Genomic DNA, 57671 nt, shown 5'->3' with positions numbered 1-57671 from the left:
GGAATGCTCCGTTGTTGGACTATGCTTTATACAAAGCTGTTGTTATAAGGTTAACAGAAGAATCTTATGGCGTGCAGCGACTAAATATAAAAGAAACCCTATTTAGATATGATAGCATACTGAATAGTTTGGAAAAACTCAGTCCACAGAGTTTGCTTAAAAAATTAGATGGATGGAGAAAATATGCTGTAAAGGAAATAGTTGAAAGTAATGTTAAGAACATTCCTATACCATTTTTTAAGGATGCCTTGTCTGTAAATAACGATCTAACCACACATTGTATTCAAACAGCAAAAAAATACATAGGAACTATTCAGAAGGATAGTTGGAAAGAGACAATTAAAGAAAATGCCTATGATTATCAGTTAATGAGTGTATTAAAGTGTGATACACAAAATTGTTTTGATGCCTTTAAGGAAGTTGTAGAAGAAAGTTGTATTAATCAATCTTTAAACCTGTCAATTGAAACTTATAAAGAGTTGATGTCAATATTTAGTAAACGTTCTTTCGTCAGTTTCTTTAAGAACATACGTGATCTGTACTGTAAAGGAAGTGCTATAATGACGCCTGAATTATTTAAATTAATAGGTGAGGGATTAATGTCGAATGGTAAATTAGAAGAAAAGGAAGAATCGTTAAGAACGGTTTTTATTTCTTCCCTTTTAGACGATTCTAACATTATAACTTTATTACTCAAATACAACAAAATATTAAGTAAAATTGTTAAGAAAGCACCTTCCGATGAATCACAGGATTTTATTGATAAGCTTAAAACTGTATACCCGTCTTATAAGGAGAATGAAGAGATAAAGCACCTTTTCTCTAATTTGAAAATTGAAATTCCAATTCAAAAAAATGAAAAATAATAACAATATGAAACTATATAGAGTCGATAAAAGATTATATAATGTAGGGGACGAAATTCTACCAGACACAAATTATCCCCAGGCACTAAATAATGAGGACAAAGAGATATTAGAAAGGAAACTTGATGAAAAGAGAACCATAAAAAAAACTCGTAAAGAGTACTTATTCCTTTTTAATTCATTGTATCACGCTTTGATTTTCTTCTCTAAGTATGGAGGCAATATTTATGAAGTAGAAATAGAACGTGATAAGCCGCTTTTTCGAGGTGATATGAATAAACTTGATAATATACTTGATGCTTTACGCTTTTGTGGTAAAAATGGAATTGATTCATTTGTAAACGAATATTGGAAAGCAGGAACACATACTTTCAGTCCTTGTTATGAGTATCTTTGCAATAAAGCAAAAGTTATTAAGTATATACGATTAGAAATATCTAGAGAAAGCTTTCATAGAGAGCTAAATAATGCTTATAATTGTGTAGAACAAACGAGAACCTATCATGAGTTATTTAACAAACTGTATTAAGACTAAGGTGTAATGGTGATAACATCCAAGATCGTTTCTAATCAATACTACTCAAATTGAGGAAACATTTTTGTACCATAAGAATGTAATTCATTGATAATCAATGTTAGATATATTTGAGGAAGTGAAGTAAAAGTAAATTAAGGATGATATAGTCCCCAATGGCATTTCTACCATTGGGGACTTTTATAATAAACAGTCAATGTGGGATCGATGCGAATGTCACTTCATAAAGACTTATCACTTTCACGCACCTCATAAGCAAAATATAAATACAGCAACTACAGTCTTCACAAGAAAGGAGCGTACCTTTTCAGCAAAAGGTGCGCTCCTTTTTCGTAAAAAGTACGGACGTTTTGCTCAAAAGGTGCGGATCTTTTCCTTAAAAGGAACGTTCTAATCCTTAAGTGGGTCATTCACGCGATCAAGGATATTCAGACAGAGTAAATAATTGTGGCACTATCTCATTTTATCCCGCTTTCTGTCGCTTAGAAAAGAGGTAAGAAAGAATAAATGCTTACATTTGCACGTCCCTTCAACCGATGACGGCAGGAGGACGAATGAAACACACATCAAGCGGCAATGGCGGCGAAAGCCGTTGGCGCTTTTAATAAACACAACTTGAGTGCTGTGTGCCGCCTAAGTACTTTCAAGAGATGACATCGGTAGCAGCGCAAATATTTGTAGAGTTAAACTTATGAGTAACCCCATTTTCCACTTCTTTCGTCGGATTTCCGGACATGAGCACAAAACTTTAGGCGGCGGACCAAGCGCGGCTTTACAAGGTACAATTTGCGCTTTAATTGCTGCAATTTGTTACGGTCTTTTGCCGACGCTCGTTCTACCGATGAGCGAGTCAAATGCAGCAGCAAAGCCTGAAGATTTCATGCCTAACCTCTCGATTCTCTTCTATCGATTTATGAGTGCGGCCCTCATAATAGGGCTCGTTATGCTCATTAAGCGGAAGAGTTTTCGCATTACGCGCGGCGAACTCGTTACGCTACTCTACCTTGCGTTCCTTTCCGATGGGTCTGCACTCTTCCTCTTTGGTGGTTATCAGTATATGTCGACCGGTGTGGCTACGACGCTTCACTTTATGTATCCGGCTTTTACCACAATCTTGATGATGATGTTTTACAACGAGGCGCGCAAACTCTCGACCATCATCGCCGTGACGCTGGCTGTCGTCGGTGTCGGCGTACTTTCGTGGCAATCAGACGGAACCGTCGATTGGCGCGGCGTAATTATCGAGTTGATTTCCGCCCTTTGCTATGCGCTCTATTTGATTCGCGTCAACCGCTCGCGAGTTAGAGATATGGATGCTTTGAAGATGACATTCTATATTATGCTGTTCGGCGCCATGATCTTTATGGGCTACGCTCTCTTAGAGAACAAATTCGAGATGATTACGACCCAGACACAGCTGGTTTCGCTTTCGATTATGGGCCTCGTAAGTACAGTTGTAACCAACCTGTGCTTGATTGTTGCCGTTAAGAATATTGGTTCTACAATGACGTCTGTTTTAGGCGCACTCGAGCCGCTGACGGCCGTTACCTTAGGGTTGATTTTCTTCAACGAGCCATTGACGACGAGCATCCTTATTGGTTTGTCACTAATTATTCCTGCCGTGATTATGATCATCTTCACACGCGGACGAAAATAAGATTACACCTATGAGTTTCCTCAAAAAACTATTCGGCGCGTCCGAAGAACCGACAGAAGAAAAGGCCGCCAAGGACGCAGAGCGCCGTTTCAACATTCTTTGTGACGATGGTTTACGCGCAAAACAAATGGGGATGGTCGACTTTGCGGAAAAATGCTTCACGGAGGCGCTGGAAATTAAGCGCGAACTTCGCGTCGTAGGCTTTTTGGCTGAAGTGCAGTTGATGCAGCAAAACTATGCCGCTGCGCTGCCCCTCTTGCAAGAACTTCACACTGAAGAAACCAGCAATTTAGAAATAGGTCTATTGCTGGCCAATACATATGGAGAGACGGAAGACTACGAGTCGATGCAGCAAATCTGCACCACGCTCGCGGACATTGAGGCGAAAGAGCCGCGACTCCTTTATTTGTCGGCTAAGGCCGCATACGCATTAGACAAGCACGAAGAAGCGCTCAACTTTCTCGACGATGCGATCAGCGAGCGTGCTGATTATGCACAAGCCATCCAACTGCGTGTGCAAGTGCTTTCAGCTTTGACGCGCTACGACGAAGCTCTGGCTGATGCAGAGCGCTTATTAAAGGACGCACCGGACCATGAGGATTATGCACTGCTCCAAGCCGAGACACTTGCGGCGGCAGGACGAAGCGCTGAAGCTGAAGCTGCGTGCCAAAAAGTAAGCGAACTGAATCCGTTCAACGTAGAAGCCCACGCTTTGTTAAGTAGACTGGCCGAACAGCGTGGAGACTTGGCCAAGGCAATTACGCATTGCGACGACGCCATCGACTTGCAGCCCGCCAACCCCAATCTCTACGATCGCCGAGCAGTGCTATTCCGCAAAAACAACGCTCCGGAAGCTGCCGAGGAAGATGAAAAAACGGCGGCCGACTTGCGCGCAGGCGAACATGATGAGCCATAAGCGTCTAACCCCTACAATGGCGATGCGAAGAACAGATTTCGACAGCAATATATAAGACATTGAACCGATGAAAAATTATCCTAAATGGCTTTTGGCCTTAGCTTTTCTGAATACCATTCCGGTATTTTTCAGCGTATTCTTTCTCTTTGGCGGACTATTCAAAGCGCCGAGCAGCTGGGGAGCTTTCATTGGACTTCTTATCTATCTCTTGGTCAACCTACTATGGATTTTGCCTATCGTAGCCTTTTTTATAGGCCTCAACGACTATCGCAGAGGCTACCAAAAACGCGGCATTGCCATACTCGTGTGCGGTAATATTTTGACGCTTCTTGATATTCTATTTATCCTTTAGCGAAGAGGAACGATAACGAAGCGGCGCGGAAGAGTTTTAACTCACTTCCGCGCCGCTTTGTATAGAAAAGTATGTTAGTAAGTTTTGCATTTGAAGCGCGTTGCTACGCCCAGACAGGCGATAAAAACCCGCTGAAAACGTTTACGCTCGTGAGGAGAAGAGTTTTTTCTCACGAGCGTACGCGTTTATCATCACGAGCGCAAAGGTGTACGCTCGTGAACGTACACGACAGGGACAGGCCCTGCAAGTTGTAGCATTAACTAAACGCCTTGCGAAAGTGCGAGTTTAATAATTGAGTAGCGAACTATCGCCATAACTTAAAAAGCGAAAATCGTGCGCAAGTGCGTAGTCATAAATAGTGCGCCAATTGCCGCCGACAAAAGCTGAAACCAGCAGCAAAAGCGTGCTTTGCGGCTGGTGAAAATTTGTGACCATCGTCTTCACGATCTTATACGTATAGCCCGGCGCTATGATGATTTGCGTGGCAGTATGCAAGACGCTCATACGATTGCGGTCCAAATAAGCCAAGATTTCGCGCAAAGCAGCCTCCGGGGTCAGCTTTTCTTCCGTCGATGTCTCATATTCGTAAGGTAACCATTGCGGTACGTGCAAGTCTTCGGGCGCTACGTGAGGGTTACGATGAATCAAGACACCGATATAATAGAGACTCTCCAGCGTGCGCACACTGGTCGTACCGACAGCTATGCACGAGCAGTCGTGGGCCAAGAGGTGCTCAATGTTTTGCCGACTCACGGCAATCCATTCTGCGTGCATCGTGTGGCCTTCTATCTCCTCGCTCTTCACAGGTTTGAAAGTTCCCGCTCCTACATGCAATGTAATCTCTTCGCGTACAATACCGGCCTCATCCAAACGCCGAAGAACGTCATCGGTAAAATGGAGTCCGGCCGTCGGTGCAGCCACAGAACCTTCAATTTTCGAATAGACCGTCTGGTAATTGTTGAGATCGCTCTGCTCCGTTTGGCGATTTAAGTATGGCGGAATAGGCAATTCGCCAATGGCATCCAACACTTCAGAGAAGCTAACCGCATCATCGCCCCAGTCGAAGGCTATTTCGAAACCCGTTCCCGCAGGGCCTTTGTGCTCTGCCGTAAGGAGTAGTTCCCTATCCCCTACTTTAACCGTGCGCTCCAAGCGCCCCTCCTTCCATTTCTTCATATTGCCGACCAAACACGTCCACGTGACGCGGCGCGTTGCGGCAAACGATTGCTGATAATCGGCCGGCGTATGCGGTTCTAAACAGAAGATCTCAATGAGTGCGCCCGTTGCCTTTTGAAAATGAAGGCGCGCAAAGATTACTTTTGTGTTATTGAAGACCATCAAAGCCCCCGGCTTCAGGTAAGTGGGCAGATTGTAGAACGAATCCTCACTTACCCGGCCGTCACGATAGAGCAAGAGTTTGGAATGATCGCGCGGAGCAACCGGATATTTTGCGATGCGATCTTCAGGTAGCGTATAGTTGTAGTCTTTTATTTGTATGTGTTTCGTATCTTCCATATTTTCGGAAAGAATTTAAGGACGTTAGCACACAGAACTGCTACTCTACGAACAGCAGGTGTGCGCGGTGTCAATTGTTAGAAGAGATATTAAACTGGCGGCCCTTACTTCCGTCTTCAAAACCTTTGGCATAGCCTTCGCGATAACCGCGCACGTAGGCTGCACGCTCGTCGATCGTCTTAAAACTGTTGGATTCATCATAAGAAGCTTGAGGCGTATGGGCAGCACCGTCGTCCATACCGGCCAAATAGCCGTCTTCGTCGCCGGCCTCAAAAGGCGGGCGGCGATCTTTTCCAATACTGTCGGGCGGAGCTACATCGAAAGAATCGGGCGATGAGGACAAGGTGCCCGCATCGATTGATGTATCCGGCACAACAACAGCGTTGGAAGAATCTTGCGGCGCTACGGGTATATCGCGGCCGGAAGATGTGCGCTTATCGCCGACCAGTTTGAGCCAAATGATAGCTCCGATGCAAAGCAATCCGAAACAGATCAGCAGGAATGTATATTTATTCTTCGGCTTGTTATAATTACTCATTATTAAATACGGTTATTTTTTCACCTAAGACGGACACGATCGCCCGCATCTATACGCAAAAAGATAAAAAGAAGGATCGTAAAGCCCCAAAGGCTTGAGCCTCCATAACTGAAAAACGGCAGGGGGATCCCGATAACGGGGGTGAGGCCGATAACCATCCCGACATTGATAAATACATGAAAGAGTAGAATGCTCACTACGCTATAACCATAGACGCGCCCAAAGGTCGTCTGCTGGCGTTCGCTTAAATAAACTAATCGCAAAATTAAGATAAGAAACAGGAAGAGGACGCCGGCTGAGCCAACAAAGCCTTGCTCTTCGCCAACCGTGCAGAAAATGAAGTCGGTATCTTGCTCCGGCACATATTTTAGTTTGGTCTGGGTGCCGTTCATAAAACCTTTGCCTTCGAGACCGCCGGAGCCAATCGCTATCTTACTTTGATGTACGTTGTAGCCGGCACCATTAAGGTCTTCTTCTAACCCTAACAAGACTTTTACACGCGTCTGCTGATGGGGCTCCAAGACGTTGTTGAGCATATAATCTGAGGAATAGAGGAAGGCCGTTGCGCCTAAAGTGAAGATCGCTATGAACGCATAGCTGTGAACTCTGCTTCCTAAACCAATCCAAGCAATATAGCCTGCCATAAAGATGATGCAGATGAGTTGCACCCAAGAAATATCAAAGGGATAGACGAAGGCTGATACGCCGTAAGCGATCAACTGAATCAACAATCCGCCCCCGAAAAGACGCCACGTCAGTGATGGGCGACGACAATAAGTAGCCACTAAGCCAACGGTGCTTAACCAGATGAGGAAAAGCACAACGGATTGACCAATCATCGCCGTCGTTTGGGGCAATGTGATCTCCGAAAAACGTATACCGACTACGAAGAAGACGACAGCAGCTACGGCTGTAAACAGAATACAACCCGGCATTCCTTCACGGTATAGCACCAAGAAAAAAGCGAAGTAAACTAAGGCTGACCCCGTCTCTTGCTGCATCACAATCAAAACCATGGGCAGCAAAATTAGGAGTATGGCTTTCGCAAAATTACGCATGTTATCAATGGTAAAACCATACTGATTCATGAGTTTGGCCAGGGCCAAAGCCGTGGCACACTTCGCAAACTCTGCGGGCTGCAAACTGACGGAACCTAAGCTAATCCACGATCGCGACCCTTTTATGTCTTTTGCGATAAAAGGCGTGATCAACAATAGGACCATAAAGGCAATGTATAAAAGGCCGGAAAGGGAGTCGAAATACTTGTCGTCTAACATCAAAAGGAATGTTCCCAAACCTATTGAGCAAGCTATCCAAACCAATTGCTTGCCGGAGCGCGTGCTCCAACTGAAGAAGTCGGTGTCACCTATTTCGTGGCTCGCACCGCATATACTAAACCAACCGCCAACTAAGAGGAGGAGGTACAGGAGTATTACTACCTTATCTGCCCGCAAGGCCGGGTTGCCTATACGTCTATCGTTCATAACCTCCGTAATTGATTCTACGATGTTGGAAAACGTTGGCCTTCGCTGCCGATGAGGCTGACAAACGACCATTTATAAACTGCTCCATAATCAGTGCGCCCAAGGGAACGCCATAAGCGTCGCCAAAACCGCCATTCTCGACATAGACGGCCACAGCTATTTTGGGATTGTTCATGGGAGCAAATCCCATAAAGGCCGAGTGGTCCTGACCGCGATTCTGCGCAGTACCGGTTTTTCCGCAAACCTCAATGCCGGGAATGTTTGCACCTCGGCAAGTACCGGATAATACGGCACGCCGCATACCGGCTACGCTGTAGTCGTACCAGTGGCGATCAACACCGGTGAAATTACGACGGTAGTACTTCGGATCCAAGCGGCCGTCTTGCACACTCTTGACGACGTGGGGCGTATAGAAATAGCCGCGGTTGGCAACAGTGGCAGCCAAATTGCAAATCTGCAAAGGTGTAGCGGTAACTTCACCCTGCCCTATCGCAATGGAGATCACTGTGAGGCCATTCCAAGCGCCATGATAGGCCTTATCATAATACTGTGCGTTGGGAATCATACCTCGCTTCTCGCCGGGTAAATCGACACCCAATTTATAACCATATCCCATCTTCACCAAATGATCTTTCCAGCAGGTAAGTGCGCGTTGCACGGAACCATACTTGCGCTTCATGGATAAAAGGCGGTAGAGATTCCAACAGAAATAGGAGTTGCAGGAAGTACCAATGGCCGGCACAAGATTTATTGGGGATGCGTGTCCGTGGCAACCAACATGGAGGCCTTTATAATTGAAACCATGGTGGCAGGGGAAGGCTACTTGCGGAGTAATGCTACCCTCTTGTAAACCTATGAGGGCTTGCGTAATCTTGAAGGTCGAACCGGGAGGATACATACCCATAATGGCGCGGTTAAGCATCGGCTTCATCGGATCTTTATCCAGTATCCTATGGTTACGGCCACGGTCGCGTCCAACCATAATCTGTGGGTTGTAAGTCGGCGAAGAGGCCATACAGATGATTTGGCCGGTAGAGGGCTCGATAGCTACGATCGCACCTAATTTGCCTTCTAATAAACGTTCGGCTAATTGCTGCGTTTTTATATCAATACTCAGCGTAAGATTCTTTCCGGCCACGGGATGTTTATCATATTTGCCATTTAGGTAATGGCCTTTGGTTCGCCCGTGAACATCACGCAACATAATGCGCAAGCCTTTCTCACCACGCAAGATTTTTTCATAAGAGCGCTCTACACCCAACTTGCCGATGTAATCGCCACTTGCATAATAAGGGTCGGCGTCTATTTCTTTCTGATTCACCTCACCGACATCACCCAAAATATGAGCGGCAAAAGAATCTGCATAACGACGTATGCTGCGCTTCTCTATGGAAAAGCCGTTGAAACGGAAAAGCTTTTCACGAAAGAGGGAGAACTCGCGAGCCGGAATTTGCGTCATAAAGACCTGTGGCGTATATCGGGAATAACCGGGATTCTTTTGCGGATCTTTTATTTCCTCGCAACGTTGTTTGTAAAACTCCGGCGTGATTCCTATGGTGCGACAAAAGTCTAGCGTATCTATGCCGTGCTGCTCATTCATCGTCACCATAATATTATAGGATGGCTCATTGTAAACAAGCAACTCGCCATTGCGGGCAAATATCAAGCCACGCGATGGAAACAAGACATCTTTGCGAAAAGCATTGGAGTCGGCATTCTTCTTATAGTCGTCGCTAAACAATTGCAGTGTGAGCAAGCGAATCAGATATATAAGAATGATGCCAACGGCTACGCCGCCAATCACAAACTTCCGGTTACTATAATTTTTGTAGACTTTCAAAACAAATGGTGAGTCTTTATTTTTCGTTTCTAATACGCTCCATTGCCGCAACAATCAGCAGAGTGAGGATTGTGCTTCCGCCTATGCTCATTAAGAGATATTGCCAATTGAAGAAACTAAAGGCTTCTATGCTGAAGAAAAGCGTACAATTTAGCAAAGAGGTCGCAAAGGCGTAACGCAAGAATGGGCCCCACTCCATCATTTTTACACCCGGAAGAAACGGCACGTTCTCATCGCGATCCGTTGGTCCGAAAAGTCGCAATAGCAACGGAACAATCAAGCCCATAGCCGCCATTGAGGACGCTGCAACGCCGGGCGTGGTTGCAAAAAGGTCGACAAGCATCCCCATCACAAAGCCTAAGACGATGTACAGCCAGCGCGCTGTCTCTCCGGGCAAGATCAATAAGAAGTAAATGTAAGGCATTGGGGTGGCAAAGCCAAAGATGTGAATGTGATTAAACACCAACACCTGCAAAAGAAGTAAGGATATGAACCACCCGAAACGAGAAAGAAAAGTCTGTACCATAACTCCTACTAATTAGTTAAGCCACCACTCATCGCATCTTGGGCTTCTTGTTGAGTCACACGATTGCGCAGCGTATCTATTTCAGACTTATAGGGCGTAGCGATCACCTCTACGTTACGTAAGTTGCGAAAGTTCGTCCCTAACGTTATGCGCAATTTATAACTCTGACCATCTGCTGAATTTTCAAGCTTACGAACGCGGCCTACGAAAAGCCCCGGGGGAAAGACTGCACTGTAGCCGCTCGTCTCAACTATCGCTCCGGGATGCACACGGGCATAACGCGGAATGTCGTTAACGTCTGCGTGAAACAGATTCCCACCTGACCACTGTAAAAAACCAAAATAGTTCTGCCCACGCACACGGCAACTAATGCTCGACTTGCGATTAGTCACGGGAATTACTAATGCGTGATGAGCGGCAGCAAGATAAACAATACCCACAACGCCGCGCCCACTGACGACGCCCATTTCCGGCCGCACGCCATCTTCTGTGCCGCGGTCAATGACAATATAATTATTGGCGCGCGAAGTCTCATTGGAAACAACTGTTGCCGGAATAAGTGTATATCCCTTAAGGCGCTCCATCATCAGCTGGTTGGTAATCGTCGAATCCTTTTGCGTATCGGCCAAGAGCTCTCGGAGGGTTGCATTCTGTTGAGCCAACGCCACGTTTTGCGCAGTTAGCTCACGATTTACTTCGCCCAAATTCATATACGATAAGCCATCGGCATACCAACGATTTATTCCGGCCACGGCATCATTGGCGGCCGTAAACCAAACACTACCTTGGAAGCTGTTAAAGCGAAACAAAATCGTCAAGCTGACAGCTTCTAAGAACAGAAACACGAAGAAGTAATTATATTTACGAAGAAAGTCGAGAAACGTGCGCATCGTTTTTGCTGCCCCGTAAGGCACTAAAAGGGAAAAGAAAGGAAAAGAGAGCTGCCACACAGCCGCGCGCCCTCTTCCCCATCAATATTTTATATTACGTTACGCTCAACGCATCAAGAATGTATAGTCGTCGACGTGTTTTAATGCAACGCCCGTTCCGCGCGCCACGCACAACAAGGGTTCTTCCGCTACGTGGAACGGGATATTAATCTTATCCGTCAAGCGTTTGTCAAGGCCGCGCAGCAGTGCGCCGCCACCAGTCAGATAAATTCCGTTGTGCACAATATCCGCATAAAGCTCTGGCGGCGTATTTTCTAGTGCGTTGATGACGGCCTGCTCTATTTTGGCAATGCTCTTCTCCAAGCAATGCGCAATTTCTTGGTAGCAGACAGGCACCTCCATCGGCATAGCCGTGATACGGTTAGGACCGTGTACGATGAAATCTTCCGGCGCACTTTCGCCAAGGTCTGTTTGAGCAGCACCAACATTGATTTTGATGCGCTCAGCCATTCTCTCGCTGACACGCACGTTATGCTGACGACTCATGTATTCCTGAATATCGGCCGTAAAGTCATCGCCGGCCATCTTGATGCTATTATTAGAAACAATACCGCCAAGCGAAATCACAGCGATTTCTGTCGTACCGCCACCTATGTCTACAATCATATTGCCTTCAGGCGCATTAACGTCCAGACCTATACCGATGGCGGCTGCCATTGGTTCATAAATCAAGAAAACGTCACGTCCACCGGCGTGCTCCGCGGAATCACGTACGGCACGAAGCTCCACTTCCGTAGAACCCGACGGGACGCCGATCACCATGCGCAATGCCGGCGAAAAGAGGCGTTTACCTTTATGTACCATACGGATAAGGCCGCGCATCATCTGCTCGCAGGCATTAAAGTCCGCAATCACGCCATCACGCAATGGGCGAATAACGCGTATCTTATTATTTGTCTTCTCGTACATCAGTTTGGCTTGTTCGCCCACTGCAATCATACGATCCGAATGTTCATCCAACGCTACTACAGAAGGCTGATCTACGATAATTTGATCGCCATTGATGATGATTGTATTGGCCGTACCTAAGTCGATGGCCAACTCCTGCGTAAAGGAGAATAACTTACTGAAAAAACTCATTATCTCTTTATTTTCTATCGCCCTATTCACAGTGCTCAACCTTTGAGCGGCTGTGCTTTACATCATTTTTCCGAAGTCTCAAACCAAGCATGAATTGCAGTATCATATTGGCTGCTAACTTCAAAAGCACGTGCTGCAAACCGGCGGCGTTGTTCTATTGTCGTCTGTGCTCCCTCCTGAAGAATGTCGGTTAAAGCTGCATATTCAGACTTTGACGGGATAATCACTACGTCTTTGAAATTCTTTGCTCCGGCTCTAATCAAACTGATGCCACCTATATCTATCTTCTCTATAATCTCGGCAGATGTAGCCCCGCTTGCAACTGTAGCCTCAAAAGGATAGAGATCGACGATCACCAAATCGATTGGAGAGATTGCATACTTCAAAATCTCTGCCTCGTCCTCAGCCAAACCCCGGCGGCTCAAGATTCCACCAAAGATTTTCGGATGCAGCGTCTTGACGCGCCCACCAAGTATCGACGGGTACGCCGTCACATCCTCTACGCGCTGACAAGGGTAGCCCAACGATTCGATAAATTTTTGCGTACCACCGGTTGAAAGCAATTTTACCCCCTCGCGGTGCAGGGCGGCAAGGATTTCTTCCAAGCCATCTTTATGATATACGGAAATAAGTGCCGTGCGAATAGTTTTGATTTCTGACATAGATTTCTCTGAATGAAAACGTTTTGCCCGCAAAGTTAGTAAATGGGGCACGAAGTGCCAACATTGCGGTATGATTTATTCCGTTTCAAAATCATTTTTTCTCATTTCTTTCAGAGTATTTTGAAAGTACGCGTTTCTGTTGTCCAACTTTACTCTACTGCAACAAAATATGAGGCGCTTCATTCAGACTAATGCTTTCCCTACACAATAATTTATAAGGCAAAAGCGCCTTCCGCTTATCAGAAGGCGCTTCCTTGTAAAGCCGAAAGGCTTAATCGTTCTTTTCGATGGGCTGCAGCGCAATGTGGAGTTCGTCCAATTGCTTTTGATCTACCGTCGACGGCGCATCAAGCATCACGTCGCGCCCATTATTATTCTTCGGGAAAGCAATGCAGTCGCGAATACTATCGAGTCCGGCGAAGATGCTCACCCAGCGATCCAAACCATAGGCAAGGCCGCCGTGAGGAGGAGCACCATACTTAAAGGCATTCATCAAGAAGCCAAACTGCTCTTGCGCGCTTTCCTGAGTAAAGCCAAGTGCTTTAAAGATTTTAGCCTGCAACTCTGCATCGTGGATACGGATACTGCCACCGCCAACTTCCACACCATTGCACACCATATCGTAGGCATTGGCGCAGACGCGCTCGGGCGCACTATCGAGCAAGCCGACGTCTTCCGGCTTTGGCGCCGTAAAGGGATGGTGCATCGCCATCAAGCGGCTTTCTTCCTCGCTCCATTCAAACATCGGGAAGTCTACGACCCAAAGTAAGGCAAACTTATTTTTATCGCGCAAGCCCAAGCGTCCGCCCATCAAAAGGCGCAGTTCGCACAACTGTTTGCGAGCCTTCTGCGTATCCGGGCCGGAAATGATCAAAATCAAATCGCCAGGACGTGCCTGCATCTTATCTTTTAAACCATTGAGAACGGCTGCATCGTAGAATTTGTCTACCGAACTCTTCACGCTGCCGTCTTCTTGAACGCGGGCATACACAAGGCCTTTCGCGCCGATTTGCGGACTGCGCACGAAGTCGGTCAATTCGTCGAGCTGCTTCCGTGTATAAACGGCACAACCCGGCACGCAAATACCACCAATGTAGACTGCTTCGTTAAAGACGCCAAACGTGCCGGTGCCTTTCAACTGATCCATAAGTTCGACAAACTCCATGCCGAAGCGCATATCGGGTTTGTCAGAACCAAAGCGGCGCATTGCCTCCGCCCAACTCAGACGCAAGAAGGGTTCTTCGCCCAAATCGACGCCGCGCACGGACTTAAAGAGATACTTGGTCATCTCTTCAAATGTGTTGATCACGTCATCTTGTTCTACGAAACTCATTTCGCAGTCGATTTGCGTAAATTCGGGCTGGCGATCAGCGCGTAAATCTTCGTCTCTAAAGCATTTTACGATCTGAAAGTAACGATCCATTCCGGCAACCATCAACAACTGCTTCAGCGTTTGCGGACTCTGCGGAAGCGCATAGAAGCAACCGGGATTCATACGTGACGGCACCACAAAATCGCGTGCGCCTTCAGGCGTAGAGCCGATCAGGGCCGGCGTCTCTATCTCCAAGAAGCCTTTTTCGTCTAAGAAGCGGCGCACTTCGAGCGTCATCTTATGGCGCAATTCCATATTCCGACGCACGCAGTTGCGGCGCAGGTCAAGGAAGCGATATTTCATGCGCAGATCATCGCCGCCATCGGTCTCATCTTCTATGATAAATGGCGGCGTAAGGCTCTCATTGAGCACCACCAATTCATTGACGATTACTTCTATATCGCCTGTGGGGATCTTGTCGTTTTTGCTGAAGCGCTCGTTCACGCTTCCTGTCACCTGCAATACATATTCGCGTCCTAATTGGTTCGCGCGCTCACATAGGGCGGCATCTGTCTCGGTGTTGAATACTAATTGCGTGATGCCATAGCGGTCGCGCAAATCTACAAATGTCATTCCGCCCATCTTGCGAAGCCGCTGCACCCAACCGGCCAGCACTACTTGCTCGCCAACATTGGCTAAGCGCAACTCTCCGCACGTCTTCGTTCTATACATTCTTTATTAAGATTATGCTAAATTCTATGGCAAAGATACTACTTTTCGATGGAAACCTACGAGAATCAGGGCTTTCAATCTTTGTATGCAGCTATTTCTTGCGGACAACGCGATGCGGACGGAGGCTGTATGAACTCTACCTAAGGCGGGGTTTACGAGAAATGGAGCATTTCGCGCCGGCGCAAGATGAGGCAAAGATGTGGAGCAAGAACAGTTGGTAGCGTCCTCTCCTACACTCATTGTCTACTGACTAAGAGGGCTTTTTATACATATCGACAACAAACTTCCGCACGCCCAAAGTCGGCCGGCGGAGTGTGCGCTCACGATAACAAAGGTTTACGCTCGTGATGAAAAGAGCTTCACCTCACGATAACAAAGGTTTCACCTCACGAGCGCAAACGGCGGATAGAAGATTGGATCGCCAAAAATCAATTGTCGGGCGAATAAAGGCTAAGTTGGAGGGGAAAAAAGCACGTAGGACAACTAACAGAAGTCGTCCTACGTGTATAGTTCTAAGAAAAAGTTGGCCCTATGCTTCGTTTGGTCTCCGCAAGTGCCAACGGGCCGAAAGTAAGTAGGGAGTTCGGCGAGGCGGGCAGCGATGCAGGTAAGTAGGCGCGAAAAGTGGGTGCAAAGCCTACCGACTGAAAAGTTTGGCTTTGAGCAACTTCTCCATTTCGGCAAACTTCTTGCCTTGGTTTAATGAGAGGTAGGCGTTGTAAAGCAATGGCCCCCAAGATTTTGCCTCATTGGGGCGGGCTTTCCGATAGCGCTCCAGATAAGGTACGGCCTTGACATAGAGTTTACGCCTTTCTGCCTGCGCCGATTTATAAGCTGCGCTGTTGATACTCGTAGGTAAATCTACTTCAGCTGCGGCATTGCTATAGGCTGTTCCGAAATAGAAATCTATATCTACATTGCTTGAGTCGATAGCCTGATAGGCCTTACACGTTTCTATGGCGTCCTTGTAGGCATGTAGATTGATCTGCGCCAAAGCCTTAGCCGAGAGGAGCGTCAAGTAGAAGGCTGAATCGGCGACTGTGGGCGGCGCGGGGCGATTTTGCGACTGTAAGGGATAAACCGACAAGAGACTGTCGGACAAACGCAACGCCGCTTCGGCTTGATTTTGCTGGAGGTAGTGATCAAACAAGTGCGTGAAAAAGTAGGGATGATGGCCGGCATCGCTGATTCCGACTTGCAAATTTTTCACGTAGGCCTTGATCTCCCCCAAGGCGGCATTCGTGCGAGCGCGATACTCTATTGCCATCTGGCGATAGGTAGCATTCTGAATACTATCGTCCGTAAAATGCAAGACCAAATCGTATTTTTTTTCTTGAAAGGCACTCCGGATCAAAATGTTGCGAATAAGTTCTCGCTGCTGTCGGGGTAAGTTCGGCGATAATTGGAGCCACAAGGGAAGATCTAAGACATCGTCGGCCATTTGCAGCAACTTGATAGCTTCTGCATACTGCTTGTGCTCGTACATGAAAAGTCCGCCGGCCAGCAAATTGGGGTAAAAATCGTGAAGCTGGCGACTCAGTTTCTTGTTGTTCGACTTTTGGGTAAGGGCATCATAACGCCGCGCACAATTGAAGAAATCGTAGGTGGTCTGAAAGAAACTGAGGGTGTCGTAAGCTTTATGCAAATAGATTTTTTCATTCTCCACGCTGTTGGCTGCTACGGCTGCGTCCATTCCAAGCACATACAATTTTGGATTATCGCGAAGCGCAGAATCGGCCATCAAGCGCTTGGCGGCATTGAGCGCATCAAGCGGGCGGCCGGCTTTGAGTAAAGCATGAACCGGCTTGAGCGGATTGGCCGCAAAAGCAACAGAACAGAAAGATAGCAGGCAATACAATATGTATTTCATATATAAAATATGCGATAAGAGCGAGATGTGATTCGTTTAGAAGTCCGTTGTGGGCGGTATTGGCGTTGTCGGTTTTCGCCATTTAATCTGCGTAAAACTGCAGCAGTCTGTCGGCAACACAGAAAGGTTTTTGCAAAGGAAATCCACGGACTCCGCCGGGAAATGCTAAAACAATATCAGAGGTTTGATCTGCTCTTCTTGCCCCGAAGGAATCCGTGGAGAAATGAATCGGCAATGTGCTTAACGCAGATATTGGTCCATTTCTTTCGACTTATCTGTCATATCCAAATTGTTATAGATCTGCTGAAGGGGAGAAGCCCAACGCTTCGGCTCATCCGGCAGCAATGTGCGTACTTTTTCGAAGTAAGGAAGCGCCTTGCGGTAGTAAGGCTGCACTTTTGTCTCCATTACTTGCTTGTAAAGCTTGGAGTAAGTAGGCGGAATCTTGATGACGCGGTTTTGTACCTGTGTTACGACGTCGTTCATGTAACTGTAAGCCATACCGATATTCGCTTCTACGAAGTTGGGATCAATAATTAAGGCTTTGCCAAAGTCTTCTTCTGCCTTTGCATAATTGAAGGGCTTCATATTTAAATAAACGCTACCACGCAAATAATAAGCCGCTTTGCTCCCCTGATGCTCATTTACGAGCTTGTCAGCCATAGCTAAAGCACCGGCTCTATCGTCCTTCTGAATGTAATGATAGAGCAGGTTCTGAATAAAGTTAGGCGTCTCGGTGCGAATCACAGCTTCCTGCAAGGTCTTCAAATAGGCAGCAGAATCTTGCTTGCCCAAGTAGGCTTGCATCTTCATAATGTAGAGATCGCGTGTGCCTGTTTCGTCTTGCAAGGCGAGATCGGCATATTTCAACACGTCATCCCAGTCGTTTTGGCCGTAGCAAAGGATCGTCAAGTTGTAGGCTGCTTGTGCGTACTCCGTCTTCTTAGCCTTGTAGATAGAGTCGGTCTGCTGGGGGGTAAAGACGGGATTCTTCGGAAGCTCAATAAACTTCTTGAAATAAGTGATGGCCTCGTTGCGATTGCCGTTTTGGTTCACGAAAAGCGCAGCGTAGTTGTAATAATCCAACATCGCAGCGATGCGCGGGCCGTTAATTGCGTTGAATTTTGGCTTAACCTTGCCTTTTTCATCAGCCTTGTTGTCAGCCTCATAGCTTTTCGTGTAGTTAATGATAGCCTTGTCCAAATTTACGCAGTAGCCTGCCGTATCGAAAGGTTGGCTTTGTGCCGCCTTTTGCAACTCCGGTTCCATCAAACGTGTGTGAGCGTCGGCTAAAAGGTTGTACATTTCAGCAAACTTCGTCGTCTTAGGATTCTGAAGCGCTTCATTAAGAATCGAAATCGTACTGTTGAAGTCACGATTCTGCAGTGCGCTTTGCGCCTTCTGCAATGCAGAGTTTTGCGCAAGGCCAACTCCTGCAAGCATTGTCAATGCAATGGTCGAAAAAACTTTTTTCATAATCACAGGGCCTCCTTACTTCGATCGCCAAGTTGGTCTTTCGACAACGGCAGATACGATGCGGTGTGACCGAATAAAAGGTTATCTATTCCGTTAATTGTCTATTTGTTCGCTTGTTTCTATTGTTGTTTCCGGAGCATCGGACGTGATCGGCGCATCTACAGCTTCAGTTGTCGCATCAAGGGCTTCTGCGTCCTCATCTTCTGTCGTTACGACGCAAACACTGCTTATGCTGTCGTTGCGCTTTGTCAGATTGATGAGTTTAACGCCTTGCGTAGCGCGTCCCATCACACGAACGTCGGCAACTTTCAGACGTAGCGTGATGCCGCTGCGATTGATGATCATCAAATCATTGTCGTCTGTTACGCTCTTTATGGCTGCGACTTTTCCGGTCTTGTCCGTGAGTTGCAAAGTCTTGACACCCTTGCCGCCACGATTGGTTTTGCGATAATCTTCGATAGCGCTACGCTTTCCGAAACCTTGATCGCTGACCACCATGATGGTTTCCTTTTCGGGATCGTTTATACATACCATTCCGACAGCTTGATCCTCGCCGTCTTCATCAAGACGAATGCCGCGTACACCTGTAGAAACGCGCCCCATAGTGCGCACGGCGTCTTCATTAAAGCGAATTGCGCGGCCGTTGCGGTTAGCTATGACCAGCTCGTCTTGGCCATTGGTGAGCACAACGCTGACTACGCGATCTTCTTCTCGAATCGTGATCGCCTTAACGCCGTTTGTGCGCGGCCGAGAGTACTCTTCGAGGCAAGTTTTCTTGATGATGCCCTCCGCAGTACAGAACACAACGTAATGAGACTTGTTAAACTCGGGATCATTGAGCTTCTTTATGTAGAGGAAAGCGTTGACTGAGTCGTCCGCCTCTATGTTTAGCATATTTTGAATCGCACGTCCTTTCGCGTTCTTCGCACCTTCCGGCAACTCATACACCTTTAGCCAATAACAGCGGCCTTTTGCGGTGAAGAAAAGCATCGTATTGTGCATCGTAGCCGGGTAAATGTATTCGATGAAGTCTGCATCGCGTGTCGTTCCGCCGCGACTTCCTACGCCGCCGCGGCCTTGTGCGCGAAATTCGGCCAATGGTGTGCGCTTAATGTAGCCCAAATGGCTGATGGTAATAATAACCTCGTCGTCGGCGTAAAAGTCTTCAGGATTAAACTCTTCAGCAGAAAGCTTAATCTCCGTACGACGCACGTCGCCATACTTTTCTTTGACTTCGTTCAACTCATCTTTCATCACCTGACGACAAAGTTCGTCATCGGTAAGAATGCGGTTGTAGTAATCTATCTTGCGTTCCAGCTCCTCATACTCTTGATGTAGCTTATCCTGCTGTATGTTTGTCAGCTGCGCCAGACGCATGTCGACAATCGCTTTAGCTTGAATATCGTCCAGTTCAAAGCGCTTTTTAAGTGCTTCGATGGCTTCTGCGGGCGTCTTGCTGGCGCGAATGAGTCGCACGACCTCATCTATATTATCGCTGGCTATGATTAAGCCCTCCAAGATATGAGCACGCTCTTGCGCCTTACGCAAATCATACTTCGTACGACGGATTACCACCTCGTGACGATGGTCTACAAACGTACGAATACAATCCTTCAGCGAAAGCACTTTGGGGCGGCCGTGCACCAAGCCCACACAGTTGACCGCGAAACTGCTTTGCAGCGCAGTCATCTTGAAAAGTTTGTTCAACAGCACGTTAGCGTTCGCATCGCGCTTCACCTCTATGACGATGCGCATTCCTTCGCGGTCGCTTTCATCGTTTACGTCGCTGATGCCCTCTATGCGTTTTTCGTTCACCAAGCGAGCAATGTCCTTGATCAACTCAGCTTTGTTTACGCCGTAAGGGATTTCGTTTACGACAATCGTATCATGTTGCGGCCCGTTTTCTATTTCCGTCTTAGCACGTAAGATAATGCGCCCATGTCCGGTTTCGTAAGCGCTTCTTACGCCTTGCAGCCCCATAATGAAAGCTCCCGTCGGGAAGTCCGGCGCCTTGATATGCTCCATCAAGCCTTCGACATCGATCTCCGGATTATCAATATAAGCCACGCAACCGTCGATTACCTCGCTCAAGTTATGGGTCGGCACATTCGTGGCCATACCCACGGCGATACCCGTCGCACCATTGACCAAGAAGTTAGGGATGCGCGTCGGCAAAACGGTAGGTTCCTTCAACTTATCGTCGAAGTTGTTTTGCATATCTACCGTTTCCTTATCCAGATCGAGCATCATGGTTTCGCCCATAAGGCTCATGCGCGATTCCGTATAACGCATAGCAGCCGGCGAGTCGCCGTCGATCGAACCAAAGTTTCCTTGTCCGTCCACTAAGGGGTAGCGCAAGTTCCAATCCTGCGCCATACGCGTCAACGCGCCATAGATTGAGCTATCACCGTGCGGGTGATATTTACCGAGCACTTCACCCACGGTGCGGGCCGACTTCATATAAGCTTTGTCGTGCGTATTTCCGATATTCATCATTGCATATAAGATGCGTCGCTGTACGGGTTTGAAGCCGTCGCGCACATCCGGCAAGGCACGAGATACTATAACGGACATTGAATAGTCGATATAGGAGGTTTTCATCTCCTTTTCGATATCGACTTTAATGATTCTGTCTTGATCTATCATTTAATTGGTTCTTAAAAGCATGAAATTTCAGCCGCCCTGCAATTGAGAGGCATTATTTCCATCTTATTTTGAAGCAAAAGTAAGGCTTTTTCTTGAAATAAAAGTAGGTGTTTGGGGTAAAAGTTTCGATTTAAGCCCATTTTCTTTTGCGCTAAGCGCTTTTACCTCTTTATTCGGGGAGGTATCGGAGCGAAGGTCCGACGCGCTAAAATCGTTTTCTTCTTTTCTTGGGCTATGTAGACGATGCCGCCGATTTGTATGCTGTACAAGAAGTACCCAATGATGCTGCCTAAGGCCATACAGCCGAAGAGTAGCACATCAAAATAGCCCGGCAACCCGTTCGTATCGCCCAGCATAACACCCCAAGCGTTGGTCATCTTGCTCATAAGCAAGATGAGTGTCGGCATTTGCCCAACGAGCATTATTGTGCCAAAGGGGATCGCCGTGAGCAAGAAAAGGATGACCATTGCCCCTAAGCGGCGGTGGCTAAACGTGGCGCACAGACTTTGCAGAGCGGTTCGTTTATAGATAACGTAATGTACGAAAGTCATACTATAAGCAATCAGCAGACCGATGCAGATCATCACGGCCGGAATCCACCAAAGCGATGTATGTTCGCGCGTCAACCAAACTGTGCCCCCAAGCACCATCGCGTTGAGGACATTATATATAAGGAGGAGCAGCAAGCAACGAGCACTTCTTTGCAGCCATACGCGACGCAAAACTTTATGCTTAAAGAGGCAAAGCCCGCAACGACTACTGATATTGCGCTTGTATTGCAAGGCAAAACCACCGCCCAAACCACTCTGTCCGAGCAGCCAGAGCAGGAGGCCTACGACTAAGGCAATCAGCGTTCCCCACGAGGGGAAAAGCAGCGCCAAGCCCACTTGAGCGCCGAGTCCTGATTTCACTACAGCGAAAAAGGGAATGGCGTGTTGAGCGAGATACGTACTCAGTGCCACGACAAACAACCCGCTCCCGATGCCGGCCATCAAGAGAAACGGCCAGAGGTAGCGAAGATAGGTGCGCCAATGCAAGGCAAACTTTTTCCAAGCCTCAACGACGGCCCGCCGAACGCTGAAATCGTAATCAGATGATGTGTGAATTGTCATACTTTCGACTATTTACGAAGCGAAGATAACGCTTTTGCGCATTGCGAACACGCAAGGAGCAGCGAAAAAATGTTCATCGCTCATTTTTTTAGTCGTGGAAACAGTATCGGTTGTTGTAAATGCACCTTACGCCACTTCCGTAAAGGACGGCTACCGACCAATGCCATAACGGCAGCGATGCGCGACCGGCCGTTTGCGTCTCGACACAGCTCATGAGGGACTTAACCTGCACGGCGAGAACAAAGGAACAACAATCTAAAAACCAAACTTTTAGAACAACATAATCCTACCGCGCAGGTTTTTCATCGTGAGCACAAACCTTTTTCATCGTGAGCGTAAACCTTTACGATCGTGAGCGGAAGACTTTTTCATCGTGAGCGCAAACTCCGCACCAGCATCCTTTAGCCTTCGATGATGCGGGGGCGGGCCCGTGGTATCAGACTTCGTCAGCTGCTGTCGAACTTTCGATAAACGCGCTCGGAGGCTACGCAAGCGAAAAAGCGGGAAGCCTTAGTAGGCAAGTGATTTGCTCGAGCCGCGATGCCCCCTTCGACCCTGCAAACAGCGCGCGCCGCGCAAGAGAACAAGCGCTTCACATAAAAAACGACGGAAAAGCCCGCTGAAGGCTGCGAGTTGATCGCAAAAAGCGTATTTTTCAATTTTTAATCTCAAGCCTGATGAGGCACAAATCTTGTTAGCATCGACCCGATGTGGGCACTTTCTTGTTTGAAAGTATAGGATTTATTGCTAACTTTGCCCCTGAGTGCTTGCTAAGTTCCAACGCCATGACTTCAAAAAAAAGACGGGCGAACGAACAGCAAGCCGACAGGCAGTGCAAAAACAGTGCTGCTCAAACAGAAAAAACAAGAAAAGTATGGCAACAGCAATCGACATACGCGAACTTAACGCACTCATCGAAGCGCAATCAGGCTTCCTGACCGATCTGACGACCGGCATGGAGCGTAACATTGTAGGGCAACGCCATTTGATTGATTCCCTGCTCACAGGCCTTTTGAGCGACGGGCACATTCTGCTCGAAGGCGTTCCGGGTCTGGCCAAGACACTCGCCATTAAAACGCTGGCTTCGCTCATTGAAGCCCGCTTTAGTCGCGTGCAGTTTACGCCCGACCTTTTACCCTCCGACATTATCGGCACATTGATTTATAGTCAGCGCGACGAGCGCTTTTCGACAAAGAAAGGACCGATTTTTGCCAACTTTGTCTTGGCCGATGAGATCAATCGTGCGCCGGCGAAAGTGCAGAGTGCACTGCTCGAAGCGATGCAAGAGCATCAAGTGACGATTGGCGAGGAGACCTTTGCGCTCCCCCACCCCTTCTTGGTGCTGGCTACGCAGAACCCGATCGAACAGGAGGGTACGTATACGCTACCCGAGGCCCAGGTAGACCGCTTTATGCTGAAAGTAGTCATTGACTATCCTACGTTGGAAGAAGAAAAGAAGATCATCCGCAACCATTTGGACGAGCATTACTCGGAAGAGGTTAAACCCGTTGTCAGTCTGGATAAGATTCTCCACGCACGCGAGATCGTCAAGAAGGTTTACGTTGATGAGCGCATTGAGCAATACATCGCCGACATCGTTTTCGCAACGCGTCGCCCGGAATCTTACAAGATGCCGGAAATGAAGCGTTATATCAGTTTCGGCGGCAGTCCGCGTGCGGGCATAAATTTGGCTTTGGCAAGCCGCACGCGTGCTTTCTTGAAGCGCCGCGGCTACGTGATACCGGAAGACGTGCGCGAAGCGGCGCACGACGTACTCCGCCATCGCATCGGTCTGACTTACGAAGCTGAGGCCGACAACGTGACGACGGATGCCATTATCACCGAGGTGATCAATAAGGTCGAAGTGCCCTAAACGCTATCGTTAGAAGAAAAAGCCTGAAAGATGGAGACGCAAGACCTGCTGAAGCAAGTAAGGCGCATAGAGATAAAAACCCGCCGACTGACGAATAATATCTTCGCCGGCGAGTATCACTCGGCGTTTAAGGGGCGCGGTATGTCCTTTTCCGAGGTGAGAGAATATCAGCCGGGAGATGACGTGCGCGACATCGACTGGAACGTGACCGCTCGTACGAATCGCCCTTACGTAAAAGTGTATGAGGAAGAGCGCGAACTGACGGTGATGCTGCTTGTCGACGTCTCGGGCAGTCTGTCCTTTGGCTCGCAACGCTGCACACAACGCGACTTGATTGCGGAAATAGCTGCGACGCTCGCCTTTTCAGCCATACAGAACAACGATAAAATCGGTGTGCTCTTTTTCTCGGATCGCGTGGAAAAATTCATTCCTCCGCAGAAGGGGCGCCGCCATATATTATATATTATCCGCGAACTGCTTACGTTTACGCCGCAATCGCGGCGCACGGATCTTGGCGTAGGCTTGGAATATCTGGTCAGAGCCATTTCGAAACGCTGCATTGCTTTCGTACTCTCTGACTTCATCGACCGGAAGGACTTCTCGCAATCGCTGCGCATCGCTTCGCGCAAACACGATGTAGTTGCCGTCAGAGTGTATGACCACCGGATGGCGGAACTGCCGGATGTGGGCTTGATGCGCGTGGGCGACGCGGAAACTGGACACGAATTGTATCTAGATACATCAAGTAAGCGCATACGCGAATTGCAACGCCGTTGGTGGGCGGATGAAGATCAGCGCTTGAAAGAGCTGTTTCGCAAATCGAAAGTCGATTTCACGGCGATCTCGACGGTAGAAGACTACGTGGTAGCCTTGCGGAACATCCTCCGACAACGCGCATAGTCGGATAGAAAAAAGAATATGCTGAACCCTATACGTATATATATATTATTGTGTCTGTGCTTGTCGACGCTGCGCGGCTTCTCGCAAGTCGTGGTGGAGGCAAAGCTGGATACAGCCGACATCTTGATCGGTCAGCAAGTGCAATTGCAGGTAAAAGCGACGACCGACAAGCGCACACACATAATCTTTCCTGTTTATGCACAGGAGGATCAGATCACGCCCGGCGTGGAAGTAGTCGACAATGGGAAGACGGACACGCTAAAGCAAGACGGCGACGACCGCATTACGCTGATACATCGCTATATGGTGACGAGTTTTGACTCAGCGCTTTATTCGTTGCGCCCCTATGTGCTTGTGGGCGGCGATACGATTGCGGCACGCGATATTGTTGGCCTTAAAGTGAGTACCGTTTCGGTTGATACAGCCCACGTGGAGCGCTTTGAGGGGCCGGATGGCGTAGTCGAAGGAAGTTTTGTATGGACGTGGCGCTTACTTTTGTTGGCTTTCTTGCTGCTTCTGCTGGTTGGCGGCATTTTCATCTGCGTCGTGCGTCTTTCAGATAAGCGTCCGGTTACGAAGCGAGTGGTGATTCCACCGGCCGTTCCGCCACATCAAGAAGCGATGGCGCGCATTGAGCAACTCAAAACGGCAAGGGCAAGCGCTCAAGTGGCCAACAAGGATTATTATATGCAGCTGACGGATGCGCTACGAGCGTATATTTCCGGCCGCTTCGGGATTAACGCCCGCGAAATGACCTCGGGGGAAATCATAAACGCCTTGCTGCACACGGGAGATGAGACGGCCTTGCGTGAACTACGCGAGATCTTTGAAACAGCAGACTTGGTAAAGTTTGCAAAATATGAATCTTCACTCAATGAAACAGATCGCAGTTTGCTGCAAGCTGTAGACTTTGTGAACACGACAAAGCCTGCAGCGACGCAATTGCCGAAGCCGGTTGTAAAAATCGTGACACCGGGCGAAACGCAGCAAAGAAACATACGCCGGATTTATTGGGGGACGGGCCTTGTCTTGTCGCTATTGAGCTTGAGCTTGGCCGTCTATTTGATTGTTGAAATTGTAGAAACTTTCTTTTGACGCGTATGACATTTGCCCAGCCCTATTATTTCTTATTATTCTTGCTGTTGATTCCGCTTATCTTGTGGCATTTTTTGCTAAAAGGGAAGCGCGAATCTACTTTAACCTTATCGACGACGGATCCTTATAGGCAGTTGCCTCGAACGCCGCGTACGGCGCTCATTCATTTGCCTTTCTTACTAAGGATCTTGACTTTTACTTGCATAATCTTTGCGCTGGCCCGCCCGCAGACGCACAATGCGTTGAGCAATAAAGAGACGGAAGGCATCAATATAATGATGGCTATCGACGTCTCAACGAGTATGCTCACGCCGGACCTCCCGCCCAGTCGTATTGAAACTGCCAAACAGGTGGCTTACGAGTTCATCAATAATCGTCCGGACGACAACATCGGCTTGACTGTCTTTGGCGGCGAGGCATACACGCAATGTCCCTTAACAACGGACCATTCTGCGCTACTCAATATGTTTAAGCAAGTAAATTGCGACTTGCAGAAGGAAGGAGTCATAAGCCCGGGAACGGCTATCGGTATGGGCTTATCGAGCGCCGTATCTCATTTGGAGCAAAGTAAGTCGAAGAGTAAGGTAATCATTCTTCTGACGGACGGCGAAAACAACGCCGGTGAAATATCTCCGCTTACTGCGGCTGAAATGGCAAAGCGCTTGGGCATCCGCATCTATACGATTTCTGTAGGGACGGACGCTGCGGTCAATCAAACCGTAGCAACGCTGCCCAACGGTGAGACCTACGAAGCGGCGATTAAGCAGAACACAGACCCGAAAACCTTGGAGGCAATCGCAAACTCAACGGGCGGGAAATTCTATCAAGCCCGAAGCAAAGCGAAATTAAGAGATATCTATCAAAACATAGACCGTTTAGAGAAGACAAAGCTGAAGGTGAGCAATTATAATCGACACTACGAAGCCTATCAATTGTTTGCTTTAGTTGCGCTCTTTACGTTTGCACTGGAAATATTGTTGCGTCTGACTTGGTTTAGACGTATTCCTTAGCTTTAACCCACGACGCGAAATTTATGTTCAGATTTGCTGATCCGGAATACTTATATTTGTTGCTGCTAATCCCTTTTTTGATCGGGATTTACCTACTTACGGCCCTTCGAAACAAGCGGCGCTTGCGCAAGTTCGGAGACCCGCAACTGCTGATCGCATTGGTGCCGGCTTATTCCCGCCGCAAACCTTTGGTAAAGTTTGTTTTGCTTTTGTCGGCTTTGATTACGTTGATCGTACTCTTAGCCCGGCCGCAAAATGGTCTAACTACAACCAGCGAAAACAAAAAAGGAATAGAAGTAGCTGTGATGCTGGACGTTTCCAACTCAATGCTGGCGCAGGATGTCAGCCCCAATCGCCTAGAGCGTGCGAAGCTGCTCGTCTCTACGCTTATTGACCGTATGCAAAACGACAAGATAGCGTTAGGCGTCTTTGCCGGCGAGGCTTATCCTCAATTGCCCATCACAGGAGATTACGGCGCGGCCAAACTATTTCTGAATTCGATTACGCCGGGAATGGTTACGCTGCAGGGAACAAACCTTGCGGCGGCCATCAACTTAGCCGATAAAAGTTTTACGGACAAAAAACGCGTAGGCAAAGCCATCATTATCATCACCGATGGGGAAGACCACCAAGGCGGAGCTGAGGAAGCGGCGGCCGCAGCAGCCAAAGAGGGCCGAAAAGTGTACATCTTGGGCATCGGAAACCCCGGTGGCGCACAAATACCCTTGGGCAATGACTACTTAAAAGACAACAATGGGCAAGTTGTAGTAACGAAATTAAACGAGCAAATGTGTCGCGAAGTAGCTAAAGCCGGCGATGGTCTTTACTTGCACGTAGATAATTCGAACGCGGCCCAAGAGCAGTTGCAAGCTGCTTTGGGGCAACTGCAACAAGCTTCAGAGCATACCGACTACACAAGCTACAACGAGCAATTTCAAGCCGTTGCGCTGATTCTTTTACTCTTGTTGTTCATCGAAAGTTTTGTTTGCGAAACGAAAAATCCTTGGGTACAACGCTGGCATCTTTTTAATCGAAAGCAATGAAGCATTTGATATTACTCTTTCTCTCCATTAGTTTATCGGCTGCCGCACAAACGGCCGATTGGAAACTAATGCACCGCGGCAACAGGGCCTTTGAGGCAAAACAATATGATAAGGCGGAACAACTGTATCTGCAAGCCATCAAGCAAAATCCCAATAATACGCGTGCTCATTTTAATTTAGGCGACACTTATTTGGCTAAAAAAGACGGCAAAGCTGCGATCAAACAATTTCAGGCCGTTGCTCAAGCAGAGAAGAACAAGCAACTGAAAGCGATGGCCTATCATAATATGGGCGTGATCAATCAAGCGGCGGCTTTGGATGCAAACGGTGAGCAAAAGCAGCAGTATTTGCAGGAAGCGATTGAGCATTACAAAGCCTCCTTGCGCAACAATCCGCAAAGCGATCGGACGCGCTATAATTTGGCGCTTTGTCAGCACCAACTGAAACGCGACAAAAACCAGCAACAGCAGCGTCCGCAGCAACAACCTCGCCAGCAGCCTCGTCAACAACAAAATAAGCAACAGCAACAATCGCCCCAACAGCAAAAAAACAACGCTTCGCAGTCCGAACAGGAGGTACAACAACTCCTAAACCTCGCGCGTCAAGCCGAGCAGCAAGCGCGTCAGAAGGTAAACAAGTCGCAAGCGCAACCACGCAAATTGGATAAGAATTGGTGATCCTATGAAACAAGATAAGACCAACGGAAGTATACATTATATATATACTACATTCTTCCTCCTGCTTCTACTCTTTGGACTACAGCCTACGGCGCAGGCCCAACAACTAAGCGTAGAAGCCCCCTCAACAGCCGATATCAACGGCTATTTCCACTTAAAATATAAAGTAGCGACTACATCCGCATCCGGTTTTCAAGCGCCGGCGTTGTCCGATTTTATCATTCTGTCCGGCCCGAATGTAGCGCAGAGTTCCAACTACAAGATGATCAATGGCCGCACGACCAATAACGAATCAACAACTTATACTTTTATCCTACAACCCCGCCGCAAAGGCACTTTAACGATAGGATCTGCTTCTGTACAAGTAGGCGGAAAAACGCTTCACTCCCGCTCCGTGACCATTAACGTAACGGGTACGCCCGGAAAGTCGCAAACCGCCAACGCCGCAAGCAATCGCAGCGCTTCCTCCGCGCAAGTTACGGCTGACGGACCTATAAATAGTCGAGACCTTTTTATTACTGTGACGCCCAGCCGTCGCCGCGTTTTTCGACAAGAAGCCATTTTGCTCACCTATCGCGTGCATAGCGCTGTCGGCATAAGCCTGCAAAATGTCATGATGAGCAGCAAGCCCGATTTCAAGGGCTGGGTTTCGCAAGAAATACCCCACTCTACCGTACAAACAAGTCTGGAGCGCATCAACGGAAAGTCGTATCGCACGGGCATCATCCTGCAATACCTTGTCTTCCCGCAACAAGAAGGCAAGCTCACCATCCCCGGTATCAATTTCACCTGCACGGTTGTTCGCCGCTCAGTCGATTTTTCCGATCCTATTGAAGCCTTCTTCAATGGCGGAGGTGAAGTCGGCGTACAAGTACAACGCGCCTCGGCGCCCACAACCGTTACGGTTGATCCGCTCCCACAGCCGCAGCCAGCGGCGTTCTCCGGCGGCGTAGGGCGTTTCTCCATCTCCGGTCAGTTGCTCACAAAAGATTTGAGGACCAACGATATTGCTACGTATCGCGTCATCATAAAAGGCAACGGCAACCTCAAACTTATCACGCCGCCAAGTGTCGTTTTCCCAAAAGACTTCGATACTTTCACTCCGAAAACGACGCAAGATGTGAAAGTCGGCGTTGATGGAACTTCCGGCCAAGTCGTGTTTGATTATACTTTTGTCCCACACAATGTGGGGAAGTACACATTACCGGCCGTGCAGTTTGTCTATTTCAACCCATCAAGCGGCAAATATGAAACCTTACGAACAGCCGCGATGCTCCTAAGTATCGGCAAAGGCCGCCATTCGTCCGCAGATGTGCAGCGCGAGTTGGCTTTGCGCAATAGCGACATTCATCCTTTGCTCCCGGCAGAGCCTACTTTTGATGCAGCACATCCTTTCTGGTGGGGTTCGTGGACATATTTTGCAGCCTACCTCTTACTGTTGTTCGCTGCCGGTGGTGCTTATGTCCTCATTCAGCGCAAAGTGGTGCGCAATGCCGACAAAGTGGGCCGCCGCCAATCCAAAGCCGGCAAAGCGGCCAAGCGACAATTGAAGCAGACCTACCAACTTTTAGCGCAACAACAAGAGAAGCCGTTCTACGAAGCCTTGAATAATACGTTGCAAACTTATTTAGCAGCAAAATTCAACATCTCTACGGTCGACTTATCGCTCGATGCCGTAAAAGCAGCATTGGCCGCCCGCCAGATTGCACCTGATACGATTCAAGCCGTAGCTGATGCTTGGTCAGCTTGCGAGTATGCACGCTTCGCTCCGGCTGCAAACGATATGCAAAAGAACGATTTATACCGGCAAGTGGCGCAGATTATTGATCGCGTAGAAACAGCCTTCCAATCAGGAGGTCGTAAAGGCAAGTTGCCACCACTACCGCTACTTCTACTCCTATTGACCTTGATGGGCGCACTGCATAGTTTATCATTGTCGGCTGCCCCATCAACCCAAGCAGAAGGCGAAACCCTCTACGCCAAGCACGATTACATTGGCGCGGTTGCCGCTTTCGAGCGCACCGCCAAGGCCAATCCGTCAGCAGCATCCTATTACAATTTAGGCAATGCCTATTACCGCACAAGGAATCTGCCGCAGGCCATTCTTTATTACGAACGTGCGCTACGCCTGTCACCTACCAATGCCGACATTCGCCACAATTTAGCCGTAGCTCGCGCCCATCTGCCAACGCACGACAATATGCAGTCAGAGATGTTCCTCATCTCTTGGGCGAAGGCTCTGATGCGATTCTTCACGGCCGACGCTTGGGCACGTATCAGTCTGTTTATGTTCATCATGGCCTTACTGGGCGGTTTGCTCTTCCGCTTCTCGGGCCGCGTCATCGGGCGAAAGATTGGTTTCACTACACTTCTTGTAGGACTCCTGCTTACCATCTGCTGCAATGTCTTTGCTTGGCGGGCCACACGCGCCTACTTCGATGAGCAGAAAGCCGTAGTGATGCGCCCCACGACCGTATTTATCAGTCCGGATGGTGCTTCTAAGCAAGCCGGACAACTGAACGAGGGCACAACCGTGACCATCACGGACAAGACAACACAATGGTGGCGCGTCCGCTTACCCGATGGGCGCGAAGTATGGGCTCAATCGGCCACGATGGAGCAAGTATAATCAGCAAACAAACAAAAAAACAAGCACCTCATGATCATAGGTATAGCCGGCGGAACCGGATCCGGAAAATCGACCGTCGTAAGAAAAATCATCGCACAGCTCCCCGCGGAGCAAGTATCCGTATTGCCGCAAGATTCATATTATAAGCGGGCCCCCAAGGGCTACTCTATCGAAGACTTGCGCAAGATGAATTATGACCACCCCGATGCTTTTGATTGGGAACTCTTAGAAGAGCACGTGCGCGAACTGCGTGCGGAGCGTGCCATACGTCAACCGGTCTATTCGGTGCTCACCTGCGACCGCTGCGAAGAAACTATTTTGGTAAAACCTTCGAAGGTGATCATCATAGAAGGTATTATGGCCTTATATCGTAAGGAATTGAGAGATATGATGGACCTGCGAATCTACGTCGACGCTGATCCTGATGAACGCTTGATCCGAGTAATCAATCGCGATGTCGTAGAACGCGGCCGCACAGCCTCGATCGTGATGGAGCGCTACTTGCACACATTAAAGCCGATGCACCGCGAATTTATCGAACCGACCAAGGAATATGCCGACATCATCATACCGCAAGGCGGCGAGAACGAGAAAGCCATCGGCATACTCCGTTCTTATCTGGACCAAGTATTGTGTGGTCGCCCTACGGAATAAGAATCGTTAGGCAAAGGGGTTGATTTCCTTTGCTGCGTATAGATACAAAAGAGACGGCTTGTCGCAATGACGAGTCGTCTCTCTTGTTATTTTGAATCATTGGGTCTAAAAAGTAAGGCTGCGAAGCAAGCCACAGAAAGGACGCTTTAGAACAGAACGCTGCAAATCAACATTTATAAGTCTCACGACAAAGAAGGCGATCGACAACAACCCACTTCGTTCGTGTGCGCTCGTGAGCGGAAACCTTTTTCATCGTGAGCGTAAGCCTTTGCGCTCACGAGCGCAAACCTTTGTTGTCGTGATAAAAAACGAACCTGTAGCGTACTGCGGCGCTGATTATCCGAGTTGGTAAGCGATGCGCTGCGATTGGTCCTCCAGATAAATGATGCCACAGCGCTGAAAACCATTCTGCACCAATAATTGCTGCATCTTCAGGTTATCCTTGTGCGTATCGGCACGAACTACGGCCGACTTGCTGCGGGCAAAACTAAGACAGGCGCGAAAAATGCCCCCTACTCGCCCATCAGAAGCAAGCCGATGAATCGTCACATAAGGCAAATCGTTGGGCCACACCCCATCATACAAACGCTGATACGTGGGCTCGATGCCGCAAAGCAGGCAAAAAGCGCCAGCTATTTGCCCATCTTCGGTCGTACAAACAAAGCTGCGTTGCGCGCGAATGTCAGTTAAGAGGAGTTCGTCCGAGGGATAGCCGTTGACCCATTGATGCAGGTTTCCCCGGCTACGCATCAAGCGGCGCGCAGCGGCATAAATGGCCGACATTGCAGGAAGATCATCAGGCAAGGCCGGACGAACGAGGAGGCGCGGAGCGTCTTGAAAAGCGCGTGGCATAGCTAAAAATTGATGGTAAGCGTCGGCAGCGTGCGTTCGCCGATCTTCAGCGTTGAACGCTGCGATCTGTAGCTGAAAGAAGTCAACTTGAAACCGCCGGAAAACCGACAGAAAAAGTAGCCATTGGGTAATGCGGTAGCGGCGCGACCTCTTGACAAAAGCAAGCCGCTCCGACGAAAAAAAATTATATAGAAAGCTCGTTGAGGACCTTAATAAGGTTTTTATCGATCGGTTTCTTCTTAGAGACAGCATCAATGAAGGGAACGTAAACGACTTCATTGTTGCGTACACCCACCATTACGTTACGCTGGCCTTGAACGATAGCTTGAATAGCTCCGACACCGGTCACACTGGCCAGAATTCGGTCGTGGGCCGACGGCGATCCGCCGCGCTGCAAGTGGCCCAAAATGGATACGCGCACATCGTATTCAGGATATTCCTTTTTCACGCGGTCGGCATAATACATCGCGCCGCACTTGGGGCTTTCGCTGACAATTACGATACAGCTCTTTTTGCTCTTGCGAATACCGCGTTGCATAAATTCGATCAACTGGTCGCTATCGGTAGAGTCTTCCGGAATAATCGCAGCCTCAGCACCGGCCGCAATCGCACTGTTTTGTGCTAAAAAACCGGCATCTCGACCCATTACTTCCACAAAGAAGATGCGCTCATGACTGGTTGCTGTGTCGCGAATCTTGTCTACACACTCTTTGATCGTGTTCAACGTGGTGTCGTAGCCAATGGTGCTGTCCGTGCCATAAAGGTCATTGTCGATCGTTCCGGGCAATCCGATACAGGGAAAGTCGTATTCTTCAGCCAATTCCAACGCGCCGCTCAGCGAACCGTTTCCGCCGATAACGACGAGTGCATCGATATTTTCGCGTTGCAAGGTTTCGTAGGCCTTTCCGCGACCTTCGGGTGTCGTAAAAGCCTGGCAGCGAGCGGTGCGCAAGATCGTGCCGCCACGTTGTATGATGTTGCTGACATTTTCTGTGGTAAACGGCGCAATATCGCCGTTAATCAGTCCGTCATAACCACGATAAATGCCTTTGATCTTAAAACCATTTACAATGCCACTGCGCGTCACGGCGCGGATAGCAGCATTCATTCCGGGTGCATCGCCGCCTGAGGTCAAAACCCCTATACATCGTATTTTCCCCATATTGTTCTTGTCTAATTTAGTTTATAGTAAAGTGGTCAGCCAAAAGACTAAAGCGCCCACGAGACCGCCCACAAGCACTTTTGGCATAAAGTGTTTCAAATAACCGCCAAAACTTATGCCTTCCATTCTCCACAAGGCTAAGCCGGCTGTGCTACCAATGAGCCACAAAGAGCCACCAAGCGCTGTGACGTAGCTTAATAGGGGCCAGAAATCACCATTCGGGCTGAACGCCGGTAAATGTTCTACATGGCGGAAGAGGGCTATATCGCTCAGCATCACGGTCATGTTGTTAAAGCATGCGGACAAAAGTCCGGCAAGGCCGCCTATTATATATATATTGTGTAAGTGCGTCATTGTCCAAACAGCTACTTGCTGCAAAAGTCCGGTTTCGTTGAGTGCGCCAACCGCCAAAGAGATGCCGATAAAGTAGAGCATGTTCTGCAAATTCTGATATTGCAGGGCCATCGGGCGACGCCGGCTCACCATTTTATCGCTTGTCAGCAAACTTCTATTGCAGAACTCGTCGACAATCCACAACACGCCGAGTACACACAGCGCCCCAACGAAAGAGGGAAGCTGCGTAAGACGATGGAAGGTGGGTATAAACCACAAGCCTCCAATGCCGATAATGAGCATAAGCAGGCGTTGCCAACGGTTCAACACGGTATCGTCTCCGCGATATGGGAGTATGGTGTGCACGAGCTTCATGCTGTGGGGCAATTTGCGGTGCACTAAGTAAGTCGTTGTGAATAAAGCTGCCATACACGGCAGGATAAGCATAGAAGAATAATGGGTAGGCGTCACTAAACCTACGCCCCAAAGCGATAGGCTCGTTACATCGCCTATCACAGTAAAAGCTCCTCCACAATTGGCGGCTAAAACCACGACTGAACCAAAGCGCTTGCGGAGCTCTGCATCGGCTACCATCGTATGCAAAAGGGCCAACATCAGACAGGTTGTTGTCAGATTATCCAAATTGGCCGACAAGAGGAAAGTAATGATGGAGATGAGCCAAAGAAACTTCTTAGGGCGACGCGTGCGCAGGGCTTCATGGATAAAGTCAAAGCAGCCGTTATTTTCCAAGACTTCGATTATCGTCATCGTACCTAAGAGATACAAAACCACGCCTGCGGCATTCATCGCATAGGAAAGGAAGACGTGCTCGGCAATAAAGGTGCGCACTTCTTGTATGGTGGCTATCGCCTGATAGCCGGCAGCCAAAAAGGCTGAAAGATGCTGGGTAATAACGAAATGACGCCCCGCTACTATATATAATAGCCAACAAGTGACGCCCATAAACATAGCAACGGCAGCTTTATTGACCTTATTAAAAATTTCGGTAGCGATGAGCGAAATTCCAATAAAAAATATCGCGGTAATAAAGAGCTCCATAAGCTTCCGGTTTGATTACCAAAACAAGAGCGGTAAACGGGACTCGAACCCGCGACCCTTAGCTTGGGAAGCTAATGCTCTACCAACTGAGCTACTACCGCGTGAATTGACGACGCAAAGATACTATATTTATATAAAACCAACCGCTGTCGGAAGAAAAATATCAAAGAAAAGGCTGTAGATACAAGGATTTCTTCCTGCGCCATCAACGTTCTTTCTGCTTTATGCTACGCCCTTCGTGAACAACCGCGGGATTTGTATCGACGTTTGGCGTTTCCGCGCCTCCGCCGCCGGGCTTTTCTCCGCCGGGGTTCGTCCCCGGATCATCACCTCCGGAAGGCTTATCAACGAAAGATGTTGCATAAAATTCGTAAACGTCAAGCAAGCCTTTACATTTAAAGTACTGCCCCGTCAAGCCCTTGATGACAAAACGCCTTTTGTAATGCTTGGGATGGTCTTTCAAACCCAGATCGCCTCGTACATCGGGCTTCAATTTGATTGGAAGGCAACGCGTCACGTCAGTCTCTTCCGGCGTATCGGCCAAGAGGATATTGGTATTTTTATCTTCTGCCGTAGGAAGTCCAAAGACCGCCTTAGATAAAGTAGTTCCCGCAACAAAGCCTACGATATAGCCTCTTACGTAAAGCAGAGCATCGTCCGGACAATTTTGCACTTGAGCCACCGTGAGGGTATCAAAGTTTGTGTCGGGATCAACTACGGGCGGCTTTATCTTTGTTGTGTCCTTAGGATTACCGCCTTTGCTCTTCTTGCCGGGTAATTCTATCTTGTTGCAACCGGACAACAAGATAAGAAAACAGAAGAGAATCCAAGGCAATTTTCGCATACAACTATTCTTTACGAGCAATTAACGCTAAAAACTCCTCACGCGTTTTGGCTTGCGTAAAGGCGCCACTGAAATCAGATGTCGTCGTAATGGAATTTTCCTTTTCGATACCGCGCATTTGCATACACATATGCTTGGCTTCCAACACGACCATTACGCCTAATGGATTCAAGGCCTGCTCTATACACTCTTTAATCTGGAGCGTCATTCTTTCCTGCACTTGTAGTCTATGGGAGAATATATCTACAACGCGGGCCAACTTAGATAGCCCCGTAATGTAGCCATTAGGGATATAAGCAATATGTGCTTTACCATAGAAAGGCAAAAGATGATGCTCACAAAGCGAGTAAAAATTGATATCTTTAACTATCACCATATGGCGATAATCTTCTTTAAACTTCGCGGAGGTTAAGACTTTGGCTGCATCCATTGTATAACCGCGCGTAAGATCAAGCATAGCCTTCGCTACACGCTCCGGCGTTTTAAGCAGGCCTTCTCGTTCGGTATCTTCACCCAAAACGGTTAGGGCTTCTTTATATAAAGTTTTGAGACCTTCTATTCTATCTTCTGTCGTCATTATATAAAATAATTTCGTTCATCTAATTGAAAGAACTCTAGAGCTTACAACACGCACTTCATAAGAAATGCGGGCTTTTCGTAAGCGAGTTACGTAGCGTGCAGCTTCTTCTCGCGTACTGAAATCACCAACACGGCAAACCCAATGGGGAGATAGGAAATGCACATATACTGACAACTCCGGAAAGTGTTGTTGGCACTTCACACGCATCTGTTGGGCTTCATTCTTATCATTACGTGAGTTGCCTCCCGTATAGATTTGTATGCGATAGCCTTGCGCCGACACGCGTTGGCGTGCCACATAGCGATTACCTTGACGCGGACTACTACTGCGAGCGGTTGATGCAGGCTTCGAGGCTGGTTTAGCTGTATTTGTAGCCGGCTTAGCTTCAGCTTTCTTTGCAGTTTGAGTTGTTTGAGTAGCCTTTCCTTTTTTGTTGTTGACGATGTTATCAAGATCTGCGTCTTGTACAACCGTCAAGCGTCCACCACCATTGCTTTGCTTGCGCGCATGATCTGTAAATGTCTGCCCTTTTGCGCAAAATGAGGTCAAGATAAAAACGATAAGAAGTCCTCCAATACGTGTCATTCGTTGATGTTTTTAAGAAGGCCTCTCTCCACCAAGGCAGAGAGAGGTCTGAAAGCTTACGCTATACTTATTTCCAAGCGTCGATAATGCCTGTGAAGCTATCAGCTTTGAGTGCTGCGCCACCAATAAGGCCACCATCAACGTTCGGTTTAGCAAAGAGTTCTTTTGCGTTTGACGCTTTGCAGCTACCGCCGTAAAGGATGCTCGTCTCTTCTGCTGCCGTCTTGCCAAACTTCTCGGCAATCGTAGCTCGGATAAATGCGTGCATTTCCTCTGCCTGTTCAGCCGTAGCTGTCTTGCCCGTGCCAATAGCCCAAACCGGTTCGTAAGCCAACACAACATTTGCAAATTGCTCCGGCGTCAAATCGTAGAGAGAGCCTTCAAGCTGTGCTTTAACCACGTCGTTTTGGCGATTAGCTTCACGCTCTTCAAGAATTTCGCCCACGCAGAAGATTACCTTTAAGCCGTTTGCAAGCGCCAGATTTACTTTCTCTTTTAAGATTTCAGCCGTCTCATGATAGTAAGCGCGACGCTCACTATGACCGAGAATCACGTAGCTTGCACCGGTACTTTTCACCATTTCTGCAGAAACTTCACCCGTATAAGCTCCTTTTTCTTTGTCTGCACAGTTCTCAGCCCCCAACGCTACGACGTTTTGATCCAAGAAGTTTGCAATAGAGGCCAGATGAATGAACGGCGTGCAAATGATTACGTCGCAGTTGGGCTTTTCTGCCTTCAACGCGTCGTTTAATTCCTTGGCCAATGCCACGCCTTCTTGCAGGTTAAGGTTCATTTTCCAGTTGCCTGCCACAATTTTCTTTCTCATAGCCTTGTTTTTTAATCGTTTTATGATGTTATAATGTCTGTAATACTTTGATCCTATCCATATACGATCTGCAAAGATACTAATAATCAGAGGAACAATGAACCAAAGAAGCAGGAGAAGTGGCCCGTTGTGTTTGGAGTGTTCCTGAATGAGTTGTAAAATCGAGATGTTGCCGTCAGCTATTGGCAACTCATTGTTGCTCCATTTAGCCTCGATGCGCCCATTTTTGAGCAGCAACAAACCGGGATTGGAGCGCACCATAGCCTTGAGTTGATCCGGCAACCCATACAACAAAGGATAGGCTGCCCCCGTGCGGTCTTTCCAATCGGAAACGGCCTGCGGACGTTCCGTGGTCACGCCGTAAAAGGCGTAACCTTTATCCACGCAAAAGTCGTATAAATCATTGATGCGATCATTGCTGCCGTCGTCAGCCGTAACTTCATCGGGCAAGGTCAGCAAAAACGTATAACTGGTATCCTCAAGCACAGTAGCCGTTAAATCATTACCGGTTTGATCCTGCAGATAAAAGTTGGCCCTTTCCATAGCGCGGCGATCGGGTATTTTTCCGTTATAAGCCGCACGGATGTCTGCACCTACAGGGTAAGCGGTAAAATCAACAACCGGCAAATAGTGAAGCGTATAAAGGCCAAGACTGACAATATAGACAAACGTCCAAATGGACGTAACCCATTCGTTGCGCTCGGAGATTAGTCTGATGTGGCGACTTGGAGAAATGCAAAGGAATAAGGCTGCGGTGAGTAGTACAATATTTTTCAGTAGCGTCTCTCCATTTGATAAGACGATCGCTTCGCCAAAGCAGCCGCAATCTACCACGGGGTTGGCTATATATATATATATAGTAAGAGCCGTCATCATCGCCATAAACACAGCGATGGCCAAAGTTGTCAGTCGGCGTCTTATACCTAAGAGCAGATTCATGCCCAGCATCGTCTCAGTCGTAGCGAGGGCTATGGCTACAAACTGCAATAAGAGCGAATTGTCATCAAAGTGCAGGTCAAAATGGGCCAAATATGCATTGAGCTTGATGCACATTCCCATCGGATCGACGGCTTTTACGAAGCCGGAGAACAGGAATGTACCCGACAGCAAAATGATGCTGATGCGGACCAACCAAAAGACAACGATTGAAAGCAGCTTCTTCATCCGGCTTAGCCTTCCTCCTCAATCGTAAGTTTGATTAAACCAAAAACCGCATAATTCATTATATCCATATAATTGGCTCCAATACCTTCGGAAACGAGCGTTTCGCCCTTTAGATCTTCTATCTGCTTAACGCGGAAGAGTTTCATAAGTATGAGATCTGTATAAGAGGAGACGCGCATCGCCCGCCAAGCCTCGTCGTAGTCGTGATTTTTACGCAGCATCAGCGCCAAACTCTCGGCCGCTTTGTCATCATACAGCGCGAGCGCTTTCTCGACCGTCAAATCTTCATCTATTGTATGCCCCAACTCGATTTGAATGAGACCGATAATAGAATAATTGACCAGACCTATAAATTCGGGCACGATGCCTTCATCTACAAGTGCGCTACCTTTCTCTTCGAGGGAGCGGATGCGGCGCGCTTTTATCAGTAGCTGGTCTGTCAGCGAGGGGATGCGAAGCAGGCGCCACGCAGCACCATAATCATGGAGTTTGTGGGCAAACAGCGAGCGGCAAGTTTCCATTACTTGCACAAATTCTTGCTCTGTAGACAATGCCATCATAGTAATTGCTTTTGCAAGCAAAAGTACAATTAATTTGAAGATAAGCCAAGCAAAGATTACCACAAGCCACGCTACTGCACCTTTTTTATTGGCGAGTGCCCAAACGGGGATTCAAAATGCGACGCACTGACTTGCGCGTTACTCCGTTCAACGAGATGCTCATTTGCCGGCAGCAAACCATCGTTTGGCGGGAGCAAACCTTCGTTTGGCAACAGCAAACCATCGTTTGACGGGAGCAAACGATGAAAAGCCGAAAAGCGAACGCTTGTGAGCGCACTGCGATGGTGTTGAAGGCGGACTTAGGCCGCGCCAACGCTTGCAGGCTTACAACTTTTTTGGAACAAAAGAAAGCGGGGCTGCATTATATGCTACCCCGCTTTACTATATGAGAATGAAAAAGAAATTACTCGCCGGCTTCTGCCTTGGCGTTCTTAATCATTTCTTTACTCGGCATTACGTAAACTTCTACGCGGCGGTTTTGCTCGCGACCCGTACTTGAATCATTTGAAGCTACAGGGTTGCTCTCGCCGAAGCCTTTTACTTCTTTCATTTGTGAAGATGAGATACCATTGGAACGCAGGTAGCTGCTTACGCTATTAGCGCGTTGCTCTGAAAGCACTTGGTTCTTATTCATGCTCTCTGATGCTGAAGCGCCGCGCCATCCTTGATTGTCCGTGTAGCCATAGACGTAAAGATCCATATCTGATGTCAGATTCTTAGCAAATGTAGCCAAATCGTTGCGAGCTGAAGAGCTCAACACATCCTGTCCCGTCTGGAATAAGAGTCCTGAGGGGAAAGTAACCTTTACGTAAGTAAGTCCGGTCTTATCATCCTTGATTACTTCAGCCTCGGCATTGGCTCTGCGAGCTGCTTCACGCGCCTTATCCATCTTATTGCCGATCAAAATACCGGCACCCGCACCTACAGCAGCACCAATGGCGCCACCAATAGCTGCTCCTTTGCCCTTACCGGCAATGCCACCGATGATTGCACCAAGCGCAGCACCACCACCGCCACCGATTAGTCCGCCCTTGGCCTTATTTGACATATCACAGCCGCTAAACAGAAGCGCTGCACATAAACATAAAACTGAAACTTTCATCTTCATTTCCAAATCTTTTTGTATTTAACAGGCCGCAAAGATAGAGCAAAGGACGATTAAATGCAAATTTGTCAAACAAATAATCAAGCTACTTTATTTTTTATAGTCTTTCAGAACACTTTTACAGCGGTTTTTGTGCAGAATAAACCTTAGGAACGCCTTATATGAATGGAAATTGCTAACTTCGCGGTCAAAATAAATTAGAAAGAATCAATGGCGAAAGAACTCAAAGATTTGACGAAAAGAAGTGTGGACTACTCCCGCTGGTATAACGAATTGGTTGTAAAGGCCGAATTGGCAGAGCAATCCGACGTGCGCGGCTGTATGGTAATAAAACCTTACGGCTATGCAATATGGGAACGCATTCAACAGAGTATGGACGCGCGCTTTAAGGATGTGGGCGTGCAAAATGTGTATTTCCCATTATTGATTCCAAAATCTTTTCTCTCGAAAGAGGCTGAACACGTTGAGGGCTTCGCTAAGGAATGTGCCGTTGTGACGCACTATCGCTTGAAGACGAACGCTGAGAAAACGGGCGTAGTTGTTGATCCCGAAGCCAAACTCGACGAAGAGTTGATTATACGTCCTACATCTGAAACGATGTTTTGGAATACGTACCGCAAATGGATTCATTCTTGGCGAGATCTGCCCGTCATTTGTAACCAGTGGTGCAACGTTATGCGTTGGGAAATGCGAACGCGCCTGTTCTTGCGCACTTCTGAGTTTCTTTGGCAAGAAGGACACACAGCTCACGCGACGCGCGAAGAGGCTGACCAGCGCGCACGGCAGATGCTCGACGTTTATGCCGACTGCGTAGAAAACGTTATGGCCGTCCCCGTAGTACGCGGAATGAAGAGCGCTACTGAACGCTTTGCAGGTGCTGTACAGACTTACACGATTGAGGCAATGATGCAAGATGGCAAGGCATTACAAAACGGCACGAGCCACTTCTTAGGGCAAAACTTCGCAAAGGCTTTTGGCGTACAATATGTCGATAAAGACAATCAGTTGCAATACCCGTGGGCTACGAGTTTTGGCGTATCAACCCGTATGATGGGCGCTTTGATTATGACGCACTCTGACGACAACGGTCTCGTGCTTCCACCTCACCTTGCTCCAATTCAAGTGGTCATCGTACCGATATATAAGAATAACGAGGAACTTCAAAAGCTCGACGAGCGCTTGGAGGCGATCGCTTCAACGCTTCGCGGCAAAGGTATCCGCGTAAAATATGATAACGCAGACAATAAACGCCCGGGCTTCAAGTTTGCCGACTACGAATTAAAGGGCGTACCAGTGCGCTTGGTAATGGGCGGGCGCGACCTGCAAAACGGTACCATCGAACTGATGCGCCGCGATACGCTCGAAAAAGAGACCTTGCAGGTCGAAGGTATCGAAGAATATGTAGAGAAACTCTTGGAAGAGATTCAGCAGCATATGTTTCATAAGGCTTCAAAATTCCGCGATGAGCGCATTTTCCCCTGCGACAACTACGACGACTTTAAGAAGCGCGTAAAAGATGGAGGCTTCTTCCTTTGTCCTTGGGATGGAACTGAAGAAACTGAGGCGAAAATTAAAGAAGAAACGCAGGCCACAATCCGCTGTATTCCTTTCAATGTAGACCAAACAAATCCGGGCATTGATATGGTCTCCGGCAAACCTGCTAAACACAAAGTAATCATCGCCAGAGCTTACTAATCGTTTTGATAGCTGTAGATCAACTGGCAGTAATGTTCGGTGCAACTCCGCTATTCACCAACGTCTGCTTTAATATAAACAAGAAGGATCGTATCGCGCTGGTCGGAAAGAACGGGGCGGGCAAGTCTACATTGCTAAAGATTCTATCCGGCAGCCAAAAAGCGTCGAGCGGCAGCGTTGCTATTGAAAAAGAAGCAACGATAGGCTACTTGCCGCAAGTGATGGTGCTTAGCGATGACCACACCGTCATTGAGGAGACCGAGAAAGCCTTTGCCGATATCCGCGACCTGCAGCAGCGCATAGAGCGAGAAAACCAAGAGCTCGCTAATCGGGACGATTATGAAAGCCAGGATTACTTAGAACTCGTAGAACGCTTTGCCCGCGATAACGATCGCTTTCAGCTAATGGGGGGCTTAAATTATCGTGCCCAAATGGAGCGCACACTTTTAGGTTTGGGCTTTGTGCACGAAGACTTCAACCGACCCACAAAAGAGTTTAGCGGCGGCTGGCGTATGCGCATAGAGTTGGCGAAAATTTTGCTTCGCAGTCCGGACATCTTATTATTAGATGAGCCGACCAACCACTTGGACATCGAAAGCATTCGCTGGCTGGAGCAATTCCTGCAACACAGTGCAAGTGCCGTAGTCTTGGTAAGTCACGACCGCGCTTTCTTAAATAATGTCACGAACCGCACGATCGAAATCTCTTGCGGACGCATCGCTGACTACAAGGCAAAATATGACGACTTTGTCCGGCTGCGCGAAGAGCGCCGCGAACAGCAATTGCGAGCGTATGAAAACCAGCAAAAAGAAATTGCTGACATCAAAGATTTCATAGAACGCTTCCGCTATAAGCCTACAAAAGCCGTACAAGTACAAAGTCGCATCAAGCAATTGGAAAAGATTGTGCCGATTGTCGTTGATGAAGTTGATCGATCAAGCTTACATTTAAAGTTTCCGCCTTGCAGCCGCACCGGCGACTACCCGCTAATCTGCGAAGATCTGCGAAAAGATTATGGTTCCCACTGCGTTTTCCACGATGTCAACCTAACGCTGAAGCGCGGAGAGAAAGTCGCATTCGTAGGAAAGAACGGTGCGGGCAAATCAACCTTGGTAAAATGCATCATGGGAGAGATACCTTATACAGGACATCTCAAACTCGGGCACAACGTAGCCATTGGTTATTACGCACAAAACCAAGCGCAACTTTTAGATGAGAACCTGACGGTTTTTGATACGATCGACAGCGTAGCCAAAGGGGATATTCGCTTAAAGATTCGCGATATTCTCGGCGCCTTTATGTTTGGCGGCGAAGCTTCAGATAAGAAGGTAAAAGTGCTGTCGGGCGGTGAACGTAGCAGGTTAGCTATGATACGCCTCTTGCTTGAGCCGGTAAATTTCTTAATCTTAGATGAGCCGACCAACCACTTGGATATGCGCACCAAAGACGTATTGAAAGAAGCCATACAAGCATTTGATGGCACAGTAATCTTGGTGAGCCACGACCGCGACTTCCTCGATGGTCTCGTCACAAAGGTTTACGAATTCGGCGATGGACTTGTGCGCGAACACTTAGGCGGCATTTACGACTTCTTGCAAAAGAAGGAACTGCAAGACTTGAAGAGTTTGGAAGCTGCACCGACGCAAAGCGCCGCAAACGCCGATGCGCCCCGACAAGCACAAGGCAAGCTCTCCTACGAAGAGCAAAAAGAGCAAGCGCGTCAGTTGCGCAAAGTAGAAAAAGAGGTAAAAGAAAAAGAAGAGGCCATCTCACGAATCGAAGCAACTTTGCAAGATTTAGAGCTGCAGATGTCCACTCCGGGAGGAGCGACCGACGCGGCACTAATTTCACAATATGCTTCACTGCAAAAAGAGTTGGAACAGACCATGGCCGATTGGGAAGCAGCAGCCTCTCGCTTAGAAGAAATGCAATCAAAATAACATTTAATATATATATGACTATGAGAATTAAAACAATGCTACCAATGTTCTCGTTAATGGCTGCCTCAGCTTTCGGGCAACAGACCATTTCGGGCATTAGCAAGCAAAACATGGACCTTAGCGCAAAGCCCGGTAAGGACTTCTACGAGTATTCCGCAGGCGGTTGGATGAAAGCTCATCCCCTCACACCTGAATACACGCGCTTCGGGCAATTTGATCAGCTCCACGAGAATAATCAAGCGCAAGTAAGAGAGCTAATCGAGGATTTGGCCAAGCATCCGCAAGCAAAAGGCACGTTAGGCCAAAAGATCGGCAGTCTTTACAACTTAGCGATGGACAGCGTTCGCCGCAATCGCGAAGGCATCGCACCGCTGCGCCCGGTTTTGGCAAAGGTACGCGACATTAAGAACAAGAAAGACTACCAATTAGTCGTAGCACAGTTAGACCGCAAAGGCGCTGCTGCGATGATGTTCGATTTCGGCATCAGTGCAGATATTCGCAATGCGGCAATGAACCTCGTCAACATCAGCCAGGGCGGCATCTCTTTAGGAGAACGCGATTACTACCTGAATGACGACTCCACTACGGTAAAGGTGCGCAATGCTTACAAAGCATATATCAAGAAACTCTTTACGATGGTTGGCGACGATCAATCGACTGCTGAAAAGAAGATGCAAGCCGTCATGGCCATAGAAACGCAGATTGCCAAAGCCTCATATAGCGCTACGCAACTGCGCGACGTAGAAGGCAACTACCACAAAATGTCCTATGCCCAATTGCTCAAAGACTTCCCCGGCATCGATTGGGAAGCTACGAGAACGGCCTTAGGTTTCCCCGCCTTCCAAGATGTTACGGTCAACCAAATCGAGCCTTTACATGAAGTAGAGAAGATTTTGAACGACTATACTCTGGACGACTTGAAAGCTTACGCAGAATTCAAGGTGATCGACGCCGCAGCCAACGCCTTAGACGACAACTTCCGCGCTGCATCCTTTGATTTCTATTCAAAGACAATGAGTGGCGCACAGCAGGATCGTCCGCGCTGGAAGCGTGCAGTAGGCGTAGTCAACGGCGTATTAGGTATGGCTGTGGGCAAGATGTATGTAGAAAAATACTTCCCTGAAGCAGCCAAGAAGCGTATGCTGGAATTGGTGCGAAACCTGCAAGTAGCACTCGGCGAACGGATCAAGGCTTTGAAATGGATGAGTCCGGCCACCAAGGAGCAGGCTATCGACAAGCTGAATAACTTCTACGTGAAGGTCGGCTATCCTGATACTTGGCGCGACTACTCTGCGCTGCAGATCGACGAATCTTTGTCTTTCTACGAGAACTTAAGCCGCGCTTCCGAGTTTAATACGGATGACGTTATCCGCCGCAAGGCCAACAAACCAACGGATAAGACCGAATGGTTGATGACGCCGCAAACGATCAATGCTTACTACAACCCGACGACCAACGAGATCTGCTTCCCGGCAGCTATCCTGCAGCCGCCGTTCTTCAACATTGAGGCTGACGATGCGACCAACTACGGCGCCATCGGCGTGGTTATCGGTCACGAAATGACGCACGGCTTCGACGATCAAGGCGCACAATTCGACAAGACCGGAAATCTGCGCAACTGGTGGACGGAAGCTGATAAGAAGAATTTTGAAAAGCGCACGAAAGTGATGGAAGATTTCTTCAACAAAATTGAAGTGCTCCCGGGTATGATGGCTAACGGCAAACTGACCTTAGGCGAAAACATCGCCGACAACGGTGGTTTGAACGTGGCATATCAAGCATTGCAAAACACGATGAAGACGAAGAAAGGCGAAACGCTGGAAGGCTTCACACCGGAGCAGCGCTTCTTCCTCTCATTTGGCTTGATCTGGGCACAAAACATTCGTCCCGAGCAGCTGAGAATGCTCAACAAGATGGACCCGCACGCTCCGGCACGCTGGCGCGTCAATGCTGCGCTTCCGCAAATCGATGCGTGGTACAAGGCCTTCAATATTACGTCCAAGGATCCGCTCTTTGTTCCTAAAGCAAAGCGTGTAGACGTTTGGTAACGACTGACTAAAAAACAACGGGCAGCGCTTTATTTCTCGCTCGCCCTTCACCTACTCCGACCGGCAGCAAACAAACTGTCGGCCGGAGTTTTATTATAGCAGCTTTACGCTTAATCGGCTCATCTATTGCCGGATGAAAAATCCAATCCTCTTCGTTTTCACCCCACGCATATAAGCATTTTCACCCGCAAGACTTGAACGGCAAACATTCTCTCACCAAGCCGCGCAAGAGACTTTTGTTTCCGACTAACAATAACTAAAAAATACGGCCTCATCTCTCATTTTCACAAAATCACCTTTTGATTTTTCACGCCAAAGGCTGCATATTCTCACTTTTTCATCGTGACGAAAAATATGTACCATCGTGATGAAAAGAGTCTGCGCTCGTGATAAAAACTGCTTCACCTCACGAGACAAAAACTCCCAATCGGATCATTGACGCAGCAGATTACGACTTAAGCGATTGTTTTCCTTGCTCTTATCTCATCAAAACAGGGCCACATTTTCTGTCGGTTTGAGATGGTTTTGTTCGTACACAACAACCTCGCTTCTTTCTCAACGATCAGCAAAAGCAAAGGCGGTCAAAGGTGCTAAAGGCAGACACTTTTCTTTCAATCAAACTGCCCGGCACTACTCCCAACCACACCTACGAGGACCTCGAAAAGAAGGCACCGGCCTCCATCGAAAAAAATATTGGCCTGCAAGCGTTTTTTCGCAAATAAAATCAGCCTACAGCCATCTTTATACAGAGTTTTTTATGCAACTTTGCATAGCTTCTGACTGGAATTATCAACAGTTTATAGGCAAAAAAAGCGAATAAACCATGAGATTAAGCGAACTACATACCGGTGAGCGCGGCGTCATTGTCAAAGTGTTTGGCCACGGCGGTTTCCGTAAGCGCATTGTAGAGATGGGATTTATCAAAGGCAAAACTGTGCGCGTCATTCTCAACGCTCCACTCCGTGATCCTATCGAATATGAGGTGATGGACTACAAGATTTCCTTGCGCCGCAGCGAGGCAGCCCTGATCGAGGTTATCGGCGAGGAGGAAGCCTTAGCCAAAGCACAGCAGGAGGCGCCAGAAAACAGAATGCCGCTCCACCCTACGGCTGAAGAAGAAGCCGAGTTGCAGCAGCGCCTCTTACACAAGATGGAGAAAATGGCCGACGAGAAACGACGCACGATCTACGTTGCCTTGCTTGGCAATCCGAATTGCGGCAAGACTTCGCTGTTTAACATTGCCAGCGGAGCGCACGAGCACGTTGGCAACTACAGTGGCGTGACGGTCGGAGCAAAAGACGGCTTCTTCGACTTCACGGCGAAGAACGGCAACACGTATCATTTCAGAATAGTCGACCTGCCCGGCACTTACTCGCTATCAACTTATAGTCCGGAGGAACTATACGTGCGCAAACAGCTGATAGAAGAGACGCCGGACGTGATTGTTAACGTCATAGATGCATCGAACCTGGAGCGAAATCTCTACCTGACGACCCAACTGATTGATATGAACCTTCCGCTCGTCTGCGCACTGAATATGTATGACGAATTAGAGGCACGCGGCGATCAATTGGACCATCATACGCTGGGCATATTGCTGGGTACGCCAATGATTCCCACGGTATGCCGCACGGGAAGAGGGATAGAAGAATTGTTTGAGAAAGTTATCGCTGTCTATGATGGTAATAATCCGAAAATATCTCGACACATTCATATCAATCATGGACCAGAACTGGAGAGTAGCATTGACAAAATAAAAGCAGCTTTTCAACGCAATGACCGGATACGCTACAAATATTCTACGCGTTACTTAGCTATTAAATGCTTAGAGGGAGATAAGGAGGTCGATAGCTTGATTGACAAGCTACCCAACCACGACGAAATTATCTCCATACGCTATGCCGAGCAACAACGCTTGCAAAAAGAATTGGGAGAATCGGCCGAGTCGGCACTGATTGACGCCAAATATGGTTTTATTCAAGGCGCACTGCGCGAAACGTTTCACCCGGCAAAACGCAGCGAAGAGCCCACGCTCACGGATCGCATCGATCGTATCGTGACCCACCGCATTTGGGGCTTCCCCATCTTCTTTGCCCTGCTCTTTTTAATGTTTGAGGCAACGTTTACTTTAGGCCAGTACCCGATGGACTGGTTGCAGTGGCTCGTAGATCGTATCGGCGAGTTTGTGTCAGGAAACATGGCGCCCGGCACTTTGCGCGACTTGCTCGTCGATGGTATCATTGGCGGTGTGGGAGCTGTGATCGTCTTCTTACCCAACATTCTTATTCTCTATACTTTTATTTCGCTGCTCGAAGATTCAGGCTATATGGCGCGTGCGGCCTTTATTATGGATCGACTAATGCACCATATGGGACTGCACGGCAAGAGTTTCATTCCGATGATTATGGGCTTTGGCTGCAATGTGCCTGCCGTCATCGCCACACGCACGATTGAAAATCCTAAAAGCCGGCTCATTACGATGCTGGTTATTCCTATGATGTCCTGCTCGGCGCGTATTCCGATTTATATTCTGCTCATTGGTACGTTTTTCCCACATCATGCGGCTTTCGTTCTCTTAGGCTTGTACGCTTTAGGCATATTCATGGCGGTTGTAATGGCGAAGTTGTTCAGCAAAGTTTTGCTGAAAGGCGTGGATTTGCCTTTTGTGATGGAACTTCCGCCTTATCGCCTCCCTGCCGCTAAGAGCATCGGCCGCCATACGTGGGAAAAAGGCCGCCAATATTTGCGAAAAATGGGGCATATCATCTTAGTGGCTTCCATTATTATCTGGTTTTTAGGTTATTTCCCCCGCCCTGCTGAAACGCCGACGCAATCTCCGCAACCGACAGCAAGCACTCAGCAAACGGCACAGCCTTCTGCTGAGGTCGCAGCACCGCAAATGTCTTACTTAGAGCAGGCGGGACGCCTCATCGGTCCGATTATGTCCCCCTTAGGCTTCGATTGGAGAATGAATGTCGGCATCTTGTCCGGCGTTAGTGCAAAAGAACTCGTCGTCTCTACGATGGGCGTAATGTACGCCGGCGAGAAAATCGACGACGCAGACGCTGCCGGTCACGACACACACTTACAAAGCGCCATCGCGCGCTCACTTTCGCCGGCCTCAGCGCTCTCTTATTTAGTATTTATCCTGCTTTATTTCCCCTGCATTGCAACAGTGACTGCTATCAAAAACGAAACCGGGCATTGGAAGTGGGCAATATTTACTGTTTGTTACACAACCGGCCTCGCCTATGCCGTTTCATTTATCGTCTATCGCTTGGCTTTGCTTTTCTTATAAACCAGTAGCCACATTTTATAAAGAAGCGACGCACGCATCATCACGATTGCGTGCGCCGCTTTCTTGCAGAAAGCATAAAAGAAAGGCAACCAAGCACTTCTTACTCAGCTGCCCTTTCGCTCTCATTAGTTGATTAGCAATTAAGGTAAAAAGATTGCATCAGGTCACGTGGTAAAAATACAATCTTCCCTTTATATTGCCAAATAATGATCGAACTTTTTTAATCAAAATAAATTAGAAATCAGATACGCTCCAATACGCGTTCGATCAATAGCTCAATACTGTTTTTATAGTTCGGATTCGCCCGTCCGGCCAAGCGGTTTGCAATCACCATACAGCAGGTCATTGCCTTATGGCCCATTAAGCGTGCGAGACCGGCTAAGGCACTGCTCTCCATTTCAAAGTTTGTAATGCGCAAGCCGTCATATTCAAAATGCATAATCTTCTCATTCTGATTGCTGTCGGCAAGCGGAATGCGCAACTCGCGCCCTTGCGGACCGAAGAAACCGCCGCAAGCAATCGTCACGCCGCGCACCATATCTTCTGACGCAACACGCTCGATCAGTTCCTTATCAGCATCGATGATATATGGGTGAGCGATACACTGCGCTCCTTTCCAACCCATATGCTGCACGAAGGCTTTCTCCATCGCCAAGTCGCAAGCCTCGTCGCGTCCGGCATAGAAGTTGAGCAGGCCATCAAAACCTATACTCTTCACGCTTGCGACAAAAGTGCCCTCAGGCGTATTCGGTTGCAAGCCGCCGCACGTCCCAATCCGCACAAGCTCCAATTGACGCAATTGCGGTTTCACCGTGCGCGTTTCAAAGTCAATATTAGCCAGCGCGTCCAGTTCGTTTAATACAATATCTATATTATCACATCCAATGCCCGTAGAGACAACCGTTATTCGCTTGTTTTGAAAGCGCCCTGTAATGGTTCTGAATTCTCGGCTTTGCACATCACACTCCTTTTCATCAAAGAAGCTCGCCACCATTGGCACGCGGCCGGGGTCGCCTACTAAGATCACTTTATCAGCCAACTGCTCCGGCTTCAGATGTAAGTGGAATACGCTGCCATCACTATTGATAATCAATTCTGAAGGTTCAAAATAACTTTTCATATCTTTTTCTTTCCAAACAAGATTATTTTAATTCCAATGCTCGCATACGCACCGCAGCGGCCGAAGCCTTTGCTTGCAGTGCAGCCTGCTCTTGCTCTAAGCGGAGAATCTCCTCGCCGCCCGTTTTTTGCTTTGCATAAACGCGCCGAAGTTCGTCAAGTTGTTCGCCGACAGCTTGTAAGCGCTGCGATGCATCCCACCATTCTTTTGCTGCCTTGCGAGCTTCAGTATGGCGAAACTCATCCAGCGAGTGGTAGACCGTGTTATCATTGATAATAAACACGTTGCTCTTATCCTCACGCTTACTTTCCTGCTTGTTTTTCGCATAATCAGCGGCCAATTGGCGGCGTTCTTCCGGCGAAATCTGCGAAAGCTCCAGCGGCATCAGCATAGCCAATTGGCGCAAAGTATTTTTAGGGGTCGAGGCATCGTAAACTTCGCGATTATCATTCGGAATAAAAGAGTAAATACACAACTTATCAACCGGCTGATAACGATCGGAGACAAACCAACCCATATTATTCGCCCGATCAATGACCATCAAGAAATCGTTGGCCGGCGAATTAAAAGGCATACCCAGATTCTGGGGCTTCAAAAAGGCTTTGGCATCTGCATCATAGCGTGTTTGGAAGAGGTCATAGCCGCCCAAACTCTCTGCGCCATCTGCTGCGAAGTAGAGGGTCACGCCATCTGGATCCATAAAAGGGAAATCTTCGTTCCGCTCCTGCAGCGCAAAACCCGGCAAAAGTGATGGTTCTCCCCATTTCTGTCCAAAACGATTGGCCACATATAAGCGCAGGTTTTCCGTCGTATCGGCCATGGCGAAATAAGCCCTGTCGCCCCAGTCGTTAATATAAGCAGCTTCGCCGACACGCTTAGCCGTCAGTCCAAGCGCAACAGCCAAGGTCTGCGCCGCTTGTAGTTTTCCCAAACCTTTTCGTAATTGTGGAATAGGAATGCTACCGCGATCAACGACCAAACTGTCAATAATCCGAACTTTCTCCGTAGCCGACAGCATTATAGCGCCTAAACGGGCACGACTTAGCGCCTGCTCCAACTGTATAGTAGTTTTTTTCTGACGTTTAGCCGTTGCTATTTGATGCTGCAAACTGCTAATAGCCTCATCAAAGCGGTAAGTGCGAATGAGCGTTTCCGCATCTACGTTTTTTTCTGCGACCTTCGATGCCGGACGATCCTTTTCCCCTGTTCGTCGTTGCGCTTCTGCAGTTTGCGAGAGCATAAGCAAGGGTAATAAGAATGCTAAATATCTTGCGTACATATTTATTGCTGCGTAAATAACGTAGCAGCAAAGTTACGTAAATCTTTTTACTCACCGAGTCAGTCGCACGGCTTTTAGGCCAAAGTCTATGCTTCTTTATCTACTCAATGACAATCGCAGGACATCAACTGATTCGAGGACATTGCAACAACTGTCAACTAACTGTGTAGTTAAGAAAAGACTGCGACAAGCCTAGCTGAATTTAACAAATAAACTTGTCAAAGAAGGATGAAATTAAGAACCAAAGTTGTCAACTAATTCTAGGACATTACAACTGCTGCAATGAGTACGTCGACAAACTCAAATCTCTTGGAATACAAATAAGTATGACGCAAAGCGGAGACCCATTGCACAACGCCCTGGCCGAGAGGATGAACAATACGCTCAAGAACGGATGGCTCTTCAGTACAGAAGACAAAAGTCTGCAGCAGGTCAGGCGCCTCACAAAGAAAGCCATCGACCTGTACAACACGTTCAGACCGCATCAGAGTCTGCAGATGAGAACGCCAATGGAAGAAGTCGGAAGGTTGACGGCATAACTTCCTCGGCACACATTATTAAGTCCAACAATAAAAGAAGGAGGCAGAAACAACCGCAACAAGAAAATAAAAGAGTAATTTTGCAATTAGAAGACAACTGTCAACTAACTATGTAGTTAAGAAAAGACTACGACAAGCGTATTTGAACTTAGCAAATAAACTTGTCAAAGAAGAATTAAATTAAGAACCAAAGTTGTCAACTAATTCTAGGACATTACAGACGCATTATGACCTCAAAAATTTCCCTACGTGGGAAAATAAATTCCCATAGGTGGAAATTTTAATTCCCTTAAGTGGGAAATTTACTCCCCATAGGTGGGAATTTTTACAACAAGTAGTAAACTGTTGCCTGAACCGCCGCGCGTGCTAAGACAGCTAAGAGGTGTAACTGCAAAAAAGCAGTCGTGAAAACTCATGAGGGGAAACTTTAAAAGCCCTACCCTAAGGGCTTGCTATCTCCCAACACATTATGACAGTATTGTCGCTTCGCTCCAACGCTCGTCCAGCCAAAAGGCCAAGCCTAAGAGCTTGTGGGAACTTAAGCGTGCCTTGCCGCTTAAGCTTGCCAATCACGATTTATCTTTTTATCATACAGCTATACGAGATGATTTACACTTAGTAAATTTAAGGTGCTTTGCTACTTCTATGAGTTTACACCTCCCCAAAAGTTTTATATACAGATTTACAACAAAAAAAGAGGAAATGATGGCTGATTGCTGAATATTTCGTTACATTCGCAAGCTCTATCATAAAATTATTTAGCAAACAAACGCTATCCACACTTCTTCAGATGAAGAACAGAGGCTGCGACAACTCACTATCCGCTTGATAAGTTCGGGCTTGCTTCTGCCCTTGCAGCCTTCACGCCCGGTCTACTTGTTAGAACTCTCTTCCTATTGCAATAATCTAAAAACAAATAATTATGAGAAAGTTACTTTTATCCCTATTTTTGCTGATATCTGTTGGGATAAATGCGAAAGACTATAAGGTAAGTACAGCACTTGATTTCATCAAAGCATTGAAGCCTAATCGAACTGTTATAGTCCAAGGTATCATCAATCTGTCGGATGTTCTTGAGAACGATTACATCTGTGAGCAACTGGGCATAGAAGCATACGACGATGACCTCGAACCCAAGTCTACATTGCTACGAAGAGAAGAATACGATGGCCATATGCTGATCATCAACAAAGTGAAAAACCTCACCATAAAAGGCGAAGACGGAGCTGCGATTATGGTATCCCCACGCTATGCCTACCCACTCAGTTTCCGAATGTGTAAGGACATTAAATTGATCAACTTCACGGCAGGACATACCGATGAGGGGTATTGTACCGGCGGCGTATTGAAATTCGAGCTATGTCAAAATATAGAGATTGAGCGCTGCGACCTCTTCGGATGCGGTATTGAGGGCATCACGGCCGTAGGAACGACAAACCTTGTCTGCAAAAAGAGTATTATCCGCGATTGTACTTACAGCATTATGGCACTGCGTAACTGTTCAAATACAACCTTTGAGGATTGTGACTTCTACCGCTGCCGCGAGCTTACGATGATCCCAGTCTTAAAATGCACAAATACGAATTTTATCAGATGTCGCATATCACAGAACCGAGGAACGCTTTTCGGCTTATATTATAGCGAGATAACACTGAATGAGTGCGAGATTCATCACGTTGGCCCTATCGGCAATATAAACATCAACGACTACCCTACCACGAAGTTCTTCCAAGACGAAGATGCGCTTGAAGGTCGCGGCTTCGGACCTACCGGACGCCCGAACTTGAGAGCAAGCATAGAGGATGATGAGACGGAAGAGTGTGAAGATGGAGAGGAAAGAATAGAAGATGATGATTTTTATGCCCTTTGGGATGCTAATGAGGTTGAAAAAAATCATCGCAAAGCTTTTGGTAATACTTTGGAAGACTACTGGGGCAGTACAGAGATTAGTTTGCCTCAATCGGAAGGTGCACCCAATATCTTCAACCTGACACTTGCTTTCTGCAAACAATGGACGGGTAATGATGAAGACCCACGGAGAATCTTTTTTGAATACGCTACGGGCAAACGCTCTATGAAGGAAGACGGGGAGGATATTTTTAATGTTAGCGGCACAAAAGGTTTTTTTGGAGATGGTTGTGCGATCGGTTATAATATAAAAGATGGATGGCTTGCATCATACAACACAAAGCAGATGAAAAACCTTGAGGCCGCCATTTGGAATAGAAATGACAAACACAAGCTGTTGATTTTAATATTAGAGCAACCTGAGCGCGAAATGTCGGCGATGTGTTATTGCTATGACTATGACCCCGAGACCCGCAAACTACGCCCCCTGCCCGACATGAAAGAGTTTATCGAAATGAAGCATTATGGCTACATTATGCTGCCTAAGAAGGGAAAGGATATCACGCTCACCGTCTATGCTGCCGGAGAAGATGTCATATTCAAATGGAACGGCTATTCGTTTAATGTAAAAAAGGGGAAATAAGCTTGTGTGCCTTACAGGCATTGGCGTCCGTTCTGCTCTCAGTCATTGAGAGTAGAACGCAGGAAACTTGAAAAGCTTTGTACACAGATTTACGATAAAAGAAAAGGAAGATATTGCCTACTTCCATACATTTCACTACATTCGCAAGAAATATCATCTCTACATTTAGACAGCAAACGTTATTTACACATCTATTAAATAAAGAACAGAGACTGCACCCATCTTTCTCCAGGCGTAAACTTGAGGTCGCTTCAGTTCTCGCAGCAGTCAGCCTAGCTTTGGGGGCTATTTACCTATCTCTATTACAATAATCTAAAAAACAAATAACTATGAGAAAATTTCTTTTATCCTTTTTTTTGCTAATGGCTATCGGCCTAAATGCTAAAGACTATAAGGTAAGCACAGCCCTCGAATTTGTCAAAGCATTGGGTTCTAATCGCACCATTATAGTCGAGGGAGTCATCAATCTGTCGGATGTTCTTGAGAATGGTGACTTATGTAAGGAACTGGGTATGGAAGCAGCTGAATACGACATCGACACTAAGAGCATGCTGATAAGAAATTACGAAACAGATGGCCACATGCTGACCCTCAACAAGGTGAAAAACCTCACCATAAAAGGCAAAGATGGGGCTACTATTCTTATATCTCCACGCTATGCATACCCGCTCAGTTTCCTGAAGTGTAAGGGCATTAAGCTGATCAACTTCACAGCTGGGCATACCGACGAAGGGTATTGCACCGGCGGTGTATTGGAGTTTAAGCAGTGTGAAGATATAGAAATAGACCGCTGCGACCTCTTCGGGTGCGGTATTGAGGGCATCACGGCCACGAATACAAAGAATCTTGTTTGCAAAAAAAGTATCATCCGCGATTGCTCTTACAGCATTATGGAACTGCTCAACTGTGCAAATATGACCTTTGAGGATTGTGACTTCTATCGTTGTCGCGAGTTTACGATGATCTCGATTATGGACTGTACAAATTCCAATTTCACTCGGTGCCGTATATCACAGAATGAGGGAACGCTTTTCGGCTTAGATAATAGTGAGATAACACTGAATGAGTGCGAGATTCATCATATTGGAAAGATTGGTAACATAAATCTCAAGAAGTATCCAACAACAAAATTCTACAACGACAATGATGATCTTGAGGGACGCGGCTTCGGACCTACAGGACGCTCAAACATGAAAGCAAATAAAGAAGCAAGCGAAGATGGGTACAAAGGAGCGGGAAGTGATTGTGAATGTGGAGAAGAAGAAGAGGAATGGATTTCTGAGAATGTAGCAGAAAACCATCGCGCAGCATTTGGCAGTGCCTTGGAAGACTACTGGGGAGAAACACAGATAAGTCTGCCTCAATCAGAAGGTACGCCCAACATTTTCAACCTGACGCTTGCTTTCTGCAAACAGTGGATGGGCAATGACGGAGACCCACGAAAAATATTGGTTGAATATGCTACGGGCAAACGTACTATGAAGGTAGACACAGAGGAAACTTCGAATGTTACCGGCACAAAAGCTTTTTATGAAGATGATTGTTCGATCACCTACAACCTAAAAAAAGGATGGCTGTCATCCAACAACAGTGACCTGTCGAGAAATCTCGAAGCTGGAGTTTGGAATAGAAATAACGGACACAAACTGTTGATTGTGGTATTGGAACAACTAATGGGCGGAATGTCATCAAGATGCTATTGCTATGACTATGATCCGACAACACGTAAGTTGCGCCCCCTACCCGACTTAAAGAAGCTTATCGAGATGAAGCATATAGGCGCCATTCAACTGCCACGAAGAGGCAAGGATATCTATCTGAACTCAAACGTAGAGTCACCGAGCGAAAATATTGTATTTAAGTGGAACGGCTATTCGTTTAGTGTAAAAAAATAAAACAAATCCTGTCTTTTGCTTCCCTTTGCGTCTTTCTGATCGGAAATACTTAGCGCTGAACGAATACGATCAAAACGCGGAGTAGCAAAAGATAAGACGAAGATATTCAGATAAAAGTATTATTGCTGTCCGATAAACGTCAAAAAGAGTAGGAAAGACCGCCTCAATCGCTGAAACAATGCGGTTGAGGTTCTCTTTTTGGCATTCCAAGCCCCCTAATCAAAAAGCGAAGGCATTTGAGGGCTTTCGGCCGCTTCTTTCAGGCATGCTTCCCAATCTTTTTCGGGATGATTAAAGAGGCTGTAGAAATCCACATAGTACATCAGTGTTATCCTGACCATTGTGG

Annotated in this window: 43 protein-coding genes, 1 tRNA gene and 1 pseudogene (1 of these 45 only partly in view); 20 read left to right on the top strand and 25 right to left on the bottom strand. The window is 47.6% G+C overall.

From position 1 onward, the window contains the following. The 5 genes from GCWU000325_RS01210 to GCWU000325_RS01190 all read left to right on the top strand — a co-directional run. A protein-coding gene (locus tag GCWU000325_RS01210) for a P-loop NTPase fold protein (RefSeq protein WP_006254106.1) crosses the window boundary here: on the top strand, positions 1–866 show its end. The gene continues 2341 nt to the left of window position 1, outside the view; the window shows 866 of its 3207 coding nt (coding positions 2342–3207); its start codon lies beyond the left edge, outside the window; it ends in the stop codon at positions 864–866. Positions 867–873: 7 nt separating this feature from the next. Continuing rightward, on the top strand, positions 874–1395 hold the full coding sequence (locus tag GCWU000325_RS01205) for a toxin-antitoxin system protein (RefSeq protein WP_244832861.1): 522 nt from the start codon (positions 874–876) through the stop codon (positions 1393–1395). A 697-nt stretch (positions 1396–2092) separates the two neighbouring features. Next, a complete protein-coding gene (locus GCWU000325_RS01200; RefSeq protein WP_006254103.1) occupies positions 2093–3058 on the top strand; it encodes a DMT family transporter in 966 nt (321 codons plus the stop codon). Positions 3059–3068: 10 nt separating this feature from the next. Then, positions 3069–3974, top strand: coding sequence for a tetratricopeptide repeat protein (locus GCWU000325_RS01195; RefSeq protein ID WP_006254102.1), 906 nt, complete (start codon positions 3069–3071; stop codon positions 3972–3974). A 67-nt stretch (positions 3975–4041) separates the two neighbouring features. After that, positions 4042–4326, top strand: coding sequence for a hypothetical protein (locus GCWU000325_RS01190; protein ID WP_006254101.1), 285 nt, complete (start codon positions 4042–4044; stop codon positions 4324–4326). A gap of 285 nt (positions 4327–4611) precedes the next feature. Here GCWU000325_RS01190 and GCWU000325_RS01185 read toward each other — a convergent pair whose 3' ends face one another. From GCWU000325_RS01185 to GCWU000325_RS01125, 13 genes are all read right to left on the bottom strand, one after another. Further along, positions 4612–5841: an S-adenosylmethionine:tRNA ribosyltransferase-isomerase gene (locus tag GCWU000325_RS01185; protein ID WP_006254100.1), complete on the bottom strand. Its 1230-nt coding sequence runs from the start codon at positions 5839–5841 to the stop codon at positions 4612–4614. 70 nt (positions 5842–5911) lie between these two features. After that, positions 5912–6379 (bottom strand): hypothetical protein, encoded by a 468-nt coding sequence (locus GCWU000325_RS01180; RefSeq protein ID WP_006254099.1) that lies wholly within the window; start codon positions 6377–6379, stop codon positions 5912–5914. Between the two features lie 20 nt (positions 6380–6399). Then, positions 6400–7863, bottom strand: a complete 1464-nt coding sequence (gene rodA / locus GCWU000325_RS01175; protein WP_006254098.1) for a rod shape-determining protein RodA — start codon at positions 7861–7863, stop codon at positions 6400–6402. Beyond that, a complete protein-coding gene (locus tag GCWU000325_RS01170; RefSeq protein WP_040598735.1) occupies positions 7853–9703 on the bottom strand; it encodes a penicillin-binding transpeptidase domain-containing protein in 1851 nt (616 codons plus the stop codon). Before GCWU000325_RS01170 ends, rodA begins: the two co-directional genes overlap by 11 nt. Before the next feature lie 16 nt (positions 9704–9719). Continuing rightward, positions 9720–10229, bottom strand: coding sequence for a rod shape-determining protein MreD (mreD, locus tag GCWU000325_RS01165; protein ID WP_006254095.1), 510 nt, complete (start codon positions 10227–10229; stop codon positions 9720–9722). An 8-nt stretch (positions 10230–10237) separates the two neighbouring features. Continuing rightward, positions 10238–11119 (bottom strand): rod shape-determining protein MreC, encoded by an 882-nt coding sequence (mreC, locus tag GCWU000325_RS01160; RefSeq protein ID WP_006254094.1) that lies wholly within the window; start codon positions 11117–11119, stop codon positions 10238–10240. Positions 11120–11224: 105 nt separating this feature from the next. Next, entirely contained in the window at positions 11225–12259 is a 1035-nt protein-coding gene (locus GCWU000325_RS01155) for a rod shape-determining protein (protein ID WP_040598733.1), read from the bottom strand. A 62-nt stretch (positions 12260–12321) separates the two neighbouring features. Beyond that, entirely contained in the window at positions 12322–12921 is a 600-nt protein-coding gene (locus GCWU000325_RS01150; protein ID WP_006254092.1) for a purine biosynthesis protein PurH, read from the bottom strand. A 271-nt stretch (positions 12922–13192) separates the two neighbouring features. Beyond that, positions 13193–14965 carry an aspartate--tRNA ligase gene (gene aspS / locus GCWU000325_RS01145; RefSeq protein ID WP_006254090.1) on the bottom strand — a complete coding sequence of 591 codons (1773 nt, stop codon included), beginning with the start codon at positions 14963–14965 and terminating at the stop codon, positions 13193–13195. 637 nt (positions 14966–15602) lie between these two features. After that, positions 15603–16835: a hypothetical protein gene (locus tag GCWU000325_RS01140; protein WP_006254087.1), complete on the bottom strand. Its 1233-nt coding sequence runs from the start codon at positions 16833–16835 to the stop codon at positions 15603–15605. Positions 16836–17075: 240 nt separating this feature from the next. Continuing rightward, positions 17076–18311 carry a tetratricopeptide repeat protein gene (locus GCWU000325_RS01135; protein ID WP_006254086.1) on the bottom strand — a complete coding sequence of 412 codons (1236 nt, stop codon included), beginning with the start codon at positions 18309–18311 and terminating at the stop codon, positions 17076–17078. Positions 18312–18404: 93 nt separating this feature from the next. Next, entirely contained in the window at positions 18405–20957 is a 2553-nt protein-coding gene (gene gyrA, locus GCWU000325_RS01130; RefSeq protein WP_006254084.1) for a DNA gyrase subunit A, read from the bottom strand. A 161-nt stretch (positions 20958–21118) separates the two neighbouring features. Continuing rightward, positions 21119–22069, bottom strand: a complete 951-nt coding sequence (locus GCWU000325_RS01125; RefSeq protein ID WP_006254081.1) for an apolipoprotein N-acyltransferase — start codon at positions 22067–22069, stop codon at positions 21119–21121. 874 nt (positions 22070–22943) lie between these two features. Between GCWU000325_RS01125 and GCWU000325_RS01115 the strand changes: the two genes are divergently transcribed. From GCWU000325_RS01115 to udk, 8 genes and pseudogenes are all read left to right on the top strand, one after another. Continuing rightward, a complete protein-coding gene (locus GCWU000325_RS01115; RefSeq protein WP_040599095.1) occupies positions 22944–23942 on the top strand; it encodes an AAA family ATPase in 999 nt (332 codons plus the stop codon). Positions 23943–23972: 30 nt separating this feature from the next. Next, complete coding sequence (locus GCWU000325_RS01110) at positions 23973–24842, top strand: DUF58 domain-containing protein (protein ID WP_006254077.1); 870 nt, start codon at positions 23973–23975, stop codon at positions 24840–24842. An 18-nt stretch (positions 24843–24860) separates the two neighbouring features. Continuing rightward, complete coding sequence (locus GCWU000325_RS01105) at positions 24861–25937, top strand: hypothetical protein (protein WP_154646545.1); 1077 nt, start codon at positions 24861–24863, stop codon at positions 25935–25937. 5 nt (positions 25938–25942) lie between these two features. Then, on the top strand, positions 25943–26947 hold the full coding sequence (locus tag GCWU000325_RS01100; RefSeq protein WP_006254074.1) for a vWA domain-containing protein: 1005 nt from the start codon (positions 25943–25945) through the stop codon (positions 26945–26947). A 23-nt stretch (positions 26948–26970) separates the two neighbouring features. Next, entirely contained in the window at positions 26971–27990 is a 1020-nt protein-coding gene (locus GCWU000325_RS01095) for a vWA domain-containing protein (RefSeq protein ID WP_006254072.1), read from the top strand. Continuing rightward, positions 27987–28667 (top strand): tetratricopeptide repeat protein, encoded by a 681-nt coding sequence (locus GCWU000325_RS01090; RefSeq protein WP_006254071.1) that lies wholly within the window; start codon positions 27987–27989, stop codon positions 28665–28667. The genes GCWU000325_RS01095 and GCWU000325_RS01090 overlap by 4 nt, the downstream gene beginning before the upstream one ends. A gap of 4 nt (positions 28668–28671) precedes the next feature. Next, positions 28672–31296, top strand: coding sequence for a BatD family protein (locus GCWU000325_RS01085; protein WP_006254070.1), 2625 nt, complete (start codon positions 28672–28674; stop codon positions 31294–31296). Positions 31297–31323: 27 nt separating this feature from the next. Beyond that, positions 31324–31950 (top strand): annotated as a pseudogene (gene udk, locus GCWU000325_RS01080) (uridine kinase); the annotation flags it as partial. 336 nt (positions 31951–32286) lie between these two features. Here the strand turns inward: udk and GCWU000325_RS01075 are convergent. The 10 genes from GCWU000325_RS01075 to GCWU000325_RS01030 form a co-directional block, all read right to left on the bottom strand. Beyond that, complete coding sequence (locus tag GCWU000325_RS01075; protein WP_006254067.1) at positions 32287–32802, bottom strand: GNAT family N-acetyltransferase; 516 nt, start codon at positions 32800–32802, stop codon at positions 32287–32289. A 184-nt stretch (positions 32803–32986) separates the two neighbouring features. Beyond that, entirely contained in the window at positions 32987–33964 is a 978-nt protein-coding gene (gene pfkA, locus GCWU000325_RS01070; protein ID WP_006254064.1) for a 6-phosphofructokinase, read from the bottom strand. Between the two features lie 21 nt (positions 33965–33985). Then, positions 33986–35356: an SLC13 family permease gene (locus tag GCWU000325_RS01065; protein WP_006254063.1), complete on the bottom strand. Its 1371-nt coding sequence runs from the start codon at positions 35354–35356 to the stop codon at positions 33986–33988. 28 nt (positions 35357–35384) lie between these two features. Beyond that, positions 35385–35457: transfer RNA gene (locus tag GCWU000325_RS01060), tRNA-Gly, on the bottom strand. A 104-nt stretch (positions 35458–35561) separates the two neighbouring features. Next, positions 35562–36200: a DUF6359 domain-containing protein gene (locus GCWU000325_RS01055; RefSeq protein ID WP_006254062.1), complete on the bottom strand. Its 639-nt coding sequence runs from the start codon at positions 36198–36200 to the stop codon at positions 35562–35564. Between the two features lie 4 nt (positions 36201–36204). Then, complete coding sequence (gene folE, locus GCWU000325_RS01050) at positions 36205–36777, bottom strand: GTP cyclohydrolase I FolE (RefSeq protein WP_006254061.1); 573 nt, start codon at positions 36775–36777, stop codon at positions 36205–36207. Positions 36778–36795: 18 nt separating this feature from the next. After that, complete coding sequence (locus GCWU000325_RS01045) at positions 36796–37365, bottom strand: SPOR domain-containing protein (protein ID WP_006254060.1); 570 nt, start codon at positions 37363–37365, stop codon at positions 36796–36798. Positions 37366–37432: 67 nt separating this feature from the next. After that, positions 37433–39355, bottom strand: a complete 1923-nt coding sequence (gene tpiA / locus GCWU000325_RS11130) for a triose-phosphate isomerase (protein ID WP_006254058.1) — start codon at positions 39353–39355, stop codon at positions 37433–37435. Positions 39356–39360: 5 nt separating this feature from the next. Beyond that, on the bottom strand, positions 39361–39915 hold the full coding sequence (locus GCWU000325_RS01035; RefSeq protein WP_040598730.1) for a DUF1599 domain-containing protein: 555 nt from the start codon (positions 39913–39915) through the stop codon (positions 39361–39363). Positions 39916–40318: 403 nt separating this feature from the next. Then, complete coding sequence (locus GCWU000325_RS01030; RefSeq protein WP_006254055.1) at positions 40319–41023, bottom strand: OmpA family protein; 705 nt, start codon at positions 41021–41023, stop codon at positions 40319–40321. 207 nt (positions 41024–41230) lie between these two features. On the opposite strand from GCWU000325_RS01030, the gene proS reads away from it, so the two are divergent. The 4 genes from proS to feoB all read left to right on the top strand — a co-directional run bounded on the left by proS (position 41231) and on the right by feoB (position 50001). Further along, positions 41231–42715 (top strand): proline--tRNA ligase, encoded by a 1485-nt coding sequence (gene proS / locus GCWU000325_RS01025; protein ID WP_006254054.1) that lies wholly within the window; start codon positions 41231–41233, stop codon positions 42713–42715. Positions 42716–42720: 5 nt separating this feature from the next. Next, positions 42721–44655, top strand: a complete 1935-nt coding sequence (locus GCWU000325_RS01020) for an ABC-F family ATP-binding cassette domain-containing protein (RefSeq protein WP_040598728.1) — start codon at positions 42721–42723, stop codon at positions 44653–44655. A gap of 20 nt (positions 44656–44675) precedes the next feature. Continuing rightward, the gene (locus GCWU000325_RS01015) at positions 44676–46703 is read left to right on the top strand and encodes a M13 family metallopeptidase (protein WP_040599088.1); all 2028 of its coding nucleotides are present in this window, start codon (positions 44676–44678) and stop codon (positions 46701–46703) included. Between the two features lie 823 nt (positions 46704–47526). Next, a complete protein-coding gene (gene feoB, locus GCWU000325_RS01010) occupies positions 47527–50001 on the top strand; it encodes a ferrous iron transport protein B (protein WP_006254049.1) in 2475 nt (824 codons plus the stop codon). Positions 50002–50242: 241 nt separating this feature from the next. Here the strand turns inward: feoB and GCWU000325_RS01005 are convergent, their stop codons facing one another. Continuing rightward, positions 50243–51121 carry a nucleoside phosphorylase gene (locus GCWU000325_RS01005; RefSeq protein ID WP_006254048.1) on the bottom strand — a complete coding sequence of 293 codons (879 nt, stop codon included), beginning with the start codon at positions 51119–51121 and terminating at the stop codon, positions 50243–50245. Between the two features lie 22 nt (positions 51122–51143). Further along, complete coding sequence (locus GCWU000325_RS01000) at positions 51144–52400, bottom strand: TolB-like translocation protein (protein ID WP_006254047.1); 1257 nt, start codon at positions 52398–52400, stop codon at positions 51144–51146. Positions 52401–52615: 215 nt separating this feature from the next. On the opposite strand from GCWU000325_RS01000, the gene GCWU000325_RS11125 reads away from it, so the two are divergent. The 3 genes from GCWU000325_RS11125 (at position 52616) to GCWU000325_RS00985 (ending at position 57325) form a co-directional block, all read left to right on the top strand. Next, positions 52616–52939, top strand: coding sequence for an integrase core domain-containing protein (locus GCWU000325_RS11125; RefSeq protein WP_006254045.1), 324 nt, complete (start codon positions 52616–52618; stop codon positions 52937–52939). A gap of 922 nt (positions 52940–53861) precedes the next feature. After that, entirely contained in the window at positions 53862–55430 is a 1569-nt protein-coding gene (locus GCWU000325_RS00990; RefSeq protein ID WP_006254042.1) for a right-handed parallel beta-helix repeat-containing protein, read from the top strand. A gap of 329 nt (positions 55431–55759) precedes the next feature. Next, entirely contained in the window at positions 55760–57325 is a 1566-nt protein-coding gene (locus tag GCWU000325_RS00985; protein ID WP_006254040.1) for a right-handed parallel beta-helix repeat-containing protein, read from the top strand. The last annotated feature ends 346 nt before the right edge of the window (positions 57326–57671 follow it).

Origin of the sequence: Alloprevotella tannerae ATCC 51259 (assembly GCF_000159995.1) — a bacterium.
Taxonomy (GTDB): Bacteria; Bacteroidota; Bacteroidia; order Bacteroidales; family Bacteroidaceae; genus Alloprevotella; species Alloprevotella tannerae.
The sequence above is the reverse complement of the archived record's forward strand: the minus strand, read 5'-3'. Positions and strand labels throughout refer to the sequence as shown.

Excerpts from the sequence above, each read along its gene's own strand:
- GCWU000325_RS01205 (WP_244832861.1), top strand. The coding sequence starts at position 874 with ATGAAACTATATAGAGTCGATAAAAGATTATATAATGTAGGGGACGAA.
- GCWU000325_RS01200 (WP_006254103.1), top strand. The coding sequence starts at position 2,093 with ATGAGTAACCCCATTTTCCACTTCTTTCGTCGGATTTCCGGACATGAG.
- GCWU000325_RS01195 (WP_006254102.1), top strand. The coding sequence starts at position 3,069 with ATGAGTTTCCTCAAAAAACTATTCGGCGCGTCCGAAGAACCGACAGAA.
- GCWU000325_RS01190 (WP_006254101.1), top strand. The coding sequence starts at position 4,042 with ATGAAAAATTATCCTAAATGGCTTTTGGCCTTAGCTTTTCTGAATACC.
- GCWU000325_RS01185 (WP_006254100.1), bottom strand. The coding sequence starts at position 5,841 with ATGGAAGATACGAAACACATACAAATAAAAGACTACAACTATACGCTA.
- GCWU000325_RS01180 (WP_006254099.1), bottom strand. The coding sequence starts at position 6,379 with ATGAGTAATTATAACAAGCCGAAGAATAAATATACATTCCTGCTGATC.
- rodA (WP_006254098.1), bottom strand. The coding sequence starts at position 7,863 with ATGAACGATAGACGTATAGGCAACCCGGCCTTGCGGGCAGATAAGGTA.
- mreD (WP_006254095.1), bottom strand. The coding sequence starts at position 10,229 with ATGGTACAGACTTTTCTTTCTCGTTTCGGGTGGTTCATATCCTTACTT.
- mreC (WP_006254094.1), bottom strand. The coding sequence starts at position 11,119 with ATGCGCACGTTTCTCGACTTTCTTCGTAAATATAATTACTTCTTCGTG.
- GCWU000325_RS01155 (WP_040598733.1), bottom strand. The coding sequence starts at position 12,259 with ATGAGTTTTTTCAGTAAGTTATTCTCCTTTACGCAGGAGTTGGCCATC.
- GCWU000325_RS01150 (WP_006254092.1), bottom strand. The coding sequence starts at position 12,921 with ATGTCAGAAATCAAAACTATTCGCACGGCACTTATTTCCGTATATCAT.
- aspS (WP_006254090.1), bottom strand. The coding sequence starts at position 14,965 with ATGTATAGAACGAAGACGTGCGGAGAGTTGCGCTTAGCCAATGTTGGC.
- GCWU000325_RS01140 (WP_006254087.1), bottom strand. The coding sequence starts at position 16,835 with ATGAAATACATATTGTATTGCCTGCTATCTTTCTGTTCTGTTGCTTTT.
- GCWU000325_RS01135 (WP_006254086.1), bottom strand. The coding sequence starts at position 18,311 with ATGAAAAAAGTTTTTTCGACCATTGCATTGACAATGCTTGCAGGAGTT.
- gyrA (WP_006254084.1), bottom strand. The coding sequence starts at position 20,957 with ATGATAGATCAAGACAGAATCATTAAAGTCGATATCGAAAAGGAGATG.
- GCWU000325_RS01125 (WP_006254081.1), bottom strand. The coding sequence starts at position 22,069 with ATGACAATTCACACATCATCTGATTACGATTTCAGCGTTCGGCGGGCC.
- GCWU000325_RS01115 (WP_040599095.1), top strand. The coding sequence starts at position 22,944 with ATGGCAACAGCAATCGACATACGCGAACTTAACGCACTCATCGAAGCG.
- GCWU000325_RS01110 (WP_006254077.1), top strand. The coding sequence starts at position 23,973 with ATGGAGACGCAAGACCTGCTGAAGCAAGTAAGGCGCATAGAGATAAAA.
- GCWU000325_RS01105 (WP_154646545.1), top strand. The coding sequence starts at position 24,861 with ATGCTGAACCCTATACGTATATATATATTATTGTGTCTGTGCTTGTCG.
- GCWU000325_RS01100 (WP_006254074.1), top strand. The coding sequence starts at position 25,943 with ATGACATTTGCCCAGCCCTATTATTTCTTATTATTCTTGCTGTTGATT.
- GCWU000325_RS01095 (WP_006254072.1), top strand. The coding sequence starts at position 26,971 with ATGTTCAGATTTGCTGATCCGGAATACTTATATTTGTTGCTGCTAATC.
- GCWU000325_RS01090 (WP_006254071.1), top strand. The coding sequence starts at position 27,987 with ATGAAGCATTTGATATTACTCTTTCTCTCCATTAGTTTATCGGCTGCC.
- GCWU000325_RS01085 (WP_006254070.1), top strand. The coding sequence starts at position 28,672 with ATGAAACAAGATAAGACCAACGGAAGTATACATTATATATATACTACA.
- GCWU000325_RS01075 (WP_006254067.1), bottom strand. The coding sequence starts at position 32,802 with ATGCCACGCGCTTTTCAAGACGCTCCGCGCCTCCTCGTTCGTCCGGCC.
- pfkA (WP_006254064.1), bottom strand. The coding sequence starts at position 33,964 with ATGGGGAAAATACGATGTATAGGGGTTTTGACCTCAGGCGGCGATGCA.
- GCWU000325_RS01065 (WP_006254063.1), bottom strand. The coding sequence starts at position 35,356 with ATGGAGCTCTTTATTACCGCGATATTTTTTATTGGAATTTCGCTCATC.
- GCWU000325_RS01055 (WP_006254062.1), bottom strand. The coding sequence starts at position 36,200 with ATGCGAAAATTGCCTTGGATTCTCTTCTGTTTTCTTATCTTGTTGTCC.
- folE (WP_006254061.1), bottom strand. The coding sequence starts at position 36,777 with ATGACGACAGAAGATAGAATAGAAGGTCTCAAAACTTTATATAAAGAA.
- GCWU000325_RS01045 (WP_006254060.1), bottom strand. The coding sequence starts at position 37,365 with ATGACACGTATTGGAGGACTTCTTATCGTTTTTATCTTGACCTCATTT.
- tpiA (WP_006254058.1), bottom strand. The coding sequence starts at position 39,355 with ATGAAGAAGCTGCTTTCAATCGTTGTCTTTTGGTTGGTCCGCATCAGC.
- GCWU000325_RS01035 (WP_040598730.1), bottom strand. The coding sequence starts at position 39,915 with ATGATGGCATTGTCTACAGAGCAAGAATTTGTGCAAGTAATGGAAACT.
- GCWU000325_RS01030 (WP_006254055.1), bottom strand. The coding sequence starts at position 41,023 with ATGAAGATGAAAGTTTCAGTTTTATGTTTATGTGCAGCGCTTCTGTTT.
- proS (WP_006254054.1), top strand. The coding sequence starts at position 41,231 with ATGGCGAAAGAACTCAAAGATTTGACGAAAAGAAGTGTGGACTACTCC.
- GCWU000325_RS01015 (WP_040599088.1), top strand. The coding sequence starts at position 44,676 with ATGAGAATTAAAACAATGCTACCAATGTTCTCGTTAATGGCTGCCTCA.
- feoB (WP_006254049.1), top strand. The coding sequence starts at position 47,527 with ATGAGATTAAGCGAACTACATACCGGTGAGCGCGGCGTCATTGTCAAA.
- GCWU000325_RS01005 (WP_006254048.1), bottom strand. The coding sequence starts at position 51,121 with ATGAAAAGTTATTTTGAACCTTCAGAATTGATTATCAATAGTGATGGC.
- GCWU000325_RS01000 (WP_006254047.1), bottom strand. The coding sequence starts at position 52,400 with ATGTACGCAAGATATTTAGCATTCTTATTACCCTTGCTTATGCTCTCG.
- GCWU000325_RS00990 (WP_006254042.1), top strand. The coding sequence starts at position 53,862 with ATGAGAAAGTTACTTTTATCCCTATTTTTGCTGATATCTGTTGGGATA.
- GCWU000325_RS00985 (WP_006254040.1), top strand. The coding sequence starts at position 55,760 with ATGAGAAAATTTCTTTTATCCTTTTTTTTGCTAATGGCTATCGGCCTA.